47 protein-coding genes are annotated in these 57,351 nt (G+C 68.1%); 27 read left to right on the top strand and 20 right to left on the bottom strand.

What is annotated here, in order from left to right; genetic code table 11:
• Positions 1–45: 45 nt before the first annotated feature.
• Positions 46–471 carry an RDD family protein gene (locus ABVF28_RS03065; protein ID WP_179556644.1) on the top strand — a complete coding sequence of 142 codons (426 nt, stop codon included), beginning with the start codon at positions 46–48 and terminating at the stop codon, positions 469–471.
• Positions 472–507: 36 nt separating this feature from the next.
• On the opposite strand, the gene ABVF28_RS03060 is transcribed toward ABVF28_RS03065, so the two are convergent.
• On the bottom strand, positions 508–1,227 hold the full coding sequence (locus ABVF28_RS03060; protein ID WP_104312033.1) for a DUF4191 domain-containing protein: 720 nt from the start codon (positions 1,225–1,227) through the stop codon (positions 508–510).
• Between the two features lie 116 nt (positions 1,228–1,343).
• Between ABVF28_RS03060 and ABVF28_RS03055 the strand changes: the two genes are divergently transcribed.
• On the top strand, positions 1,344–3,017 hold the full coding sequence (locus ABVF28_RS03055) for a hypothetical protein (protein ID WP_371029444.1): 1,674 nt from the start codon (positions 1,344–1,346) through the stop codon (positions 3,015–3,017).
• 18 nt (positions 3,018–3,035) lie between these two features.
• Here ABVF28_RS03055 and sucB read toward each other — a convergent pair whose 3' ends face one another.
• The 3 genes from sucB to ABVF28_RS03040 all read right to left on the bottom strand — a co-directional run bounded on the left by sucB (position 3,036) and on the right by ABVF28_RS03040 (position 7,511).
• Positions 3,036–4,520, bottom strand: coding sequence for a 2-oxoglutarate dehydrogenase, E2 component, dihydrolipoamide succinyltransferase (sucB, locus tag ABVF28_RS03050; protein WP_371029443.1), 1,485 nt, complete (start codon positions 4,518–4,520; stop codon positions 3,036–3,038).
• Positions 4,521–4,552: 32 nt separating this feature from the next.
• Entirely contained in the window at positions 4,553–5,953 is a 1,401-nt protein-coding gene (gene lpdA, locus ABVF28_RS03045) for a dihydrolipoyl dehydrogenase (RefSeq protein WP_218854935.1), read from the bottom strand.
• 91 nt (positions 5,954–6,044) lie between these two features.
• Complete coding sequence (locus ABVF28_RS03040; RefSeq protein WP_371029442.1) at positions 6,045–7,511, bottom strand: leucyl aminopeptidase; 1,467 nt, start codon at positions 7,509–7,511, stop codon at positions 6,045–6,047.
• Between the two features lie 102 nt (positions 7,512–7,613).
• Between ABVF28_RS03040 and ABVF28_RS03035 the strand changes: the two genes are divergently transcribed.
• From ABVF28_RS03035 to ABVF28_RS03025, 3 genes are all read left to right on the top strand, one after another.
• Positions 7,614–8,528: a proteasome assembly chaperone family protein gene (locus ABVF28_RS03035; RefSeq protein ID WP_104253337.1), complete on the top strand. Its 915-nt coding sequence runs from the start codon at positions 7,614–7,616 to the stop codon at positions 8,526–8,528.
• A gap of 97 nt (positions 8,529–8,625) precedes the next feature.
• Positions 8,626–9,942: a nitrate/nitrite transporter gene (locus ABVF28_RS03030; protein WP_371029441.1), complete on the top strand. Its 1,317-nt coding sequence runs from the start codon at positions 8,626–8,628 to the stop codon at positions 9,940–9,942.
• Positions 9,943–10,073: 131 nt separating this feature from the next.
• The gene (locus ABVF28_RS03025) at positions 10,074–11,483 is read left to right on the top strand and encodes an RNA polymerase sigma factor (RefSeq protein ID WP_104312027.1); all 1,410 of its coding nucleotides are present in this window, start codon (positions 10,074–10,076) and stop codon (positions 11,481–11,483) included.
• A gap of 114 nt (positions 11,484–11,597) precedes the next feature.
• On the opposite strand, the gene ABVF28_RS03020 is transcribed toward ABVF28_RS03025, so the two are convergent.
• Positions 11,598–11,837 (bottom strand): hypothetical protein, encoded by a 240-nt coding sequence (locus tag ABVF28_RS03020; RefSeq protein ID WP_104253334.1) that lies wholly within the window; start codon positions 11,835–11,837, stop codon positions 11,598–11,600.
• Positions 11,838–12,064: 227 nt separating this feature from the next.
• On the opposite strand from ABVF28_RS03020, the gene ABVF28_RS03015 reads away from it, so the two are divergent.
• Positions 12,065–13,348, top strand: coding sequence for a Mur ligase family protein (locus ABVF28_RS03015; protein ID WP_371029440.1), 1,284 nt, complete (start codon positions 12,065–12,067; stop codon positions 13,346–13,348).
• Complete coding sequence (locus ABVF28_RS03010; RefSeq protein WP_371029439.1) at positions 13,345–14,103, top strand: type 1 glutamine amidotransferase; 759 nt, start codon at positions 13,345–13,347, stop codon at positions 14,101–14,103. The genes ABVF28_RS03015 and ABVF28_RS03010 overlap by 4 nt, the downstream gene beginning before the upstream one ends.
• An 87-nt stretch (positions 14,104–14,190) precedes the next feature.
• Here ABVF28_RS03010 and ABVF28_RS03005 read toward each other — a convergent pair whose 3' ends face one another.
• Positions 14,191–15,243, bottom strand: a complete 1,053-nt coding sequence (locus ABVF28_RS03005; RefSeq protein ID WP_371029438.1) for an alanine racemase — start codon at positions 15,241–15,243, stop codon at positions 14,191–14,193.
• Positions 15,240–15,920, bottom strand: a complete 681-nt coding sequence (locus ABVF28_RS03000) for an alanine racemase C-terminal domain-containing protein (protein WP_371029437.1) — start codon at positions 15,918–15,920, stop codon at positions 15,240–15,242. Before ABVF28_RS03000 ends, ABVF28_RS03005 begins: the two co-directional genes overlap by 4 nt.
• Before the next feature lie 220 nt (positions 15,921–16,140).
• On the opposite strand from ABVF28_RS03000, the gene ABVF28_RS02995 reads away from it, so the two are divergent.
• Positions 16,141–18,240: a type IIA DNA topoisomerase subunit B gene (locus ABVF28_RS02995; RefSeq protein ID WP_371029436.1), complete on the top strand. Its 2,100-nt coding sequence runs from the start codon at positions 16,141–16,143 to the stop codon at positions 18,238–18,240.
• A gap of 77 nt (positions 18,241–18,317) precedes the next feature.
• Here the strand turns inward: ABVF28_RS02995 and ABVF28_RS02990 are convergent, their stop codons facing one another.
• A complete protein-coding gene (locus ABVF28_RS02990) occupies positions 18,318–20,864 on the bottom strand; it encodes a DNA topoisomerase (ATP-hydrolyzing) subunit A (protein ID WP_371029435.1) in 2,547 nt (848 codons plus the stop codon).
• 53 nt (positions 20,865–20,917) lie between these two features.
• On the opposite strand from ABVF28_RS02990, the gene ABVF28_RS02985 reads away from it, so the two are divergent.
• On the top strand, positions 20,918–22,066 hold the full coding sequence (locus ABVF28_RS02985; RefSeq protein WP_371029434.1) for an alkaline phosphatase family protein: 1,149 nt from the start codon (positions 20,918–20,920) through the stop codon (positions 22,064–22,066).
• Between the two features lie 27 nt (positions 22,067–22,093).
• On the opposite strand, the gene sepH is transcribed toward ABVF28_RS02985, so the two are convergent.
• Entirely contained in the window at positions 22,094–23,197 is a 1,104-nt protein-coding gene (gene sepH, locus ABVF28_RS02980) for a septation protein SepH (RefSeq protein WP_371029433.1), read from the bottom strand.
• Positions 23,198–23,411: 214 nt separating this feature from the next.
• Between sepH and ABVF28_RS02975 the strand changes: the two genes are divergently transcribed.
• Complete coding sequence (locus ABVF28_RS02975; RefSeq protein WP_104312021.1) at positions 23,412–23,708, top strand: DUF4193 domain-containing protein; 297 nt, start codon at positions 23,412–23,414, stop codon at positions 23,706–23,708.
• Between the two features lie 92 nt (positions 23,709–23,800).
• Here ABVF28_RS02975 and ABVF28_RS02970 read toward each other — a convergent pair whose 3' ends face one another.
• Positions 23,801–24,265: a DUF3093 domain-containing protein gene (locus ABVF28_RS02970; RefSeq protein WP_179556654.1), complete on the bottom strand. Its 465-nt coding sequence runs from the start codon at positions 24,263–24,265 to the stop codon at positions 23,801–23,803.
• A 75-nt stretch (positions 24,266–24,340) separates the two neighbouring features.
• Between ABVF28_RS02970 and dut the strand changes: the two genes are divergently transcribed.
• The 5 genes from dut (at position 24,341) to ABVF28_RS02945 (ending at position 30,538) form a co-directional block, all read left to right on the top strand.
• A complete protein-coding gene (gene dut, locus ABVF28_RS02965) occupies positions 24,341–24,802 on the top strand; it encodes a dUTP diphosphatase (protein ID WP_179556655.1) in 462 nt (153 codons plus the stop codon).
• On the top strand, positions 24,789–25,544 hold the full coding sequence (locus tag ABVF28_RS02960) for a DUF3710 domain-containing protein (protein ID WP_179556656.1): 756 nt from the start codon (positions 24,789–24,791) through the stop codon (positions 25,542–25,544). Before dut ends, ABVF28_RS02960 begins: the two co-directional genes overlap by 14 nt.
• A complete protein-coding gene (locus ABVF28_RS02955) occupies positions 25,541–26,290 on the top strand; it encodes a DUF3159 domain-containing protein (protein ID WP_371029432.1) in 750 nt (249 codons plus the stop codon). The genes ABVF28_RS02960 and ABVF28_RS02955 overlap by 4 nt, the downstream gene beginning before the upstream one ends.
• 119 nt (positions 26,291–26,409) lie before the next feature.
• Positions 26,410–29,226, top strand: a complete 2,817-nt coding sequence (gene acnA / locus ABVF28_RS02950; RefSeq protein WP_371029431.1) for an aconitate hydratase AcnA — start codon at positions 26,410–26,412, stop codon at positions 29,224–29,226.
• A 160-nt stretch (positions 29,227–29,386) separates the two neighbouring features.
• Complete coding sequence (locus ABVF28_RS02945; RefSeq protein ID WP_371029430.1) at positions 29,387–30,538, top strand: glycerol dehydrogenase; 1,152 nt, start codon at positions 29,387–29,389, stop codon at positions 30,536–30,538.
• Between the two features lie 69 nt (positions 30,539–30,607).
• Here ABVF28_RS02945 and ABVF28_RS02940 read toward each other — a convergent pair whose 3' ends face one another.
• The 4 genes from ABVF28_RS02940 to ABVF28_RS02925 all read right to left on the bottom strand — a co-directional run bounded on the left by ABVF28_RS02940 (position 30,608) and on the right by ABVF28_RS02925 (position 35,878).
• A complete protein-coding gene (locus ABVF28_RS02940; RefSeq protein WP_371029429.1) occupies positions 30,608–32,749 on the bottom strand; it encodes a 3-hydroxyacyl-CoA dehydrogenase NAD-binding domain-containing protein in 2,142 nt (713 codons plus the stop codon).
• 5 nt (positions 32,750–32,754) lie between these two features.
• Complete coding sequence (locus ABVF28_RS02935; protein WP_258068137.1) at positions 32,755–33,981, bottom strand: acetyl-CoA C-acyltransferase; 1,227 nt, start codon at positions 33,979–33,981, stop codon at positions 32,755–32,757.
• Positions 33,982–34,056: 75 nt separating this feature from the next.
• Complete coding sequence (locus ABVF28_RS02930; protein WP_371029428.1) at positions 34,057–35,283, bottom strand: ribonuclease D; 1,227 nt, start codon at positions 35,281–35,283, stop codon at positions 34,057–34,059.
• A complete protein-coding gene (locus ABVF28_RS02925; RefSeq protein WP_371029427.1) occupies positions 35,273–35,878 on the bottom strand; it encodes a DUF3000 domain-containing protein in 606 nt (201 codons plus the stop codon). Before ABVF28_RS02925 ends, ABVF28_RS02930 begins: the two co-directional genes overlap by 11 nt.
• Positions 35,879–35,983: 105 nt before the next feature.
• On the opposite strand from ABVF28_RS02925, the gene ABVF28_RS02920 reads away from it, so the two are divergent.
• Positions 35,984–37,165 (top strand): alpha/beta hydrolase, encoded by a 1,182-nt coding sequence (locus tag ABVF28_RS02920; protein WP_371029426.1) that lies wholly within the window; start codon positions 35,984–35,986, stop codon positions 37,163–37,165.
• A 15-nt stretch (positions 37,166–37,180) separates the two neighbouring features.
• On the opposite strand, the gene ABVF28_RS02915 is transcribed toward ABVF28_RS02920, so the two are convergent.
• Positions 37,181–37,624, bottom strand: a complete 444-nt coding sequence (locus ABVF28_RS02915) for a SufE family protein (RefSeq protein ID WP_371029425.1) — start codon at positions 37,622–37,624, stop codon at positions 37,181–37,183.
• Between the two features lie 107 nt (positions 37,625–37,731).
• Here ABVF28_RS02915 and zapE point away from each other — a divergent pair, with 107 nt between their 5' ends.
• From zapE to ABVF28_RS02895, 4 genes are all read left to right on the top strand, one after another.
• Positions 37,732–38,778, top strand: coding sequence for a cell division protein ZapE (gene zapE / locus ABVF28_RS02910; RefSeq protein WP_371029424.1), 1,047 nt, complete (start codon positions 37,732–37,734; stop codon positions 38,776–38,778).
• Positions 38,779–38,969: 191 nt separating this feature from the next.
• Positions 38,970–40,202 (top strand): ammonium transporter, encoded by a 1,233-nt coding sequence (locus tag ABVF28_RS02905; protein WP_179556664.1) that lies wholly within the window; start codon positions 38,970–38,972, stop codon positions 40,200–40,202.
• 111 nt (positions 40,203–40,313) lie between these two features.
• The gene (locus tag ABVF28_RS02900) at positions 40,314–40,814 is read left to right on the top strand and encodes a DUF456 domain-containing protein (RefSeq protein ID WP_211890422.1); all 501 of its coding nucleotides are present in this window, start codon (positions 40,314–40,316) and stop codon (positions 40,812–40,814) included.
• A 112-nt stretch (positions 40,815–40,926) separates the two neighbouring features.
• Positions 40,927–41,805, top strand: coding sequence for a hypothetical protein (locus tag ABVF28_RS02895; protein WP_371029423.1), 879 nt, complete (start codon positions 40,927–40,929; stop codon positions 41,803–41,805).
• A gap of 105 nt (positions 41,806–41,910) precedes the next feature.
• On the opposite strand, the gene ABVF28_RS02890 is transcribed toward ABVF28_RS02895, so the two are convergent.
• Entirely contained in the window at positions 41,911–44,757 is a 2,847-nt protein-coding gene (locus ABVF28_RS02890) for an ExeM/NucH family extracellular endonuclease (RefSeq protein ID WP_371029422.1), read from the bottom strand.
• 108 nt (positions 44,758–44,865) lie between these two features.
• The gene (locus ABVF28_RS02885) at positions 44,866–45,924 is read right to left on the bottom strand and encodes a Ku protein (RefSeq protein WP_179556668.1); all 1,059 of its coding nucleotides are present in this window, start codon (positions 45,922–45,924) and stop codon (positions 44,866–44,868) included.
• Positions 45,925–46,017: 93 nt separating this feature from the next.
• Between ABVF28_RS02885 and ABVF28_RS02880 the strand changes: the two genes are divergently transcribed.
• On the top strand, positions 46,018–48,414 hold the full coding sequence (locus ABVF28_RS02880) for an ATP-dependent DNA ligase (RefSeq protein WP_371029421.1): 2,397 nt from the start codon (positions 46,018–46,020) through the stop codon (positions 48,412–48,414).
• A gap of 81 nt (positions 48,415–48,495) precedes the next feature.
• On the opposite strand, the gene ABVF28_RS02875 is transcribed toward ABVF28_RS02880, so the two are convergent.
• Positions 48,496–48,699, bottom strand: a complete 204-nt coding sequence (locus tag ABVF28_RS02875) for a hypothetical protein (protein ID WP_104312004.1) — start codon at positions 48,697–48,699, stop codon at positions 48,496–48,498.
• A gap of 206 nt (positions 48,700–48,905) precedes the next feature.
• Between ABVF28_RS02875 and ABVF28_RS02870 the strand changes: the two genes are divergently transcribed.
• Entirely contained in the window at positions 48,906–49,400 is a 495-nt protein-coding gene (locus tag ABVF28_RS02870) for a hypothetical protein (RefSeq protein ID WP_371029420.1), read from the top strand.
• Between the two features lie 83 nt (positions 49,401–49,483).
• Positions 49,484–49,723 carry a DUF3263 domain-containing protein gene (locus ABVF28_RS02865; RefSeq protein ID WP_371029419.1) on the top strand — a complete coding sequence of 80 codons (240 nt, stop codon included), beginning with the start codon at positions 49,484–49,486 and terminating at the stop codon, positions 49,721–49,723.
• Here ABVF28_RS02865 and ABVF28_RS02860 read toward each other — a convergent pair.
• Complete coding sequence (locus ABVF28_RS02860) at positions 49,720–50,610, bottom strand: DUF5996 family protein (protein ID WP_371029418.1); 891 nt, start codon at positions 50,608–50,610, stop codon at positions 49,720–49,722. The two genes, ABVF28_RS02865 and ABVF28_RS02860, sit on opposite strands and share 4 nt — an antisense overlap.
• 34 nt (positions 50,611–50,644) lie before the next feature.
• Entirely contained in the window at positions 50,645–51,400 is a 756-nt protein-coding gene (locus tag ABVF28_RS02855; protein ID WP_371029417.1) for an amidohydrolase family protein, read from the bottom strand.
• A 200-nt stretch (positions 51,401–51,600) separates the two neighbouring features.
• Between ABVF28_RS02855 and chrA the strand changes: the two genes are divergently transcribed.
• The 4 genes from chrA to ABVF28_RS02835 all read left to right on the top strand — a co-directional run bounded on the left by chrA (position 51,601) and on the right by ABVF28_RS02835 (position 57,227).
• The gene (chrA, locus tag ABVF28_RS02850; RefSeq protein ID WP_371029416.1) at positions 51,601–52,827 is read left to right on the top strand and encodes a chromate efflux transporter; all 1,227 of its coding nucleotides are present in this window, start codon (positions 51,601–51,603) and stop codon (positions 52,825–52,827) included.
• 85 nt (positions 52,828–52,912) lie between these two features.
• The gene (locus ABVF28_RS02845; RefSeq protein WP_371029415.1) at positions 52,913–54,880 is read left to right on the top strand and encodes a heavy metal translocating P-type ATPase; all 1,968 of its coding nucleotides are present in this window, start codon (positions 52,913–52,915) and stop codon (positions 54,878–54,880) included.
• Positions 54,881–54,904: 24 nt separating this feature from the next.
• Positions 54,905–55,633 (top strand): VIT family protein, encoded by a 729-nt coding sequence (locus ABVF28_RS02840; protein ID WP_188551954.1) that lies wholly within the window; start codon positions 54,905–54,907, stop codon positions 55,631–55,633.
• A gap of 787 nt (positions 55,634–56,420) precedes the next feature.
• Positions 56,421–57,227, top strand: coding sequence for a DNA cytosine methyltransferase (locus ABVF28_RS02835; protein ID WP_371029414.1), 807 nt, complete (start codon positions 56,421–56,423; stop codon positions 57,225–57,227).
• Positions 57,228–57,351: the final 124 nt, after the last annotated feature.

Here is a 57,351-nt window from a genome sequence, read left to right as displayed (position 1 = left end):
GTCAGCGGCCCGCTCTCTGCCTCGCTCCGACGGTAAGCTTTTCGGATGCCCGCACAGTCAAGCAGCCCGGAGTTCGCACGTCCGGAGAACAACCGCTACCCGGGCTACCGCCTCGGGTATCCGGAAGAAGGGCGTGGCAGCATGGCGCCGATGCGCCGCCGCGTGCCAGCGCTCATCATCGACTACGCGGCCGCCGCGGGTCTTGCATTCGTGTTCTTCGAGTACGACTCGATCGCGATCCTGCTGCTCTTCTTCGCGATGACGACCGTCGGCATCATGCTGTTCGGCGGCTCCCTCGGGCACCTGGTGTTCCGGATGCGCGTCACGCGCCTCGACGGCTCAGCGCCCGGCTACCTTCGACCCCTGCTCCGCCAGCTGCTGGTGACGCTCGTGCTCCCCATGCTCGTGTGGGACAGCGACCAGCGCGGCGGCCACGACATTATGACGAGACTCGCCCTGCGGCTCGTGTAGAGCAGCAGGGCGAGTCTGTGGCGGGCATGCTGCAGATCAGCGCATCTGCGAACGCGAGGAGCGCATCCGCATCGGGTCGATGCCCTTGGGGATAGGGAGCGCGTTGCTGCCGAGGGCCTTCAAGCGGCTCGTCACGGCGACGATCTCTGGCTTGGTGAGCTTCTTCGGGAGCTTGTTGAGCGTCTTCCGGATCTTCACGAGCTTCACGTCGTCGGCGCCGGTGCCCACGTGGAAGTGGTGGATCGGCACGTTCGGCAGGATGCGAGCCGTCTTGCGGCGCTCGTCGTCGAGCAGCCGCTTCGTGCCGGCCTTGCTGCCCTCGGTGAGAATCACGACGCCGGGCTTGCCGATGGCGCGGTAGACCGCGTCCTGCGTCTTCGCGTTGAACGCGACGGGCATCTCGCTCGTCTGCCACGTTCCGCGCAGGGCGCTTGTGAGCACCTGGCCGGCGGCACCCGCACGGCCTTCGAGCTGCCCGAACGCAACGCGTTCGGCCCGCCAGTTCAGCGTGAACATGAAGAGGAGCACACCGACCATGAGGCCGAGGATCATCGTGAGGATCCAGATGAGCGCGTTCGACCCGGGGAGGAAGATGCTTACGAGCGCTGCGATGATCAGGGGGACGAGCACGGCAGCGGCCATGATCCAAGGTGCGGTCTTGTCGTACTTGACCGTCATCTTGAGGACTTGCCAGATCTGCTTGAAGCGACCCGGCTCTTTTTCCGCTGCTGCGCTGGCTTGTGGAGAGTTCGCCATAGTGCATCCAGAATACCGGCACTTCACCCCGTATTCACATTCGGACTCGTGACGACTTCTCCACAGACGATGAAGCTCGTCCGCTCCGGTCCCGAACGGGGCGTCAGGATCTTCGTGTGCAAGCCAGAGATCAGCGCAGAACCGACCGCAGCCCGGCTCCCACCTACCTCGATATCGCGGGTTGGCGGGTCGTCGACGTGCTGTCCAGCGACGGCCCCTGGCACCGCTACCTGGCTGTGGCGCGGGAGCGGGCGGCGTTGGAAGAGGACGACTGGCTGGCGAGCGCATCGCGATCGCGCCGGCAAGCGACCGCTCCCGTGCCCACGGAGGCCGTCGAGCTTGTCGTAGAGGCATCAGCCGGCCAGGGACTCACGCTCTCTGAGGTGTGCGTGCTGCTCGAGGAGATCGATGCGCCGAGTGCTCCTGCGCTCCGGGATATCGGTCAGACCGAGCAGCGGCAGGCGGTGGCCGTCCTCGAGGCCACCCCTGGGTCGAGTGTGGAGGAACTGCTCGACCGGCCTCACCCCCTCACGGCCGGCGAGATCGTGACGATCCTCGCTCCCATCGCGGAGACCCTCGTCGAGCTCCACGAGCACGGCGTGGCGATGGGCACGTTCGGGTGCGACGACGTCCGCCTGACCCTGGCCGGGCGACCGGTGCTCAAGAACTGGCAGCTGCTGACTCGTCTCGAGCAGAAGGGCCGTCCGCACGCCGGTGCTCTCCGAGACTGGCGATCCTTCGAGTCTCTCGCGGATCTCGTGCTGGCGCAGCTGCCGACGGAGACGGAGCTGCCCGCCGCGCTGGAGCGGGAATTCGATCGCTGCCTGTCGGGGGAGGTGGATGAGGGGCTCGGTGCGCGACTCCTCGACGCCCTGTTCACGTGGCAGGACGCCACGGACATCCAGGACCCGGCGGCAGGTGAGCCGGGGCCCTGGCGTGCGGTGCTGGCCGAGCAGGCGCCGGGGCCTGCCGCGGGCAGTCCCGTCATGGCCCCGTCCGCGGATGGCACCGTGGGCCGAGTCGCTGGTCCGACGCTTCTCGATGGGGAGGACCCGAGCCAAGCCCGGTCAGCGGATGTCGTTCACCGGGGGGACATCGATGGACTCCGACGTCCGTTCGCCGCCAGGGGGCGCGACGCCCAGTTGTCGCGCGAGGCCGCCAGCAGACATGAACGGCGGTCGCGACGACGTTCCGGCTCGAGGGTGCCACTCCTGTCGGCCATCCGGATGCCCTACCGAGTCGCGGCGGTGGCCGCGCTGGTCATGTGCCTGTGCGCGGTGTTCGTGGGAGTGGTCGGCAGTCGCAGCGGGGGAGCGGACGCTGGGAGCGCGAGCGGTGGCAGCGCCGCTCCGGCTGCGAGCTGGCATACGCAGCAGCCTCACGGAGAAGCCTCCCCCGAAGCGCAGATGGCCGCACCTCCCGAACAGCCGGCACCGACGGAGGAAGTGCCAGACTGGCGAACCGCGGCTGCGAGCGATGATCCTGCCGCGGCTGCTGCGGCGCTCGTGGGACGACGGACCGAATGCCTCGCCACGGCGGCCGCCGGCTGCCTCGAGGAGGTTTATCAGAGCGACGCGCCGGGACTCCCTGCCGACCTCAACCGACCCGCAGGGGCCGAGGACGAGCTTGTTGGCCTCCCAGTGGCGACGCTCCGCGATCGCTTTGGAGATTTCGCGGTCGTGGAACTGTGGCCCCAGAACGCGGTGCAGACGGCGGAAACGCCACCGGCCTCCCTCACGATCGCTCGTGGGGAGGCCGGATGGCGTCTACGCGATGTTCGAGTGGCGTGAGCCCCTCGAGGAGCGCTGCTAGATCCCGAGGTTGCCCTCGAACGCGCCCTCTTCGAGGCGGTTCTTGATCTGCGAGAGGAAACGAGCCGCGTCCGCACCGTCGATGATGCGGTGGTCGTAGCTCAGCGCGAGGAAGACGAGCGAGCGAATCGCGATCGACTCCTGCCCATCGGCCGTCTTGACGACCGCGGGACGCTTCGCGACGATCCCGGTACCGAGGATCGCGCTCTGCGGGAGGAACACGACGGGCGTGTCGAACAGCGCGCCACGCGAGCCCGTGTTCGTGACGGTGAACGTGCCACCGGCAAGCTCATCGGGGAGCAGCTTGTTGTCACGCGTGCGCTCCGCGAGGTCAGCGATCTGACCTGCGAGACCCGCGATGTCGAGCTCCGACGCCTTCTTGATAACCGGCGTGAGCAGTCCGCGCTCCGTGTCGACCGCCATGGCGATGTTCTCGGACTCCGGGTAGACGATGGAGTCACCGTCGACCGTGGAGTTGATGATCGGGAAGCTCTGCAGAGCCTCGGCCGCTGCCAGCGTGAAGAACGGCAGGAACGAGAGCTTGTTGCCCGTCTTCGAGTGGAAGTCGCCCTTGACGCGATCGCGCAGCTGCGCGATGCGAGTCACGTCGACCTCGACGACCGTCGTGAGCTGAGCCGTCGAGTTCATCGATGCGACGGCGCGCTCGGCGACGACCTTGCGGAGACGCGACATCTTCGCGGTCGTGCCACGCAGCTCGGAGACCTCGAACGGAGTCGGCTCGCCCGGCGTGCCAGCCGAAGCTGCCTGCGCGGGGGCTGCGCTCTTGCTCGACTCGGCGAAGGCGACGACGTCTTCCTTGCGGATACGTCCGCCGACGCCCGTGCCCTGGACCTTCGTGAGGTCGACGCCTGCGTCAGCCGCGAGCTTGCGCACGAGCGGCGTCACGTAGCGCGGGTCGGAACTCGAGGCGGCCGATGCCGACTCGCCGCCCTGCTTGGGCTGCGACGGCTGCTTGGGCTGCGCCGGCGGCTTCGGAGCGGATGCCGACTGCTGCGCGGTCTGCGCTGCGGGCGTCGCCGCCTCCTTGGCGGGAGCCTCGGACGTCGTCTCCTTCTCGGGAGCAGGCTCGGCGTAGCCTTCGTCTTCCTTCTCGGCGGGTGCCTCTTCGGTCTCAGGAGCCGCGGCGGGCTGCGAGGTGGCTTCCGCCACCTCCTCAACCTCTGGCTCCGCCGTTGCTGCTTCTTCTTCAGCCGGGGCGCTGTCGTCGGACGAGGCTGCGCCCGAGCCATCACCGAGGCGAGCGAGGACAGCGCCGACCTCGACGGTCTCGTCTTCTCCGACGAGGATCTCCTCGAGGACGCCGGCGATCGGCGACGGGATCTCGGTGTCGACCTTGTCAGTCGAGACCTCGAGCAGCGGCTCGTCGACCTCGACGGTGTCGCCGACGCTCTTCAGCCAACGGGTGACGGTTCCTTCTGTGACACTCTCGCCGAGTGCCGGGAGCGTTACGTCTTCGCTCATGATGTTGGTTCTCCTTGAGTGGTTCTGGCGGGTCAGAGGGCGTGCAGCGGGACACCGGCGAGCAGACGGGCTGCTTCGCCGATCGTCTCACCCTGCGTCGGGTGGGCGTGGATGAGGTGTGCGACGTCCTCTGGGTAGGCCTCCCAGTTGACGATGAGCTGAGCTTCGCTGACGAGCTCGCCGACGCGGCCACCGATCATGTGGACGCCGACGATCGGGCCGTCGTTGACGCGGACGAGCTTGACCGTTCCGCTCGTGCCGAGGATCGAGCTCTTCGCGTTGCCCGCGAGGTTGTACTCGGCGGTGGAGATCGCGTCGTCGCCGAACTTCTCCTTGGCCTTGACCTCGGAGTAGCCGACGGAGGCGATCTCCGGGTCGGAGTACGTGATCTTAGGGATGTTGATGTCCTCGACCTGAACGGGGTTGAGACCCGCGATCTGCTCGGCGACGAAGATGCCGTGCTGGTAGCTGCGGTGCGCGAGCTGGAGGCCGGGAACGATGTCACCGATCGCGTAGACGCCGGGCACGTTGGTCTGGAGCGTCTCATCCACCGGGACGAATCCGCGGTCGGTCGTGACGCCGACCTCCTCAAGGCCGATACCGGCCGTGACGGGGCCGCGGCCGACCGCCACGAGGAGCAGATCTGCGTCGAGCACGTCACCGGACTCGAGCTCGACGTGCACGCCGTAGTCGTCCTGCGTGACGCCCTTGAAGCGGACACCGAGCTTGAAGTCGATGCCGCGCTTCTTGTACGCCCGCTCGAGCTGCTTGGAGACCGATTCCTCCTCGGCGGGCGCGAGGTGCTTGAGGCCCTCGACGATCGTCACCTCGACACCGAAGGAGCGCCAGACGCTGGCGAACTCGAGGCCGATGACGCCGCCACCGAGGATGACGACGCGGTTCGGGAGCCAGTTGAGCTCGAGCGCCTGCTCGCTCGTGATGACGTTGCCCGAGATCTCGAGGCCCGGAAGCGATCGCGAGAAGGAGCCGGTCGCGAGGACGACGTTCTTGCCCGTGAGGGTGTCGTCGCCGACCTGGACGCTCGTGGGCGAGACGAGCTTCCCCTCGCCCTGGAAGACGGTGACGCCCTTGGCCTTCAGGAGGCCCTGCAGGCCCTTGAACTTGCTGGCGACGATGCCCTCGCGGAAGGCGTTGACCTTCTCGATGTCGACGCCCTGGAATTCGGTCAGCACGCCGACGGATGCGGCTTCGTGTGCGTTGTCTGCAAGCTCTGCAGCGTGGAGCATGGCCTTCGTAGGCACGCAGCCACGGTGGAGGCACGTGCCTCCGAGCTTGTCCTTCTCAACGAGAGCGACGGTTGAGCCCAGCTGAACGGCGCGGATAGCTGCGGCGTATCCCGCACTTCCTCCGCCAAGGACGACGAGGTCGAAATTGTGTTCTGACACCCGGAAAACTCCCTCAATGGAATTCATAGAGAAGCGGCGGCCGGTCTGTGGTCGCCACGCGCGGCGAAATTACCCCTCAGGGAAGCCTACACGCGTCGAACTGGCAGGAATAACCAGCTCAGGCCCGTGACTCGAGCAACGCGATGAGCGTGCGGACCATCACCCCGGTTGCGCCCTTGGGCACGTAGCCGTACGCCGCCGACTCGTTGTTGGACGGGCCTGCGATGTCGAGGTGCACCCAGGGGAGGGCCCCGTTTCCGTCAGCCCGGTCGCCGACGAATCGCTCGAGGAACGCCGCGGCCACGAGCATCCCTGCCGAGCGGTTGCCGGAGCGCATGTTCGCGAGATCCGCGACGGGCGACTTCAGGGTGTCGCCGACCTCCTCGGGGATCGGCATCGCCCACGAGGGCTCGCCGACGGAGCGCGACGCGTCGACGACGCTGCGGATCCACGCGTCGTCGTTGCCCATGACCGCGGTGGTGCGGTCGCCGAGTGCGACGACCTGGGCGCCCGTGAGCGTCGCGATGTCGATGATGAGGTCGGGGTGCTCCTCGCTCGCAGCTGCGATGCCATCGGCCATCACGATGCGTCCTTCGGCATCGGTGTTGGTGATCTCGACGGTCTTGCCCCCGTAGATCGTCACGACGTCATCTGGACGTGTGGCCGTGCTCGACGGCATGTTCTCCGCGATGCACAGCCACCCGGTGACGGCGACCTTGATGCCGAGCTCGGCGGCCGCCTGGAGGACTCCGACGATGGTTGCGGCGCCGGCCATGTCGAACTTCATCCCGACCATGGAGGCGGCGGGCTTGAGCGACAGGCCGCCGGTGTCGAAGGTGATTCCCTTGCCCACGAGCGCGATGTGCAGTTCCGCTCCTTCGGGGCGGTAGGCGAGGCGGACGAGGCGGGGGCCGCGCGAAGACCCCTGGCCGACGGCCGTGAGGCCGCCGAACCCACCGTCACGGAGCTGCTGCTCGTCCCAGACACGGGACTCGAGGCCGTTCTCGTCGGCGACTCGGAGCGCGAGGTCGGCCAGCGCGGCGGGCGGGAGGTCGTTCGGCGGCGTGTTGACGGCGTCCTGGACGAGAGCGACGGCGTTCGCGAGCGTGGCGGCACGCGTGTTCTCTGCAGCAGCGCGGTCACGGTCACCCGTGACGACCGTGATCGTCGTGAGCGCGTCGTCGTCGAGCTCCGACTTATAGGCGGTGAAGCGATAGCTCGCGAGCAGCGCTCCGAGCAGGACCGCCTGTCGGATCGCCGGCTCGAGCGCATCCGCGTCGATCGCGATCGCGGATGTCCCCACGGCACGAGCGAGAGCCCCTCCCGCGCGTCGCGCCTGCTCCTCGTCGCTGCCGTCGCCGAGCCCGAGCGCGATGGCGGCACGCACCCCGCCCTCGTGCTGAATCGCGATCTTCTGCGTCTCGCCGCTCTTCCCGCGGAACCCGGTCGCCTCGAGAGACGGCTCCAGGTCCGGGAGCCCGGGGGGAGCCGAGATCGTCAGAGCGTCATCGAGTCGGAGTACGGGAAGCACCAGGAGGTGTGCATCGGGGGCGGATTCGGCGAGTTCCAGGATGGCGTGCGTCATGCACGCAAGCCTATTGCGGGCCCGAGGGGCCAGGCGGGCGGGCTCGTGCGCCAAGCGCGAACGCCCGCGCAGGGGTCAGCGTTCCGACCTAGCATTGTGCCTATGAGCGAGACTGAGCGCATCTTCCGAGTGGCTGCCGCATGGCACGACGTGCCTGCCGGTCTGCCCCTCATCGTGGCGTTGCGTGGCGGCCACGACGCAGGTGCCGTGGCAGCGCAGGTCTCTGACGAGATCGTGGGGCTGGATGAGGACGCGCGGATCGTCGCGGAGTTCGATGTCGACGAGCTGTACGACTACCGGGCGCGTCGTCCGATCGTGTCCGTGTCGAATGGTCGCGTGAAGTCTGTGACGGAGCCGAGGCTCGATCTGCGTCTCGTCACGGACGAGCTCGGTCAGGAGTTCCTGTTCCTCTCCGGCTTCGAACCCGATTACCGCTGGCGGCTCTTCAGCGAGGCGCTCGTGAGCGCAGTCGACGCGCTCGAGGTCTCGTCGACGACGTGGGTCCATGCCGTGCCGATGCCGGTGCCGCATACGCGGCCGATCCGCATCGCGGCGACGGGCAACCGAGAAGAGCTCGTCGATTCGCTGTCCGTCTGGAACCCGACCACGGAGGCCCCGGCGCACGTGATGCAGTACTTCCAGGTTCGCGCGGAGGAGCTGGGGCATCCCGTGCTCAGCCTCGCGATGCTCATCCCGCACTATGTCGCCGACTCGTCGGTACCGGCGGGCGCCGTCGCTGCGCTCTCTGCGCTCGGCAGCGCGACAGGACGGATGATCGCGACCGAGGCCCTGCGTGAGCGCGACCGCACCTTCCGTGCCGGGGTGGATGCAGAGCTCGAGTCGAATCCCGATGGGCAGAAGCTCATCCACGCCCTCGAGACGCAGCACGACGCCTACCTGCAGAATCTCGCCGTCAGCAACGACTTCGAAGATGCGGCGGGGGAGCTGCCCTCCGCTGACCAGCTCGCCGCCGAGATCGAGCGCTACCTGGCGCTGGGTCGGGACGACGACGCCTGAGCTGAACGCCGGGCGTTCGCTGCGTCTGATCGGCTGGGGAACCGGTCGATTCGCTCTGTGTGATCGACCGGTTCGCCGACGCGAGAGAATAGACGAGATGAACCCTCGTCTTGCTCCCGCGATGTTCGCCATCACGGCGACTGCCTACATGGTCGCGGTGACGCAGCGCTCGTCGCTCGGGGTCGCCGGCGTGCTTGCGAGCGAGCGCTTCGATGTCGGAGCGACCGCGCTCTCCACGTTGGCGGTCGCGCAGCTGGCGGTGTACGCGGCACTGCAGATCCCCGTCGGCATGCTGCTCGACAGGTTCGGGCCCTCGCGGTTGATCCTGGTAGGCGCCCTGCTCATGTCGGGTGGTCAACTGATCGTGGCGCTGGCGCCGGAGCTCGGTGTCGCCGTCCTCGGCCGGATGCTCGTCGGCGCGGGGGATGCGACGACCTTCGTCTCCGGGCTCCGCATGATCGCCGCATGGTTCCCGCCCCGCCGGGTGCCGATCTTCGTGCAGTGGTACGGCAACCTGGGTCAGCTCGGGCAGGTGCTCTCCGCGGTGCCGTTCGGGTTCCTGCTGCGCGCCACGTCCTGGACGCCTGCCTTCCTCTCGGTCGCGAGCCTCGCGGTCATCACGGCAGCTGCCGTGGCCATCTTCCTCCGCGACAGCCCGGAACTGCGTCGAGCCGGCGAGGCGATCAGCGTCCGCGGTGTCCTCGGCAAGGTCGGCCAGGCCGCCAAGCGCCCTGGAACGAGGCTCGGGTTCTGGGCGCATTTCACGACCCAGTTCCCCGGCACGGTCTTCGGCCTGCTCTGGGGGTACCCGCTCATGACCCAGGGGCTCGGCCTCGAACCTGCTGTGGCGTCGTCGCTCCTGCCGGTCATCGTGCTCGCCGGCATGGTCCTCGGTCCCTTCCTCGGCGTGCTGACGGGGCGCTACCCGCTGAGACGCTCCAATCTCGTGCTCATCTGCGCGCTCCTCATCCTCGTCGTCTGGGTTGCGATGCTCCTCTGGCCTGGCCTGCCACCGCTCTGGCTCCTGATCGTGCTGCTCGTCGTCATGGGCATCGGCGGCTCCGGATCGGCGATCGGCTTCGACTATGCGCGGACGTTCAACCCAGCGTCGAGCCTCGGCTCTGCCTCCGGCATCGTGAACGTCGGTGGGTTCGTCGCGAGCTTCACGACGATGTTCCTCATCGGCATCTCCCTCGATGCGCTCGGGATCGGTGTCACCGGCGCCGTCGACTGGCAGCAGTACAAGCTCGCGTTCTGGGTGATTCCAGGCATCATGCTCGTCGGCCTCTGCGGCCTTCTGCTCAGTCGACGGCGAACCCGCGGCCGCATGGCGCGCGACGAGGGAATAATCATCGCCCCTATCTGGGTTGCTATAGGCAGGAAATGGTTCGGTTCAGGACGACGGGGATTGTGAATGCACGGCCCCAATCCAGGGTTTCGTCCGAAACCGTGCCATAATCAACGGATGGACCCTGCGGGTCTGCCTTCGAGCAGACTTGACAAGGGCCTTCCTTATGCCCGCACCGTGACGAGAGGGGTCTGAACATGGCGACACGCACGGGAGCTACCACGGCTACTGCAGAAGCAACCGAGGAAGTCAGCAAGAAGGCGCCAGCGCGGAAGCGCGCGACGCCGGTCAAGGAGGCGAGCGCCGACGCAAGCGCCGCAGCCACGACCGAGAGCACCACTGACGACGCCGCGACGGCGAAGAAGCCCGCCGCCAAGCGCGCACCCGCAAAGCGCAAGGCCGCCGCTGCGGCTGATGGCGCGCCCGCGAAGGCGGCGCCTCGCAAGCGCGCGGCTGCCAAGAAGAAGGTCGACGGCGACGAGCCGGAAGACGGCGTCGACGAGGCTGAGATCGAAGAGGCCGATGCGGAGGCGGATGTCGCTGACAGCCCGGAGTCCGACGACGACTCGGTCAAGCCCGCTGACCCGAAGGACGCCAAGGCCGACGCCGAGCAGGCACGCGTCCAGGGCGCGATCGTCCTGACGCCGAGCGACGACGAGGAAGAGACCCCGGTCTACTCCGCGGCCATCACCGGCGCGACCGCCGACCCGGTCAAGGACTACCTCAAGCAGATCGGAAAGGTCGCGCTGCTGAACGCAGCCGAAGAGGTCGACCTCGCCATGCGCATCGAGGCGGGACTGTTCGCTGCCGAGAAGCTCAAGGAGCAGGAGGGCGAGCTCGACAAGCAGCTCGTGCGTGAGCTGAAGTGGGTTGCCCGCGACGGCGACCGCGCGAAAAGCCACCTCCTCGGAGCCAACCTCCGCCTCGTCGTCAGCCTCGCGAAGCGCTACACGGGCCGCGGAATGCAGTTCCTGGATCTCATCCAGGAGGGGAACATGGGCCTCATCCGTGCCGTCGAGAAGTTCGACTACACGAAGGGCTTCAAGTTCTCGACCTACGCCACCTGGTGGATCCGTCAGGCGATCACGCGAGCCATGGCAGACCAGGCGCGCACGATCCGCATCCCGGTGCACATGGTCGAGGTCATCAACAAGCTCGCCCGCGTGCAGCGCCAGATGCTGCAGGACCTGGGCCGCGAGCCCACGCCGGAAGAGCTCGCCAAAGAGCTCGACATGACGCCCGAGAAGGTCGTCGAGGTGCAGAAGTACGGCCGCGAGCCCATCTCGCTGCACACGCCGCTCGGTGAGGACGGCGATAGCGAGTTCGGTGACCTCATCGAGGACACCGAGGCTGTCGTGCCCGCCGACGCGGTGAGCTTCACGATGCTGCAGCGTCAGCTCGAGTCGCTCCTCGACTCTCTCGCTGAGCGTGAGGCCGGCGTCATCCGCATGCGCTTCGGCCTCGGCGACGGCATGCCGAAGACGCTCGACCAGATCGGTGACACGTTCGGCGTGACGCGAGAGCGCATCCGCCAGATCGAGTCGAAGACCATGGCCAAGCTGCGTCATCCATCGCGGTCGCAGTCGCTGCGCGACTATCTCGAGTAGCGAGCACTGCCAGGCTGGCGTCATGCCAGCAACGCAGGAGGCCCGGATGCATCTGCATCCGGGCCTTCTTCGTGTGCGGCGCTGGGCGAGCCAGCGCGTCGTGTGTGTGGGCGACTACTCCGCGGTCTGTCCCGCAGCGGCCTTCTCGCCGTGCAGGCGAGCGGTCTCGTCGTGCCAAGCGACTGCCTGCTGGCGGAGCTTCTCTTCGTGGCGCGTCGCGTGGTGTGCGCAGAAGAGGAGCTCTCCGGCGCTCAGCTGGACTCGGACGTACGCCTGAGCTCCGCACGCGTCGCAACGGTCTGTTGCGGCGATGGGCGCCGAGTCGGTGCGCAGGGCCGTTGTGCTCTCCGTCATGATGCCTCCAAAGCTTCGGTGATCTTGCGATCACGACAATTAGAGCACGCGAGTCGGAGTCCCGCGTGGTTTGAGGGGTCAGGTTCGCCCTGCGCGTAGCCGTCTTCGGCCGGGGTGACGTCGGGCGCCTGGTCGCGGGCCCGTGAGATACTGGCGGCGGTCGGCGAGACGGGGGATTCTCGTCGCTTCGACGACAGCGCAGGCACTGCGCGGAAACGGGAGTGTGCATGGGTGGCAAGCTGCGGCGGATGATCGCCGTCGGTCTCGGACGGAGCGCGCGCGGCGCGATGCGTCTTCGCGGGGGAGGCTCCGCGGTGCCCGGCAGGGTGGCGCTCGCCATCTCCCCGGATTTCCTCGAGACCGCAGTCGCGAAGCTTCCGCTCGGCGTCATCTTCGTCTCCGGGTCGAACGGCAAGTCCACGACGACGCACTTCCTGACCAGGATGCTGCGCCGCCACGGGCTCCGCGTCTTCACGAACTCCTCGGGGGGAAACCTGCCGCAGGGCATCGCGTCGTCGATGCTCCCCGACGTCGACGTCAACGGGAACCTGCGCGCTGACATCGCGGTCCTCGAGGTCGATGAGGCGTACGGGCCGCGGCTGCTCGGTCACCTGCACCCACGTGGCGTCCTGCTGCTCAACGTGCAGGTCGACCAGCTGAACCGCTTCTACGACCCATCGCGGGTGACGGAGTTCCTCCGCACCATCGCCGCGGCGTGCGGTGACTTCAGCGTGCTCAACGCCGATGACGCCTCGCTGCGGAGCCTGCCACCATCGTTGGACGCGCCCGTGACCTGGTTCGGCGTCGCCCCGGAACTGATCGAGCAGTCCCCGAACGGGCTTTCGAACTTCGATGACATCTCCGCAGCGAGCGTCGAGGTCGCCGCCGGCGAGCGCGCTGTGCAGGTCGTCGCGCTCAAGGGACGGGACGCGATGCTTCGCATCGGCGACGACGAACTCGCTATCAAGCTGCCCGCGCGAGGCCTCCACTACGCGCTCGACGCGGCCGGCGCGGCCGCGACCGCTCAGCGCATCCTCGGAGACTCCTTCGTGCCTGCCCTCGTCGCAGAGGCACTCGGCGAATCGCAGACCGTCTACGGGCGCGGTGAGGTCATGAGCGTTCGCGGTGAGGACATCGAGATCATCATGATGAAGAACCCGCCGAGCCTCCAGATGAACCTGGATGCGCTCGAAGAGGCACCTGAGCAGGTCTTCATCTCCGTCGACGAGGGAACGCCAGATCCTTCTTGGATCTTCGGCGCCGACCTGAGCAGGCTCGACAACGTCGACGTGGTCTCGGGCACCAAGGCCTGGCAGATCGCGACGCGCCTCGGCTACGGGGACATCCCTGTGGGACACGTCGAGCCGAACCTGGGTGAAGCCCTCGACAGGTTCCTCGCGCTGCCGAAGCCGAGCAGGGGCATGAAGACGATGATCGTGAACTACGAGCAGATGATGTCGATCCGGCGCCGCCTCGGGCAGTCCGGCATCGAGGGGAAGGTCAACTCATGAAGCTGCGGATCGCGCACCTCTACCCGGTCGAGCTCGGGATCAACGGGGATGTCGGCAACGTGACGGTGCTCGCGAAGCGCGCACGAGCGCGCGGTCTCGAGGTCGAGGTCGTCAACGTCGCTCGTGGCACCGCCTCGCTCCCGGAGCGCATCGACGTCCTCCACGTCGGATCCGGCCCACTCGCCGCAGTGCAGACGGTCCAGGCAGACGCCCTGCGCCACGCGGCCGAGCTGCGCGACCTCGTCGGAGCCGGGCTGTCCCTGCTCGCGGTCGGCGGAGGCTGGGAGCTGCTCGGCACGAGCATCACGCACGATGACGGCGAACTCGAGGGCCTCGGCGTGTTCGCCTCCAGGGCCGTTCGCGAAGCGTCGCAGAGCGTTGCCGAGACGGTGGTGCGGGGCGACGGCGGGCTGCTCGCCGGGTTCGCCAACCACAACGCGATCACGACCCTCGGCGCTGGGGCGGAACCGCTCGGGGAGATCGTGCGGGGCTTCGGCAACGGAGGCTCGGCGGCCGAGAACACCGGCGCAGAGGGCATCCGCCACCTCGCCGCGATGGGAACGCACCTCCACGGACCGGTCCTCGCCCTGAACCCCTCTCTCGCGGACCAGCTGCTCGAGCGGGCCGTTCACCGTCACGATGCCGACCGCAGTCTCGGGGACGGTGGCGAGGAGCTCGCCCGCCTCGACCTCTGGTCGCAGAACGCGCGTCTGGCCCTCATGCGACGGATCGGCGTGGCGGCCCCGGCGTCCTGACCGACGGCCGGGCCGCACCAAGGGCGCGCCCGAACGGCCTGCTCGCGTGGATCCGACAGGCCGCTTGGGCCTGACGATCTGGGCGCGTCAGGAGACCCCGAAGCTCCGGGCCACTCGTCGGGTGAGGCCGGTCACGATCTCATCGCCGACCGTCTCTCCCCAGATCGCCCACTGCTCGGCCGTCGCCTCGCCGTTCGAGCCATCGCCGAAGACGATGCACTCTCCGCCGGCAGCCACGGCTGCGGCACCCTGTGGCAGCGCCACGACCGTCTCGTCGACACCGACCTCCACGACGGGGGCGATGTGCCCGTCGACGATGACGTAGGCGCCGCCCTCCGGGTCGGACTGGATGCCGTCACCGTACCCGACGGCGATGCTCGCCAGACCGTGGCGCGCATCCAGCACCGGGGCGCGCAGCTGCATCGCCGGCCTCAGGCCGAGGTCCGCGGCGCTGCGGTCGCCGAAGGGGGAGATGCCGTACGCGGCGATGCCGACGCGCACGAGATCGAAGTGAGCCTGGGGGAGGTCGATGACGGCGGCGCTTGCCCCGAGGTGCAGCAGCTCGAAGTCGGCGCCGAGCGCGCGGGCCTCCTCGACCGCCGCGATGAACACCTCGGTCGACTCGAGGTCGGCGCTGTGCGAGGTGTCCGAGAGGTGGCTCCAGGCCGCGACGACGTCGAGCTTCCCGAGCGCCTGCAGGCGCAGCGCCTCGGTCACGAACTCGGCCCAGCGCGGCCGGTCCGCGCCACCACGGTGCAGGCCCGTGTCGATCTTCAGGTGCACGCGAGGTCGGACGCGCGCATCGCTGGCGGCGATCGCCTCGAGCTGCCAGAACGTCTGCACGCCCAGGTCGACCCTGGCTTCCGCCGCCGCCGCGAAGTCGGTGCCCTGGCCGTGCATCCAGGCGAAGAGCGGGACCTCGACCCCGGATTCGCGCAGCTCGATGCCGGCGTTGGCCTCCAGCACGCCGAACGAGTCGACGCCGGAGTCCAGTCCAGTGCGGACCACCTCGTGGAGTCCGTGCCCGTAGGCGTTCGACTTCACCGCGAGCATGAACTTGGACTGCGGCGCAAGGGCGGCGAGCGCACGGATGTTGCTGCCGATCGCCTCGAGGTCGACGTGCGCGACTGCAGCGCTCATGTGTAGCTCCGTTCGAATCGCGGGCTCATCCTGCTTGCGATCGCGGCGGCCCGGATTCCCGTGGCGTGCTGCCAGTCGAGGATGCTGGGCTCGCCGGCCGCGGGGTCGCCGAAGAGGATCGTCAGGTCGCCTGGCTGGGCTGGAGCGCCGAGCAGATCGACGGAGAACTGGTCCATGGAGATGGCGCCGACGATGGTCCGGGTCGCCTCTCCGATGAGCACGGGTGCCGTGTTGGATGCGCGCCGGACGACGCCGTGCGCGTAGCCGATGCCCACCAGCGCAAGTTGTGTTCGCTGCGGGGTCACGTAGCTGTAGCCGTAGGAGACGCCCTCGCCGGCTTCGACATCCTTGACCGCCAGGATCTCAGCGCTGACGCGCATGGCTGGGCGGTAGGCGCGGTCCGTGAGGCCGAACAGCGAGCCGCCGGTGATCCTGTCCGAGTTCACGGCATTGGCGTGCAGGAGGGGCGTGCTGAGGTGCAGGAGGGACGCGCGATCCATCTCGGGGGAGACGATGAAGCCCTCGTACCCCTCGGCGTCGAGCGCTTCGGCGACGCGGACCGCGCCGTGTCCATACGCGTCCGCGCGGAGGTCTGCATAGCTGGCGGTCTCCGACCCGAGGAGGCGGGTCGAGTTCTCGCGGATCGCGCGAAGGTCGATGTGGATGCGTCTGCGCACCGGCTCGGGAGTCTGCACGTTGTGCCCTCTCTGGTCGTCGCTGGGCGTGGTCAGGCTAGCACCGGCCGTTCTGGCCTCCGCTGAGGCGCGCGTGGGCCGCGCTGGTGTGGGAGGCGCGCGAAATCCCGCATCCGGTCTACGCTCGAAGGTGGCCCGCCGCTGCCCTGCGGCCGGGTCGAGATCGAACGCACGACGACGCAGAAGAAGGACGTGGACCTCGGTGGCGAATTCCGGAGACGCATACTCAGCCAGACACCTCTCGGTGCTCGATGGGCTCGATGCGGTTCGGAAGAGGCCGGGCATGTACATCGGGTCGACCGACTCCCGGGGACTCATGCACTGCCTGTGGGAGATCATCGACAACTCGGTCGACGAGGCCCTGGCGGGTCACGGCTCCCGCATCCGCGTCCAGCTGCACAGCGACGGGTCCGTCAGCGTCGACGACGACGGACGTGGGGTGCCCGTCGACATCGAGCCGAAGACCGGTCTCAGCGGTGTCGAGGTGGTGTTCACGAAGCTGCACGCCGGTGGCAAGTTCGGCGCGAGCAACTACGGTTCCGCGGGTGGCCTCCACGGCGTGGGCGCATCCGTCGTGAACGCGCTCTCCGCTCGCCTCGACGTCGAGGTGGACCGTGGCGGCAAGACCTACGCCATGAGCTTCCGCCGCGGCGAGCCCGGAATCTTCGAGGACGGCGCTGACGGGCCGAGCCCGACCTCGAACTTCGTCCCGTTCACCAGCACCAGCGAGCTGCGGGTCGTCGGGCAGGCCAAGCGCGGGGTCACGGGAACGCGGGTGCGGTACTGGGCGGACCCGCAGGTCTTCATCCGCGAGGCGAGCTTCCAGACGAACGACCTCGCCGAGCGCGCGAGGCAGACGGCGTTCCTGGTGCCCGGCCTCGAGATGGTGATCGAGGACGCGCGCGACGAGTCGACAGCTCCGACGACGCAGCAGTTCCGGTTCGACGGCGGCATCACCGAGTTCGCCGACTTCCTCGCTCCGGACGCCCCCACGACCGACACGTGGCGCATCGAAGGCAGCGGAGAGTTCACCGAGACCATCCCAGTGCTCGACGACGAGGGCCTCCAGCTCGTGACGAAAGAGGTGGCGAGGACCATGCACGTCGACCTCGCTCTGCGCTGGGGAACCGGGTACGAGACGAACGTGAAGAGCTTCGTCAACATCATCTCGACCCCGAAGGGCGGATCTCACCTCGCGGGCTTCGAGCAGGGCATGCTCCGCTTCTTCCGCGCAGAGGTCGAGAAGAACGCCAGGCGTCTGAAAGTCGGCAACGACAAGCTCGACAAGGACGACGTCCTCGCCGGGCTCACTGCCGTCGTGACGGTCCGCATTCCCGAGCCGCAGTTCGAGGGGCAGACCAAGGAGGTGCTCGGCACGCCGGCGGCGCGCGCCATCGTGCAGAAGGCCGTGACGGCCGGTCTGACCGAGAAGTTTGCCTCCACGAAGCGCCAGGACAAGGCCGAGACGAACCTCCTGCTCGACAAGGTCGTGCAGGAGATGAAGTCGCGCCTCTCCGCGCGCGCCCACAAGGAGACACAGCGTCGCAAGAACGCGCTCGAGAGCTCCTCGCTGCCGACGAAGCTCGTCGACTGCCGGTCGAACGACGTCGCGCAGAGCGAGCTGTTCATCGTCGAGGGAGACTCCGCGCTAGGGACGGCGAAGCCGGCGCGCAACTCGGAGTTCCAGGCCCTGCTGCCGATTCGCGGCAAGATCCTGAACGTGCAGAAGGCCTCGATCTCGGACATGCTCTCGAACTCCGAGTGCGCGTCGATCATCCAGGTCGTCGGCGCGGGTTCCGGTCGGAGCTTCGACATCGGCCAGGCGCGGTACGGCAAGGTGATCCTGATGAGCGACGCCGACGTCGATGGCGCGCACATCCGCACCCTGCTCCTCACGCTGTTCTTCCGCTACATGCGCCCCATGCTCAACGAAGGGCGGGTCTTCGCTGCCGTGCCGCCGCTTCACCGGGTCGTGATCATGCATGCCGGACGCAAGCCGAACGAGACGGTCTACACGTACTCCGAGAAGGAGCTGCACACGCTCCTCTCCAAGCTGGAGAAGCAGGGGAAGCGCTACCAGGACCCCATCCAGCGCTACAAGGGTCTCGGGGAGATGGACGAGGACCAGCTCTGGAACACGACGATGGACCCGAGCGCGCGGCTCCTGAGACGAGTCACGAACGCTGACGCCCACAATGCGGAGCGAGTCTTCGACCTGCTCATGGGCAGCGATGTGGCGCCCCGCAAGGAGTTCATCATCGAGGGATCCGAGCAGGTCGCGCGGGCGGACATCGACGTCTAGCTGCCCCGACTCGCCGCGTAGAGGAAGGCAGGCTCCTCCGGGAGCCTGCCTTCTCGCTGTCTTGCGGAGCCGACGGGTCAGTCGGCGACGGAAGCACCGGCCCCGGCGTCTGAGTGCGCCGTTCCCTCTTCATCGTCGGCGCTCGGGACCGGCGTCGGATCGCCGATGCCGCGGCCGATGAGGTCCACGACCTGCTCGAGTGGGGTTCCGGACGCGTCGCGCTTCGCGCCACCCGCCGGCAGCGCGCGCACGGCGCCGTCCCGCGCGTTTCCGAAGGGGGCGCCTGGCCCGACCCAGGCCGCGCTGAGGCGGCGCTCGCCGCGGAGAAGGCGCTGGGCTCTGACCCCACCCGTCGCGCGGCCCTTCGCCGGGAACTCGCTCAGGCTCGAGACCTTCGCGGTTCCCGAGTCCGTGCCTTCCAGCGCGTCCTCGTTGCGTGCGACGCTCGCGACCTCGGCGATGTCGATGTTGGCCGCCGCGACGACGGCGAACGAGAGCACGGCTGCCCCGTCCGACAGCTTCATGCCGGCCATTCCCGCCGCCGAGCGGCCCTGTGGACGCACGAGCTTGCCGGAGAATCGCAGCAGCTGCGCGTCGTCGGAGACGAACACGAGCTCGTCGTCGTCGGCGGCGAGCGCTGCACCGACGACTTCGTCGCCCGCCTTGAGCGTCATGATCTCGAGTTCGCGGTTCTTCCCGAAGTCGATGCCCGTGACCCGCTTGACGACGCCGAGCTTCGTCCCGAGGGCGATGGGCGTCTCCTGGTCAATCGGCACCAGGGCGACGATCTGCTCCTTCGGGCTCGTCAGGCCCACGAAGTCGTGTGCCTTCACCCCAGCCGAGAGCAGCACTGACCCCTGCGGGCTCGACGGGAGCGCCACCACTGGGACACGCAGGAGCCGTCCGAGGTTGGTGACAGCGCCGAGCTCGCCCTGCACGGTCGTGGTCACGTGCGAGCGGACGGCGTCGTGCTTGCTCCGCCTCGGCGGCTGCTGCAGGCGTGCATCCGCCTCGGTCGTGTCGATGCGGAGCAGGCGGCCCGTCGTGGAGAGCAGCACCTGCGTCGGCGAGTCGGCGAGCTGCAGCTGCGTCGTCTCGATGGCCTTCCCGCGCTTCGGGGGAGTACCGACTCCCTCGGTGAGCAGCGTTCGGCGAGGCGTCGCGAATCTGTCGCTGGTCTCGCGGAGCTCCGCGCCGACACGTGCGCGGAGCAGGATCTCGTCGCCGAGGAGCCGCTCGAGCTCGGCGATCTCCTGCCGCAGCTGGTCGCGCTCAGCCTCGAGCTCGATGCGCGAGAACTTCGTGAGGCGTCGGAGTCGGAGCTCGAGGATGTACTCCGACTGGAGCTCCGAGAGGTCGAAGACGATCCGCAGGCGCTCGCCGGCGGCCGAGGCGTCGTCGCTCGAGCGAATGATCTGGATGACCTCGTCGATGTCGAGGATCGCGATGAGCAGGCCCTCGACGAGATGGAGGCGTTCGAGCTTGCGCGCGAGCCGGAAGGCGCTCCGCCTGCGTACCACCTGGATGCGGTGGTCGAGGTAGACGCGAAGCAGCTCGATGAGGCCGAGCGTCTGAGGCCCGCCGTTGACGAGCGCCACGTTGTTGATGTGGAACATGTCCTCGAGCGGCGTGTGCCGGTACAGCTGCTCGAGCACGGCCTCGGGGTCGAAGCCGGTCTTGATCTCGATGACGAGCCGCAGTCCGTGCTTGCGGTCCGTGAGGTCGGCGACGTCGCTGATGCCGGCCAGCTTCTTGGCCTGCACCCCGTCCTTGATCTTCTCGATGACCTTCTCGGGACCGACCATGTAGGGGAGCTCGGTGACGACGATGCCGGACTTGCGCGCCGTGACGCGCTCGACGCTCGCCGTCGCGCGCGTCCGGAACGAGCCCCTGCCGCTCGCGTACGCGTCCCGGATGCCGTCGAGGCCCGTGATGCGAGCCCCAGAGGGCAGGTCGGGCCCGGGGATGAACTGCATCATCTCCTCGAGCGTCGCTCCCGGGTTCTCGAGCAGGTGCAGCGCTCCCGCGATCACCTCGCCGAGGTTGTGCGGCGCCATGTTCGTCGCCATGCCGACGGCGATGCCGCTCGCGCCGTTCACGAGCAGGTGCGGCCATGCGGCAGGAAGCACCTCTGGCTGCGTCGTCGAGTTGTCGTAGTTGGGAACGAAGTCGACGACGTCCTCGTCGAGCTCAGCCGTGAGCGCCAGGGCGGCGGCGTCGAGTCTCGCCTCCGTGTAGCGGGGAGCCGCGGGGCCGTCGTCGAGCGACCCGAAGTTGCCATGGCCGTCGATCGTGGGCACGCGCTGCACGAACCCCTGAGCCATGCGGACGAGCGCGTCGTAGATGGCGGTGTCACCGTGAGGGTGCAGACGCCCCATCACCTCACCGACGACACGCGCCGACTTCACGTGCCCACGATCCGGCCGGAGCCCCATCTCCGCCATCTGGTAGAGGATGCGACGCTGCACGGGCTTGAGCCCATCCCGCGCGTCGGGAAGCGCCCTGGCGTAGATGACCGAGTAGGCGTACTCGAGGAAGGAGGACTGCATCTCGGTCGAGACGTCGATGTCCTCGATGCGCTGCTCGCTCATTGCCGAGGAGTCGTTGTTGCGTGTTGTGCTCATGTCACCTGTCGGAAGGGAGGTTGCCGCGGTGCCCCTGTGGGAGACTGGGACGGATGTCGTCCATGCTATTCAGCGCGGCGAGCGGTCGCCCGACGCTCTCCGACGTGTTGCCGAATTCGCTTGCCTCGCTGCGAGGTGAACGCGGGCCGCTGGGTCTCCCAGCGGCTCGGTCTGCGGTCGTCATGCTCGTCGACGGGCTCGGTGCTGCGATGCTCCGTTCCCGAGCCGGGCACGCGCGGCGGCTGAGCGCCGGCTGGCGCAAGAAGGACACCGCCTTCTCGTTCCCCTCGACGACCGTCGCGGGGATCACCTCCCTCACGACGGCCACCCGCGCAGGCGAGCATGGGCTGCTCGGATACTCGCTCTACGACCGAGACGCCGGAGTCATCCGCAACCAGCTGTCCGGCTGGGGTGATGGCATGGACCCAGCCACCTGGCAGCTGCAGCGGACGGTCTTCGAGCAGCTGCGCGACGCGTCATCCGGAGTGCAGAGCATCGTGGTCGGCATGCCCCAGTACCGGGACTCCGGGCTGACGCACGCTTCGCTCCGGGGCGCCATGTACCTCGAGGGCGAGTCGATGCAGGAGCGGGTCGAGGTGACCCTCGCCGCCCTCGACGCGCACCCACGCGCGCTCATCTACCTCTACAACGCCGAGCTCGATCAGGCTGGCCATGCGCACGGATGGGAATCCGACGCCTGGCTGGCGCGGCTCGAGGAACTCGATGCGGCCTTCGACTCACTGACTCGCGGGGTGGATGCGGGAATCGGCATCCTCGTGACGGCAGACCACGGCATGATCGACATCCCGCGACATCGGCAGATCGACATCGACGATGACGACCCGCTCTTCGATGGGGTCATCGCGATGGCGGGTGAGCCCAGGCTCCGTCACCTGTACCTGGCGCCGGACGCGCATGCTTCGGCGACGGACGAGCTTCGCAGGCGGTGGCACGAATCGCAGAGCTCTCGCGCCACTGTCCTCACGCGTGCAGCGGCGATCTCCGAGGGCTGGTACGGGCCCGTCGTCGCCCCGGAGGCGGCAGCACGCATCGGGGATGTCATCGTCGCGGCCACCAAGGGTGTGACCTACTACCCCTCGTCCGTGCAGTCAGGGGCGAGACTCGTCGTCGGACAGCACGGATCGATCACGCCGGAGGAGACCATCGTCCCCCTCATCCGGGCCGGCGCCTACGCGCACTGACCCGCAGGGCAGGTCGATGGTCGGCGACTACTCGTCGCTGCGGGTGCCGAAGACGATCTCGTCCCAGCTCGGCATCGCCGCACGCCCTGAGCGCTTCGGCGAGTGCTTCGAGTGCGTCGGCTCGTCAGGCTCACGCGCAGGCTCGTCGAGCCCGTCGAGCGGCACATCGACGGCGCGCACGCCGCCAGCGCCGAGGTCGCTCGGCTCGATGGTCTCCGTCTCGAAACGATCCTCGTCGCGGGCGCGAGGAGCGAAGAGCTTCACGGGACTGCGCTCGGGAGAGGGCGATCCGCTCTCGTCGAGGGCGCCCTCGGGGCTCGACTCGTCCTCATCCGTGCCATCTTCGTCGTCGAACGACTGCGGGACTCGCTCACCCCGGCGTCGACGGAGTGCCTCCAGCAGATCGGCCGTCTCGTGGTGCTGCTGCTCAGTCGCACGCTCGAGTCGGGATGCCGCCGCGCCGATCCACGAGACCGGCTCCTTCGCGGAGGGCTCAGCGCTGGCGGCCGGTGCCGCCTCGCGCTGGGGAGCTTCGACGACGGCCCGCAACCGGGGGCTGCCGAGCGCAGGCGCCTCTCCTTGCTGCGAGAGCATCGTCGCCGTGGGGTTGAGCGGGGTCAGGGCCTGCGTCTTCGGCTCGAAGCCCCACAGGGCCTCTCGCGAGATCTCGTCGACAGCGAATGAGAGGCCGACGCGCCAGCCTTCCTCGTCGTCCTTCCAGGCATCCCAGACGACGGCGGTGGCGCTCGACGCCTCGAGGCGGTCGTCGATGACCTCGCCGAAGCTCGTCCCGTCTTGTCCGAGCGGGTCTGCATCGGTCTTCAGGCGCACCGTCACGGCCCGGGCCTGCCGAACCAGATAGTCGCGCTCTGCGCGCACGGGACCCTCGAAGCGCACCACGTCCTCGCGAGCGGCCCCGGTGAGGTCGATCACCTCGTCGATCGTCTTCCCTGCGCGGATGAGCTGCTGGATCGCCCGCGGGGGCACCTTGGGCGCATCGACGCGCGTCGAGATGCGCGGCCGCAGGGCATCGCGGAGCGCTTCGTCGATCACGACTCGGAAGCGCTGGCCGTCATCTCCGGACACGACGAGGGCACCTTCATCCAGGTCGATGAATCTGAGCTCTTGCATGCTCGTACTCCTTGGCGTTGCCGATTCCTGGGGCACAGCATCACACGTTGGGACGGTGCAAGCGGGGAGCCCTGGGGCGCGCCGCCCAAGTCGGAAGGACATTTGATCTCGCTCCGCGCGAACACCGCTCGTCTGGGTTTGAGTTTCACCCCTGAGTCGTGCACAATTGCCGCGCCTGGGGGAGTTCCCCTCGTTTGAAGAGATTTGGATAGGTATGGCGACCGACTACGACGCACCTCGCAAGACCGACGATGACGCAGAGTCCATCGAGGCGCTGAAGGAGCGAGTGCCGGATCGTCTCTCCGGCAGCGTTGACGCCGAGGACGCGGACAACCCCGGCAGCTTCGACCTCTCGGCTGCAGACCTCGCAGACGTCGAGCTCGAGACCGTGGTGATCCCGCCGCAGGCCGACGAGTTCACCTGCGTCGAGTGCTTCCTCGTCAAGCACCGCTCTCAGCTCGAGAAGAGCTCGGCACTCGGACCCGTGTGCCACGACTGCGCGACCGCCTGACGGACTGATCGCCAGCACGACCCACGAACGAAGCCGCATCCGACCGGATGCGGCTTCGTTCTTTTGTCTGCCCCAAGCAGGCGGCGGGTTGTTCAGCCGGCCTGTCGTCGCGCGCCCGCCCGGGCTTCGGTGATCGCGGAGGCGAGCTCCGAGGGCCTGCGCGTCGACACCAGCCAGTACGGAACCGGATCTGCCTCATCCGTGATCTCGATCGTGAGCGAGGTCGGAATCCATCCTCTGATGCACAGCCACGCGCGGAGGTCGAGCTCAGGACCGGCCGCCAGGCGGGCCTTCTCCCTGGTCGTATGGGGGATGCACTGGCCTGTGAAGCTCAGTGGGACGTGCGCCCCGGCGACGCGGACCTGGGTCGCCGTGACCTCGATGATGGGGGAGTACGCCAGGATCAGCGTCAAGAACGCCGCGTAGAGGGTGACCGCGATCGCGGCGCCGATCCAGACGTTGATGGGCGTGAAGACGAGGATGACGGCAGGCACCATGAGGAAGCCGACGGCGTAGACCCAGGCGGCGGGCCACAGGCGCTCGTGGAAAACTGGCATGGCGATATTGGATCACGCTTTGCCGGGCATCGCTGTCAGATCACGATCCGGTCACGCCTCAGCTAGGCTCGTACGGTGAGCTTTGTCATAGATGTGCCCGTCTCGGGCGTCCTCCCTGCGTTCGCCCAGCCAGGCGACGCCGGTGCCGACCTGACCGCCACGGAGGCGGTCACCCTGGCCCCTGGCCAGCGAGCTGTGGTCGGCACAGGCGTTCGACTCGCACTCCCAGAGGGGACCGTCGGCTTCGTGATGCCCCGGTCGGGCCTCGCGGCCAAGCACGGCATCACGCTCGTGAACGCCCCCGGCACCATCGACTCCGGGTATCGCGGTGAGATCAAGGTCATCCTGCTCAACACCGACGCGGCAGAGACATACGCCATCGCTGCGGGTGACCGCATCGCCCAGCTCGTCGTGATGCAGCTCGCGCCGGTGAACTTCATCCAGACCGAGCAGCTCTCCGCGTCACAGCGCGGCGAGGGCGGTTTCGGCTCCACCGGCTACGCATCTGACCAGGAGGCTCACCATGGGACTGTTTGATTTCCTCAAGAAGGAAGAAGAGAAGCCTGAGAAGGCCGACAAGCTCACCGTCGACGACGAGCTGCTCGACGACGACGAGCTCGAGGTCGAGCTCGACGACGACGACGAGCACGACGAGGAGGCGAAGTCCGCCCCCATCGATCGGGAGACTCGGGGTCCGTTCGACATCAGCGAGGCCAGCCCGGCGAAGCGATACGTGGACCTCGGCGCACTGCGGATCCCCGCCCGCGAGGGGCTCGGTCTTCGTCTCGAGGTCGAGGAGAAGACCAAGCGACTCGTCGCGGTCGCCCTCGACTACAAGGAATCGACGATGCAGATCCAGGCGTTCGCCGCCCCGCGGTCGACGGGCCTGTGGCATTCGATCATGGCTCAGCTCGCCGAGCAGGTGCGAAAGCAGGGTGGCACTGCAGAAGAGGTCGAGGGCATCCTCGGGCCGGTGCTGGACACCAAGATCCCAGTCGTCGTCAAGGGAGCCGCGTCCTCCCAGACGCGCTCGGCGCGCTTCTTCGGGGTCGATGGACCTCGCTGGTTCCTCCGCGGCGTGCTCACGGGGAAGGCGCTCCGCGATGAGGCGACGCGAGTCGAGCTGGTCGAGCTCTTCCGGAGCGTCGTCGTGGTGCGTGGAGACGCTCCGCTGCCGCCGCGCGAGCTCCTGACGCTCGTCGTGCCGAAGGCCATGGCCGACCCCACGTCGAAGACCGCCACGGAGGACGCCGCATCGGGGGCGGCAGACAAGGCATGACCATCCCCGACGGTGAGAGTCAGGACGCTCCACAGCCGGCATCTGACGCGCCGAACATGCGCAAGCTCGAGGAGGTCGCGAAGTCATCCTCCCTCGGGCGGCTCACCGAAGGTGGAATCAGCGGCGCGTCGCTGCTCGCGGCCATGGGCGGAATCCGGGGACTCATCGAGACCCTGCTGCCCGGCATCGTGTTCCTGGTCCTCTTCACGCTCGGAACCGAGCTCTGGGTCGCCGTCATCGCGCCCGCGGCTCTCGGCCTGCTGTTCATCCTCATCCGTGCGCTGCAGAAGGAGCCGGTAGTGCCGGCGATCTCGGGCCTCGTGGCATTGCTGATCTCCGGTGTCCTCGCCATGACCACCGGCCGGGGGGAGAACTTCTACCTCGTCGGGTTCTACACCAACGCCGCGTACGGAGCAGCGCTGCTCGTCTCGGTTCTCGTCCGCTGGCCCGTCATCGGGCTCGTCACGGGGCTCATCACCGGTCAGGGCTCCAGCTGGCGTCAGGACCGCTCGATGCTGCGGTGGATGTCCATCATCACGCTCGTCTGGGTCGGGTTCTTCGCGCTGCGCCTCGCCGTGCAGCTGCCGCTGTACTTCGCTGGCAACGTCGAGGCGCTCGGGTTGGCGAGGCTGCTCATGGGAACACCCATGTACGCGGTGGTCCTCGTCGTCACCGTGCTCTTCGTGCGCGCGCTGCTGAGCGCGTCACGGTCCCGAGCGCAGAGTGAAGCAGGTAAAGTATCTTGATGTCAAGATAAAAGCGTCTCGATCAACTCAGGATCACCTTCGAGGCAAGCCACGGCGAGACGCGAGATGATTGCTGGGCGCGGGCCGCGCACCCAGAGTTGCAAAGAAGGAGCCGAGACGTGACCGCAGTCAACAGCTTCGGGGCCAAGGACACGCTCAGTGTCGACGGCACCGAGTACGAGATCTTCCGCATCGACAAGGTTGAGGGCTTTGAGAAGCTCCCCTTCAGTCTCAAGGTTCTCCTCGAGAACCTCCTCCGCACCGAAGACGGTGCCAACGTGACCGCAGAGCAGATCCAGAAGCTCGGTTCGTGGGTGCCTTCGGCAGACCCCGACACCGAGATCCAGTTCTCGCCCGCCCGAGTCGTCCTCCAGGACTTCACCGGCGTTCCCTGCATCGTCGACCTCGCCACCATGCGCGAGGCCGTCACCCAGCTCGGCGGCGACCCCGAGAAGGTCAACCCGCTCGCTCCAGCCGAGCTCGTCATCGACCACTCGGTCATCGCCGACCTCTTCGGTCAGGCCGACGCGCTCGAGCGCAACGTCGAGATCGAGTACCAGCGCAACGGCGAGCGCTACCAGTTCCTCCGCTGGGGTCAGACGGCCTTCGAGGACTTCAAGGTCGTCCCCCCAGGAACCGGCATCGTCCACCAGGTCAACATCGAGTACCTGGCGCGCGTGACCTTCGTCCGCGAGGTCGGCGGCGTCCTGCAGGCCTACCCGGACACGCTGGTCGGCACCGACTCGCACACGACGATGGTCAACGGCCTCGGCGTGCTCGGCTGGGGCGTCGGCGGCATCGAGGCAGAGGCGGCCATGCTCGGCCAGCCCGTGTCGATGCTCATCCCCAAGGTCGTCGGCTTCAAGCTCAAGGGCCAGATCCCCATGGGCGTCACGGCGACCGACGTCGTCCTCACGATCACCGACCTGCTGCGCAAGCACGGCGTCGTCGGAAAGTTCGTCGAGTTCTACGGCGAGGGCGTCGGGGCGGTTCCGCTCGCCAACCGCGCCACCATCGGCAACATGAGCCCCGAGTTCGGCTCGACGGCCGCGATGTTCCCGATCGACGACGAGACCCTCAACTACCTGCGCCTCACGGGCCGCAGCGAGGAGCAGGTCAAGCTCGTCGAGGCGTACGCGAAGGAACAGCACCTCTGGCACGACCCGAGCAAGGAGCTGTCGTACTCCGAGTACCTCGAGCTCGACCTCTCGACGGTCGTACCATCGATCGCCGGACCGCGCCGCCCGCAGGACCGCATCGAGCTCTCGAAGGCCAAGGGCCAGTTCGGCGCCGACCTGACCGACTACACCGCCGAGGACTTCGGTCTCGTCGATGTCGCCGGTGAGGACAGCTTCCCGGCGTCCGACCCCGCGAAGCTCACGCCGTCCTCGCAGGACTCGGATGTCCGCGAGCGTCAGACGCCCCCCACGTTCTCGCACGAGCGCAAGCCCGTGCAGGTACAGGGCTCAGACGGCCAGAGCTACACGATCGACCACGGCTCCGTGGCCATCGCCGCCATCACGAGCTGCACGAACACCTCGAACCCCTCGGTCATGCTCGCAGCCGGTCTCCTCGCGAAGAAGGCGAGCGAGCGCGGACTCAAGGCGAAGCCGTGGGTCAAGACCACGCTCGCGCCCGGCTCCAAGGTCGTGACGAACTACTACGAGAAGGCCGGTCTGACCGACTCGCTCGAGGCGCTCGGCTTCTACACCGTCGGCTACGGCTGCACGACCTGCATCGGCAACTCGGGACCGCTGAACGAGGAGATCTCCGAAGCGATCAACGACAACGATCTCGCCGTCACCGCGGTCCTCTCCGGAAACCGCAACTTCGAGGGGCGCATCAACCCCGACGTGAAGATGAACTACCTGGCCTCCCCGCCGCTCGTCATCGCGTACGCGCTCGCAGGCACCATGGACTTCGACTTCGAGACCCAGCCGCTCGGTACGGACTCGGACGGCAAGGACGTCTTCCTGAGCGAGATCTGGCCATCCGCTGACGAGGTGCAGTCGACGATCGACACGTCGATCGACACCGACATGTTCACGCGCGAGTACGGTGCCGTGTTCGACGGCGACGAGCGCTGGCGCTCGCTGCCGACGCCGACTGGCGCCACGTTCGAGTGGGACGACCAGTCGACGTACGTGCGCAAGCCCCCGTACTTCGACGGCATGGTCATGGAGCTCACGCCGGTCACCGACATCAAGGGCGCCCGCGTCCTCGCGAAGCTGGGCGACTCGGTCACGACCGACCACATCAGCCCCGCTGGCTCGATCAAGGCCGACAGCCCGGCTGGCCGCTACCTGTCCGAGCACGGCGTCGACCGCAAGGACTTCAACTCCTACGGCTCTCGTCGCGGCAACCACGAGATCATGATCCGCGGCACCTTCGCGAACATCCGCCTCAAGAACCAGCTCCTCGACGGCGTCGAGGGCGGATACACCCGCGACTTCACCCAGGCAGACGGACCGCAGGCGTTCATCTATGACGCAGCACAGAACTACGCGGAGGCCGGCACACCCCTGGTCGTCCTCGGCGGCAAGGAGTACGGCTCCGGCTCGTCACGTGACTGGGCCGCCAAGGGCACGAGCCTCCTCGGCGTCCGCGCCGTGATCGTGGAGAGCTTCGAGCGCATCCACCGCTCGAACCTCATCGGCATGGGCGTCGTCCCGCTGCAGTTCCCCGCCGGTGAGACCTGGGCAACGCTCGGTCTCGACGGCACGGAGTCGATCTCCATCCAGGGCATCGAGCAGCTCAACGAGGGCTTCACGCCTAAGACGGTGCACGTGATCGCCGAGCCCACGTCCGACTCGCCAGAGGGCAAGCAGACGATTGAGTTCGACGCTGTCGTCCGCATCGACACCCCCGGTGAGGCCGACTACTACCGCAACGGCGGAATCCTGCAGTACGTGCTCCGCCAGCTCGCCGCGGCGTAGCCAGCAGCAGCACGGGAGGACCGAAGGGCGGAGCCGAGAGGCTCCGCCCTTCGGCGTTCTCCTACACGCTCTCCGTTCTCTGTCTCTGAGAACAACCGTGGTCCGCGCCCATCTGCGCTCGTTAGCGTTGGGGCGATTTCCGATTACGAAGGAGTTCCCCATGACGAATGAGACCCCCATCCGCACAGTCCTCAGCCCCGGCCGATACGTGCAGGGCAAGGGCGCGCTGGCGCGCCTCGGCGAGTTCGTCGCGCAGATCGGCCAGTCGCCCCTGCTCCTCACCGACGACTTCGTCTGGGACCTGCTCGGCGAGCGCCTCACGACCTCCTTCACCGGTGGGGACGCCGAGGTGCCGCGCGAGCGGTTCAACGGTGTCGCCTCGTCCGGTGAGATCGACCGCATCGTCGAGGTGATCACGCAGAGCGGCAGCGACGTCATCGTCGCCGTTGGCGGTGGCAGCACGATCGACGCCGCGAAGGCAGCCGGCTTCCTGGCGGGAATCCGCTGGGTGAGCGTGCCGACCGTCGCCTCCACCGACGCGCCGACCTCCGCGCTCGCCGTTGTCTACACCGAGTCGGGCGAGTTCGAGGAGTACCGCTTCTTCCCTCGCAACCCCGACCTCGTGCTCATCGACTCGCAGCTCGTCGCGGACGCTCCCGCTCGATTCCTCGTCGCGGGCTTCGGCGACGCCCTCGCCACCTGGCTCGAGGCGCGTGCCACCAGCCGCTCGAACTCGAAGACGATGGCAGGCGGACTCCCGACGCAGACCGGCACGGCGCTGGCGAAGCTCAGCTGGGACGTGCTCTGGGAGAACGCTCCGACCGCGCTCGACGCGGTGGAGGACGGCGTCGTGACGCCGGCACTCGACCGTGCCATCGAAGCGAACACCCTGCTCTCGGGACTCGGCTTCGAGTCGGGCGGCCTCGCCGCCGCGCACGCGATCCACAACGGCCTGACGGCAGCCCCGCAGACGCACGGCCTCCAGCACGGCGAGAAGGTCAACATCGGCTCCATCGCACAGCTCATCCTCGAGGGCGCACCCGAGGAGGAGATCCGCGACTTCATCGTCTTCACCACGAAGCTCGGGCTGCCGACGACTCTCACGGAGATCGGGCTCTCGACGGACGACAAGCACGAGCTCCGGCTCATCGCCGAGGCCGCGACGGTGCCGGGGGAGACCATCCACAACATGCCGTTCGCCGTGACCGCCGACGACGTGATCGCGGCCCTGACCTCGCTCGAGCGGTTCTCGCGGCGCATCCGTGCCGCGGCTGGCCTGCCGGAACCGGTCAAGTACCACGCCGCGCACTAGCCTCGATCGACGAAGGCGCCTCCCCACCCGAGACGGGCAGGGAGGCGCCTTCGATGTTGGCGGCCCGGGTCAGCGGGTGGCAGCCCCGCGGATGGGCGGCGTGTGGAAGGTGCCGCCGAACGCCCTCTCAGAGGCGCCGATCCGGTCGAGGTAAGGCGTGATGCCGCCAGCCTGGAAGGGGTACCCTGCGCCCAGGATGAGGCACAGATCGATGTCCTCAGGAGCGGCGACCACCTGCTCGTCGAGCATGCGCTTGATCTCGTCGGCGAGGCCGACCTCGACCCGCTCCGCGAACGACTCCGCGGTCATCGGGGTCTTGCCGCCCGCGACGATCTGCACGGCCTTCTTGTCGAAGCCCTTCTTCTTGCCCTTCCCGTCGCGGTCGTACAGCTTGCCGTAGTCGGCGAGCCTGTGCAGGTTCTCCGATTCGAAGAAGCGGTCAGGGAACGCGGCGTGGTGGGTGTCGAGGACGTGTGCTCCCACCTTCAGGCCAACGAGCTCGAGAAGCTCGAAGGGTGTCATGGGCAAGCCGATGCGGTCGAGCGCATGGTCGACCGTCTCGAAGGACGTCCCGGTGTCGACAGCGTTCATCGCCTCGCCGAGTACCTTCGCGAGGACTCGGTTCACGACGAAGCCTGGGGCGTCCCTCGTGATGACGGCGGTCTTCTTGAGGTTCTTGGCTGTTGCCATCGCCGTCGCGAGTGTCGCGTCGTCGGTGCTCTGCGTCTTCACCACCTCGATGAGGGGCATCTGTGCAACAGGGTTGAAGAAGTGGAAGCCGACCAGGCGCTCCGGGTGCTCGAGCTGCGCGCCGATCTGCGCGACCGACAGCGACGAGGTGTTCGTGGCGAGGACGGCCTCAGGTCCCACGATCTTCTCGAAGTCGGCGAAGACCTGCTGTTTCACGCCGAGTTCCTCGAAGACAGCCTCGATGACCCAGTCGCAGTCGGCGAACTCGCTCCTGTTCGTGGTTCCGTGCACGAGCCCGGTCAGGCGCCCGTATTCGTCTCCGTCGATCCGACCCTTCTCGTGCAGCTTCTCGAGTTCGCGACGCACCGCGGCGACGCCCGAGTCGACCCGTGCCTGGTCGAGGTCGGTTATGACGACGGGGACTTTGAGGCGGCGCACGAACAGCGTCGCGAACTGCGTCGCCATGAGCCCGGCGCCGATGACGCCGACCTTGTTGACCGGGCGCGCCAGTGCCTTGTCCGGCGCCCCCGCTGGACGCTTGGCGCGCTTCTGCACGAGGTTGAACGCGTAGATGGATGCCACGAACTGGTCGCCGGAGATGAGATCGGCGAGCGCTTCGTCCTCGGCCGCGAACCCCTTCTCCCGGTCGTCGCCCTTGGCGAGCTTGAGGAGGTCGAGAGCCCGGTACGGGGCAAGCGCGACCGTGCCGAGCTTCTCCTCCAGCGTCCGCCGCGCGACCCCGAGTGCGAGGTCCCACTTCGCGAGTCGCTCGAGACGTCCCGGCGCGTGGGGGCGCTTGACCTCGATATCCCCGGTGATGACCTTGTCGGCCCACGCGAGCGAGTCCTCGAGGAAGTTGAGGCTCGGGAAGATCGCGTCCGCGATGCCGAGCTCGGCGACCTGGGGCCCCTTGAGCATCCGGTTCTGCTTCAGCGGATTCTCGATGATGACCTTGAGCGCGTTCTCGATGCCGATGAGGTTCGGCAGGATGCTGGCGCCTCCCCAGCCCGGCACCAGGCCGAGGAAGGTCTCGGGGAGCGCGAAGGCCGGAACCGTGGCGTCGACCGTGCGGTAGTCGGAGTTCAGGCCGATCTCGACCCCGCCGCCGAGCGCGAGTCCGTTGTAGAACGTGAAGCTGGGCACGCCGAGCCTGCCGAGTGAGCCGAGCACCTCGTGGCCGAGTTGCGCGAGCTGCAGGGCAACCTCACGGCTGGGGATCGAGCCGACGTTGGAGAGGTCGGCACCCGCGGCGAAGTTGAAGCGCTTGCCGGTGATGGCGACCGCGTCGATGTCGTGCGACGATGCTCGCGCCCGGAGACGCGAGAGCACCTCCCCGAGCTCGGCGAGCGTCTCGGGCCCGAGCGTGTTCGGCCGCGTGTAGTCGTGGCCGTTGTCGAGCGTGATGAGCGCCAGCGTTCGGCCGCTCGGCAGGGTGACGTCGCGGACAAGCGAGTGCGTCACGACCTCGTCGGTGCTCATGGCGAGCAGGGGAGCGTAGCGTGCTCGGAGATCAGTTGCCATGGTGATCAGCGTCCCTTCTTGCCGAAGCCTCGGCGTGCGTGCGACTTGCCGTTCCAGTTGGGGTTCTCCCAGATGACGGTGCCGCCCTGTCCGAGGCCGACGCACATGGCGGTCAGGCCGAAGCGGACCTCTGGATGCTCTTCGAACTGCTTCGCGAGCTGGGTCATCAGGCGGACGCCGGATGAGGCGAGCGGGTGGCCGATCGCGATGGCGCCGCCGTACGGGTTCACCGATGGGTCGTCGTCATCGATGCCGTAGTGGTCGAGGAAGGACAGCACCTGCACGGCGAATGCCTCGTTCAACTCGAAGAGACCGATGTCGTCGATGGTCATGCCGGCCCGGGCGAGGGCCTTCTCCGTCGAGGGCACGGGTCCGAGGCCCATGACCTCGGGCTGGACGCCGGCGAACGCGAACGTGACCATGCGCATCTTGGGCTTGAGAGAGAACTCCTTGGCGGCGGCGCTCGATGCGATGATCGCGGCGGTCGCGCCGTCGTTCAGGCCGCTGGCGTTCCCAGCGGTCACTCGACCGTGCGGGCGGAAGGGCGTCTTCAGAGTGGAGAGCGTCTCCATGTTCGTCTCGGGCCGCAGCGTCTCGTCTCGAGTCGCGAGTCCCCAGCCAGCCTCGGACTCGATCGCCACGGGGATGAGGTCGGGCTGCAGCTGGCCGTTGTCGTACGCGGCGGCGGCCTTCTGCTGGCTGCGCATGGCGTAGCGGTCGCTGCGCTCGCGCGTGAGCTGCGGGAAGCGGTCGTGCAGGCGCTCTGCGGTCTTGCCCATGTTGAGGGCGTCACCGCTCACGAGCTGCTCGGCGACGAACCTCGGGTTCGGGTCGGCCCCGATGCCGAGCGGGTGCCGGCCCATGTGCTCGACGCCGCCGGCGATCGTGACGTCGTAGGCGCCGAAGCCGACGCCGGAGCCCATGGTCGTGACCGCCGTCATGGCGCCGGCGCACATCCGGTCGATGGCGAGACCCGGAACCGTGTTCGGGAGACCGGCGAGGATGGCGGTCGAGCGACCGAGGGTCAGGCCCTGGTCACCCTGCTGCGTGGTCGCCGCGATGGCGACGTCGTCGTAGCGGTCGTGTGGGATCTGCGGGTTCCGGTCGAGGAGCCCCTTGATCGCCTTGACGGCGAGGTCATCCGCACGGGTCTTCCAGTACATGCCCTTCTCGCCAGCACGTCCGAAGGGGGTCCGAACGCCGTCGATGAACAACACTTCTCGATTGGCCACACTGCCTCCAAGCATCTATTGACTCGGTCATCCTATGGATGCCCGCCTGATGGGAGGCCAATGCCTCGTGCGAAGCTACGAAGCCTCTCCGTCCGGAGCGGAAGTCAATTGGTCAGCTCCTACAAAAGCGGCGGCGATTCCCTGTGCGACCTCGCTGGTCTGCCACGGTCGAGCGCCCAGCTCGCGCAGGTGCTCGGCAACCGCGTCTGCCGAGATCGGCTGGCGCGGGTTCCAGGCCGCGCGCCTGAGCAGCTCGGGTGTCAGCAGGTTCTCGACCGGCATGTGGAGCTGCTCGGCGTGGGCCACGAGGAACTCACGAGCGAGCTTGAGGCGGCGGTCTGCCTCAGGGGCCCGCTGCTCCCACTGGCGGTGGTGCGGCATGCGGTCCGGGTCGCGCGGCGCCTGCGGTGGCAGCTCGTCCGTCGTGAGTCCGCGCTCGACGGCGCCCCACCAGCGATCGAGTTGCGTTCGGGATGCCCGCCCCGTGAACTCCTTCAGTCGCGCCAGCTCGCCACGCGTCCGGGGCATCGCCGTCGCAACGGCGGCAAGTGCGCGATCCGGGAAGAGGCGCCCAGGCGCGGTGTCGGAGCTTCTCGCCATCTCATCGCGCGAGAGCCAGAGCTCCCTCGCCACTGCAAGAGCCCGTGGACTGCGGAGCCGGCTGATGCCGCCGATCCGACGCCAGGCGTCTGGCTTCTTCACTCCCAGCTCACGCTGCAGGATATCGGCGAACTCTTCGCGAGCCGCTTCCAGCTTCCCGGCATCCACGAGCTCCTGCTGCAGCTGGTCACGGACGTCGATCAGCAGTTCCACGTCGAGCGCCGCGTAGGCGAGCCAGGTCTCGGGAAGCGGCCTCGTCGACCAGTCTGCCGCGGAGTGCGCCTTCTCGAGTGAGATGCCGAGGAGGCGCTCGATGACGGCGCCGAGCCCGACTCGCTCGTAGCCGAGCAGTCGCGCCGCGAGCTCCGTGTCGAAGATGAGCGTCGGGTCCAGCTCGAGTTCGCGCAGGCAGGGCAGGTCCTGGGTAGCCGCGTGGAAGATCCACTCCTCCTCGCCGATGATCTCCTGCAGGCGAGCAAGCGACCCCGTCGCGATCGGGTCGATCAGCAGCGTGCCGCTTCCGCGACGGAACAGCTGAACGAGGTAGGCACGCTCTGAGTACCGATACCCGGACGCGCGCTCGGCGTCCAGGGCGACCGGTCCTGTTCCAGCGACGAGCCTGTCGAGTCCCGCCCGCAGCTGGTCCTCTGTCTCGATCACGTCGAGTCCGCCTGCCTTCAGGCGGTCCGCGTCAAGCCCCATCTTTGGCCTTTCGAAGGTGCCGCAGGACCTGGACGCCGTCGTCTGCCTCGGCTTCGGGCGGCATGCCGGCGAGCAGGCACAGCAGCTCGCCCCACGCTTCGGCGTGAGCCGCGAGGTCGGTCTCGCGGGGTGTCCAGGATGCGCGCAGCTCGATCTGAGCGCCCTCTCCCTGGTCTTCGAGCTCACCGAAACCGCGACCGTTGATCGTCGTCGCCGTTCCGGAGGGATGCTCGAAGGCGGCGCCCCTGGATTCGAGGGCATCCATGAGCCAGGACCACGCGACAGGCGCGAGGAAGGGGTCGACGCCGATCTCGGGCTCCAGCGGCGCCTGTGCGAAGCAGACGACGCGGAACGCTCCGCGCCAGGCTTCCGGCTCGCTCTCGTCGTGGAGCAGGATGAACCTGCCGGTGCCGAGCTCTGAATGGCTGGCGTGGGCAGTTGGTCGCACGTCTCCGGAGAGAGCGAGCGATTCGGGGGCCAGGTTCGCTGGGGGACGGATCTCGCTCACCGTGAGGGCAGAGCGGAACTCGGCCGCACGGACCGCCTCTACGGCGGCCTCGAACTCCGGGGCAGATCGATGCAACGGGACAACCACGCGACGAGACTAGGCCTGGCCTCCAGCAACGCAGATCAGGCGCGCCGTAAGCGGCGCGCCAGCCGTTCGGCGTGTTCACGGGCGGTGTGCGCCATCATCGTCATGATGTGTGCCGCAAAACGTGCCTCGGCTGAGTCGACCGCGACTGCTGCGAAGTTCGCGGCGGCGACGCTCGGCGCAGTCGTCGTCGGCCTCGCCGCCATCGCCGGCACCGCGGCCACCATGGTTGCGCGCGCCGTCGTCACGCCACCCCGGCGCCGCCGGGACCCGGTGCGCCTGCTCCGCGTGGACAAGCAGGCGGGCACGGTCAGCCTCGCTCGCACCCCCGAGACGGCGGCACCCGGCCACTACAGTCTCGTCTTCGCTGCGGAGACGGGCCGGGCCAACGTCGGGGCCGTCGTCGACGAGTCGGAGCGCACGGTGACCAGGCGCTTCTGGGGCGAGCAGGGCGCGCAGCTCGAGCGCGTCCGGTCCGTTCGTCTCGCGTCGGCTCCGCAGCTCTGGGTGCGGGACCTCGATCTGCCGTGGCGCTGGGTCGACGTGCAGACCCCGCTCGGTGCGATGCCCGCCTGGCTGATCCCCGCGGCGCAGGCCAGCGATTCGTGGGCGATCCACGTGCACGGTCGGGGCGCCGTCATGACGGAGCCCCTGCGGGCTGTCCCGCTGTTTCGCGGTCGAGGCTGGAACTCGCTGGTGGTGAGCTACCGGAACGACGCGCTCGCGCCGCCATCGCCAGACGGGAAGTTCGGTCTCGGCGCGACGGAGTGGCGCGACGTCGAGTCCGCGATGGATTGGGCCGCCGAGCGCGGCGCGAAGCGGATCATCCTCGTCGGGTGGTCCATGGGTGGTGGAACCGTCGTGCAGGCGTCGCTCAATGCCCGCCACCGCGAGCTCGTCGCCGGCATCTTCCTGGAGTCGCCTGCGTTGAGCTGGCGCTCGATCCTCCGATACCAGGGTCGGGCCATGCGGCTTCCTCGGGCGGTGACGGCTCTCGGGGTCTGGCTCATCGGGAGTCCCTTCGCGCGCCCTCTGCTCGGCCTCGATGCGCCGATCCCGCTTGCCGAGCTCGAGATCCCGAGCCGGCTCGGGGAGCTACGCGTGCCCATCCTCTTGTTCCACTCCAGCGCTGACACCGTCGTGCCGGTCGAAGCGAGTCGAGAGGTGGCACGTCGCCGCCCCGACCTCGTCACCTACCGGGAATTCGAGCGTGCCTTGCACACGCGCCTCTGGAATGTCGACAGTGGTCGCTGGGAGCAGTCGCTCGACGAGTGGCTCGCGACGTTCTAGGACGCGAATCGGTCCCTAGGAGCGCTCCTCGACGGCGAAGCGCTCGAGCAGCTGCCTCTTCGCGCGCGCCTGCAGCGCGACCATTCCGCTGCGGCGGAGCGGGGAGACGAGGTCGGCCAGGCCGAGGACACTCGGGAGGTCCTCAGGGAGTCCGAGGAGCGCGGCTGGCTCTTGACCGTCGACGCCCTGCACGAGAGCCGCCGCGAAGCCGCGCGTCATCGGCGCGCCAGGCGGGACAGAGATACGCAGCCGGATGCGTGCGTCCCCGCTCAGCGAGACGTCGAGGTACACCGGCGACTGGCATTCGATGACGCGCTCGAACGCCTCGACCTCGGAGGCGTCGACAGGTGGGAGCTCGGCACCGATCTCGGCGAGGAGCTCGAGGCGATCGCGGGGGGAGACCTCGAGGAGCTCCTCACGGAGCAGCTCGAGCGGTTCAGGCAGCGTGACGTCGTGCATGTGACCACGGTACCGGCCCTCGATACGGGACGAACGGCGGGAGCGGCGGACGGTAAGATCGGTTGTGCCCGCACCGGGCATCTGTCACTGGAAAGTACGAGGACTCCGTGGGCGAAGGCCGCTTGCTGCACCTGACCGAACTCTCGCCGACCGTCACAGCGGCTGAGATGGTGAAGGACCTCGTGCCTCCCCGGCAGTTCGACGGTGCTCAGTTCTCGACGTATCGACCGGATCCCGAGTACCCCTCGCAGGCTGCCGCCGTCGAGGCGGGCGAGCGGTTCGCCGGGGTCAAGGCGGCCGCGGACTCCGGAGGCAAGGGGCTCTTCGGGTTCCTCAAGAAGGCACCACCGGTCAAGCCGGGCATCTACCTCGACGGCGGGTTCGGTGTCGGCAAGACGCACCTCCTCGCGTCCATCTGGCACGCGCACCCCGGGCGCAAGTACTTCGGCACGTTCATCGAGTACACGGCGCTGGTCGGAGCCCTCGGCTACGCAGAAGCCGTTCGCTCGCTCAAGGGCACGAGCCTCATCGCCATCGACGAGTTCGAGCTCGACGACCCGGGCGACACGATGGTCATGTCCCGGCTCCTCGGGGAGCTCGTGGACTCCGGCACGAGCGTCGCCGCGACGAGCAACACCCCGCCGAATGCGCTGGGCGAGGGACGCTTCGCCGCGTCCGACTTCCTCCGCGAGATCACGAAGCTCGCCGGCGTCTTCGACACGCTGCGCATCGACGGCACCGACTACCGACGGCGCGACATGTCCGGCCACGCGGCCGTCACCCCGGCCGAACGACTGGACGTGCTCGTCGATGAAGCGGTCGCCGACGGCAGGAGCGTCGCCTACGACAGCTTCGATGACCTCGTCCAGCACCTTGCGACCGTCCACCCCTCGAAGTACGTGCGCCTCGTCGAGAAGGTCGACCTCCTTGCACTCCGTGACGTGCATGAGCTCACCGATCAGGCCGAGGCGCTGCGGTTCGTCGCCTTCATCGACCGCGTCTACGACGCACAGATCCCCATCGCCGCCTCCGGTCTCGCTCTCGACCAGATCTTCGGGGGCGGAATGCTCGACGGCGGCTACCGGAAGAAGTACCTGCGCTGCGTGTCGCGCCTCATCGCCTCGACTGCCCAGGAGCAGACCGCCTCCGTCTGAGATCCCGCCGAACCGACCCGGCTCCGTTCCCGACACAGACTCGTAACACGCCGGGCCGCTCCGAAACATGATCGAAACGGCACCGCCCCACCAGCGACACGAGCCCCCAGCAGACTCGTTGCATCTCCCCACACCGTGTCACGACGACGCGTCCTCCAGGCCGCGGCACGGGTGGCGAAAGCGAGGATGCAATGGATACCGGTGGAACCGCGTGGCTGATGATCAGCGCAGCGCTTGTGCTCTTCATGACACCAGGACTCGCCCTCTTCTACGGCGGCATGGTCAAGGAGAAGAGCGTCGTGAGCATGATGATGCTCTCGTTCGGGGCGCTCGGCCTCGTCGCCGTGCTGTGGATTCTGTACGGCTACAACATGTCGTCCGTGTCGGGCGACTCCTTCTTCCAGTTCGCTGGGGATCCGCTCTCTGACTTCGCACTGACCAATCTCATCCAGGACAGCAACGCGACGGCCGGTGCGGCCTACGGCGGCACGTTCGCCATCATCACGACCGCCCTGATCTCCGGGGCCATCGCGGACCGCGCCAAGTTCGGTTCCTGGATGCTCTTCGCCGGCATCTTCGCCACGTTCGTCTACTTCCCCGTCGCAGCGTGGGTCTGGGGCGGCGGCTGGATCATGCAGCTCGGCGCTCAGCTCGGCTTCGAGGGCATCGAGGTCATTGACTACGCAGGTGGAACCGCCGTGCACATCAACGCAGGAGCGGCAGCACTCGCACTCGCACTGGTCCTCGGCAAGCGCGTCGGCTTCGCGAAGGGCATCACGCAGCCCCACAACGTGCCACTCGTGCTCCTGGGCACGGCGATCCTGTGGTTCGGGTGGTTCGGCTTCAACGTCGGCGCCGCATGGGGCGACCTCGGCGGCTCGGAATTCCCCGGCCCCGGACTGCTCTTCATCAACACGATCGCCGCTCCCGCCGCGGGCATCCTCGGCTGGATCATGGTCGAGAAGCTGCGCAACGGCAAGGCGACGTCCATCGGCGCCGCATCCGGTGCCATCGCGGGCCTCGTCGCCATCACGCCGGCGTGCGCCGTGCTGACGCCGGGCTGGGCGCTCCTCCTCGGCCTCGTCTCCGGCGGCCTCTGCGCGTTCGCCATTGAGCTGAAGTTCAAGCTCGGTTTCGATGACTCGCTCGACGTCGTCGGTCTGCACCTCGTCGGCGGTCTCGTCGGATCCATCTGGCCTGGTCTCTTCGCCTTCGACACCGGCCTCTTCACCGGCGGCGGAGTCGAGCAGCTCATCGTCCAGCTCATCGCATCGCTCGGTGTCCTCCTCTACTCCTTCGGTGTGAGCTTCCTCGTGGCCTGGGCCATCCAGAAGACCATCGGCTTCCGGGTGCGCCACGAGGATGAAGTGGCCGGCGTCGACGTGGTCGTGCACGGCGAGACCGGTTACGCGCTGTCCCGCTGATCACGCGGACGGCCTTCGGGGGCCGTGCATCCACTCTCCTGTGGATGCACGGCCCCCGTTCTCATGCGCCGCCACCCAGGAGGGGCGTTCGGGAACCGATACGGTTGACCCATGAGTGCCCCCGTGATCGCTGCAATCGTCGCCGTGGTCCTCGCGATCATCGGCATCATCGGCATCATCGTGCCGGTGCTGCCCGGCAGCATCACCATCGTCATCGGCTTCCTCGTGTGGGCGATCTTCGCTGGCACCTGGCCCGTCTGGGTTGCCTTCGGGGTCGGGGCGGCGCTGCTCATCACCGGCATGATCATCGGCTGGGTGCTCACGGGGCGCGGGCTCAAGAAGAAACAGGTCCCGAACCGCTCGGTGCTCATCGGCCTCGCAGCCGGCATCGTCGGCCTGTTCGTGCTCCCGGCGTTCGGCCTTCCGATCGGCTTCGCGGTCGGCCTCGTGGCCTCTGAGTATGCACGGGTACGCGAGTTCCACGAGGCCCTGGACTCGAGCTGGACCGCGGTCAAGGCGCTTGGGCTCGGCATGGTCATCGAGCTCATGTGCGCGCTGGTCGCCACGACCATCCTCGCGCTGTCGATCTTCATCCAGTTCGTCTGGCTCTGAGTTTCCTGAGCGACCCGGGCAGTTCTGACTTCGACTTTCGGCGGGATCGTCTTACTCTTAGGGAAGCTGTGCGCGGAATGCGCGCCACAGCAGAACGTCGTAGAGGAGCCGTATGTCGAACGGGGAGACCTCGAACGCCATACTGGCGTTCGTCAAGAAGCGCCCGGGTGAGCTCGCCGCCGCGACGATGAGCGTCATTGCCGTGGGGGCGGTCGTTGCTGCCCTGACGGTCACGAACGGCCAGGGGGGCGACGTCGCGGCGCCCGTCGAGACCGTGGCCGTCCCTGCGACGACGAGCGCTACCGTGGCGAGTGCCAGCTCCAGTGACGTCGTCAACCTGCACATGCTGGCCCAGCCGCTCGCGAGCCTTCCGTCTGAGCGGGTCGGAACGGCCGAGAAGGCTGCGTTGGAAGATGCCCTCGGCCAGGTCAAGGATGCGCTGAGTTCGACGTCGTCAGCGTCGAACGCGCTGCAGACCTCCTACACCGCCCTGCAGAACGCCGTGGGCGGCATGGCGACGAGCACGCTCGCCCTCGGCCAAGAGCACCGCCTTCAAGTCACGCTGGCTTCGGCAGACATCCTGACCGCGTACGACGCCGCACTCATCGAGCTGGCGGATGCGGCCGATGATCGCGCGCGCACGACGGGGATCTCGTCGGTCGTTCGCCAGGCGACTGCAGCGCAGAGCTCGCACAGCGCGGCGGTCGACACGCAACAGGGTGAGGACACGAGCGTTCCCGAGCAGCCCGTCGACGACTCGGGTGTCGACGGCCCCACGCAGGCACCCGCGCCCGCAGACCCGACCACGCCGACTCTGACCTCGCAGCCGGTTCCGGACGGGGCCGGAGGCAGCACGACGCCACCCGCGCCTGTGGAGACGCCAGAGCCCACTCAGCCGCCAGTCCCAGATCCCACCGACGAGCCCGTCGAGCCGCAGCCGACGAGTGAGCCCACTCCGTCCGAGCAGTCCGGGAGCGACTCCGGACCGTGATCGCGGGCTGCGGTCCTGACGTCTGATGACCGGCCGTGAAGCAATTGCGCTTCACGGCCGGTCATCTCAGTTGAGGCGATTCTGCGCGCGCCCCTGATGATCAGGTCAGGCGCGGTCGATGCGGAGCCTCAGCAGGAATGCAAGCGCACCCGCAAGGAGCGCGGCACCGGCCGTGATGGGCAGGAGGGCGCTGAGTTCGACGCCGGTGGTGGCCAGCTGCTGTCCGTCGGCGTCCGGGGCCCCGGGACTGGTCGGCTGGCTGGTCGTCGGGCCGCCCGCGGCCGGTGGGTTCGCGCTCGCCGAGGGCGACGTTCCTGGCACGGTCCCGTCGGTCTGCGTGGGTTCGGGAGTCATTGTCGCCGTCGGCGTCGGCGCCACGGAGAAGTCGAGGCCGATCAGGAAGGGATTGTGGTCGGACGACCGGTAGACGTCATCCGTGTAGAGCTGGGTGACGTTGGAGTTGAAGCGGCTGTACTCGGTGCCGACCTGCTCATACGCGTTGATCGTCCACACGTCGGCGCCCGTCACTGCTTCGGCCGCTGCGCCGCTCGCGAGGATGTGATCGAGTGAGCCGACGGTGCCGCCGAAGCTGTACGAGTACTCGGTGCCTGTAGAGCCGGGCTCGCCAGCCGTCCGGTTGCGCGAGTCCCCGAGGTTCTCGTAGCCGGCGTCCTCGAGCACCCGCATGGGCTCCTCCTGCGAGTAGCTGTTGAAGTCGCCGGTGAGGAACAGCAGGTCCGTGCCGTGCTCGGCGCGTTGCGCTTCCGTGAAGTCGGCGAGCGCCTGAGCCTGCCGTGTCCGGTCGCCGTTCCACCCGCCGACGGCCCCAGCGGGCCCGGCGATATCGTCCTCGTTCGCGTTGTCGCCCTCGCCGGAGCCGCCCTTCGACTTGAAGTGGTTGGCGACCACGATGAAGTCGGTGTCCGTCGCGGGATCCGAGAACGTCTGCGCGAGCGGAGCGCGTCCGTTGATGAACGCGGGGTCGTCGAGGATGCTCGAGGACCCGCTCAGCCCGACCGTCGCGGGCTGGTAGATGAAGGCGGTGCGGATGACGTCGTCACCCGTAGCCGGGATGTCCGCGGGCGAGGGGACGTGCGCCCACCGGTCCGCGCCGGCCGCGGCGTTGAGCGCGTCCACGAGATCCACGAGCGCCGCATCGCGATCCTTGCCGAAGTCCGAGGAGTCCTCGATCTCCTCGAGCGCGACGATGTCGGCGTCGAGCTGGTTGATCGCGGCGACGATCTTCGACTCCTGCCGCCCCAGGTTCTCGGCGTCCCAGGCACCGCGCGGAAGGCATCCGTTCGCGCTGATGGGGTTGCCCTCACGGTCGGTGTAGCTCTGGCTTGCGTCGCAGGAGTCGACGCCGAGGCTCGTGAAGTAGTTGAGCACGTTGAACGTGCCGATCTGCAGGCTGCCACCGACGGAGTCCGGGCCGGCCTCTCGCACGTCGGAGAAGGTGACGGGTGCATCTTCCGTGCCCGTGAGGGTCGTCGTCGGCTGGAAGCGGTAGCTGTCGAAGGAGTAGTGAACGACGACGGGTTCGCTGAAGGTCGCCGTCGCGCCGACGGTGACGGGGGTCTCGATACTCAGGTAGGGAAGCGGGATGTTCGCGTTGACCATGCTGCCGCCTTCGCGTCGCAGGAAGTCCGTCGAAGCGCCGTCGTCGAGGATGACGCTGTGAGCGGCGTTGTACTCGGCCTGCGCGACCACCTCGGGACTGCCCGGGGCTCCGACCTCGGTCGGCGTCACGAGCAGTCGCTCTCCGACGGAGAGCCCCACCTCGCCGTACTGGTTGAGCGCGTAGTTCTCCGAGACACGGTAGGTGCCGGTCGGCGCGAGCAGCATCCCCTCGTAGCGTTCCCGCTCCTCCTCGGTCTCCGGCCATTCGATCGCGACGGGCTCGACGACGTGCTCCGGTCGGACTTCGAGCTGCTCGACTCCGCTCGCGCTGATCTGGGTGGACTCGAAGCGCTCGCCGACTCGCCCGGTGACCGCGACTCGGTCGCCGATGCTGACCGTGGCGGCAGCGGCAGGGCCGTAGACGAAGACCCCGGTCGAGGCGCTGTGGGTCGTCGGGTCTGTGACCCCTGACGTCTGGATGTTGAAGCCACCGAGCCCGCCTTCGGCGTAGACCGCCGTCACGACGCCCTCGGTGGTGACCGTCTGGTCGACGAGCGGTGTTTCGGCCCCCGTGCCCTGGATCTCCGCGATCGACACGAGCGCCGCCTCCGGCGGGACGGTCGGAACCGCGGTCGTCGTCGGCGCTGGGGTCGTCGTCGGCGCTGGGGTCGTCGTCGGCGCTGGGGTCGCGGTCGAGCCACCTGCGGAGTTATCCGGCGTCGGCGCCGCCGCGACGAAGTCGGCCGCGTTCTCGTCGGTGTCGACTCCCGCAGCGGCGCGCTGGGCGCTGAGCGCATTGCCGAGCTCCGGCGCGGGGGCGGCACCCTCGAAGGCGCTCGCGCTCCCGTAGCCGAGGAGGTCGACGACGCCGACCGCATCCACGGCCGCGCCCGCGGGGAGCGTGACCGCTTCGGCCGTGTCGGCGAGGGCGACGATGCCTCCGCGCGCGCCCATCGCGATCTCCCCGCTCGCATCCGGCACCGGGAGCTCACCGGTCAGCGAGTTGCCGGCCGAGAGGGCGACCAGGTAGTGCGAGGACGGTGCGACGGTGCCCGAGAGCTCTGCCACGCCGCCGAGATTGCCGCCCGCGGAGAAGTACTGAACTGACCAGCCATCGACGCTGATCGCAGCCGGGCCCGGGTTGTAGAGCTCCACGAAGTCGTTCGAGTACAGCGAGCCGGAGTTGCCCCCGCCCCCGTATGCCTCGTTGATCACGAGCTCGGTTCCGCTGGGAGCAGCGTCGGTCGGGGGAGCGGCTGCGACGAGCAGGCCGCCTCCGGTGAGCGTCGTCGCGGCTCCCACCGCGAGGAGCTTCTGCCAAGGTCGTGTCACGTGCGTCCTCCTGGGGCGTGCGTCTCTGACGGGATCGCCGTCACCGTACCCGCACCGTCTCGCGGGGGGACTTCCCGCACGTAAACACCCGGTGAACTGGAGGACGTCTCAGGCGCTCTTCCGCTCTTTCGCTGGCGCTGCCTTCTTCGTCGCCGTCTTCGTGTCAGCGGCCTTCTTCGTGGCCGACTTCGTCTCGCTCTTCGCGGTCTTCCTGGGAGCGCTCTTCGTCGCCCCGGTCTTCTTTGGCGAAGGCTTCTTCGACGTCGAGTTCTTCGACGTGCGCTTCTTCGCCGCCGTCTTCCCCGAGGAGGTCTTGCTCGCGCCCGCCTTGTCGTCCTTGGTGTCGCCCTGCTTCCCTGCGGCCTGACCCGACGGCGTCCTCCGCCCCTTGTCGATGCTCCGGCGGAGTGCGTCCATGAGGTCGATGACCTCGCCGCCCGCTTCGTCGTCGTCCTCGGGCTCGCCGAACGTCGCGGCGGTGTCGAGTGCGTCGCCCTCCGCGAGCTTCGCGTCGATGAGCTGCTGCAGCTGCTCCTGGTAGTCGTCGGTGAAACGGTCGGGCGCGAAGTCTGCCGCGAACGAGTCGACGAGCGATGCAGACATCTTCAGCTCCTTCGCCGAGATCCTCACCCGTTCATCGAGGGATGCGAAGTTCGCCTCCCTGACCTCGTCGTCCCAGAGGAGCGACTGGAGCATGAGCACGTCACCGCGTGTCCGCAGCGCTCCGAGCCGAGACTTCTGCCGGAGCGAGAAGTGCACGATCGCGGTTCGGTCCGTCTTCTCGAGGGTCTTCCGAAGCAGCACGTAGGCCTTCGGCGATTTCGAGTCTGGCTCGAGGAAATAGCTGCGATCGAACATGATCGGGTCGAGCTGGTCGCTCGGCACGAACTCGACGACGTCGATCTCACGGCTTCGCTCTTCCGGCAGCGAGCTGAGGTCGTCCTCGGTGAGCACCACCGTCCGGTCCTCGTCGGCGTAGGCCTTGTCGATGTGCTCGTAGTCGACCACCTTCCCGCAGATCTCGCAGCGTCGCTGATAGCGGATGCGCCCGCCGTCCTTGTCGTGCACCTGGTGCAGGCGCACGTCGTGGTCCTCCGTCGCGCTGTACAGCTTCACTGGGACATTGACGAGGCCGAATGCGATGGAGCCCTTCCAGATGGATCTCATGCTGCAAGTACATCGGACGCGGGAGTTCGGGAGCCGAGTCGACGCTGAGTGTTCACCGGTGATCGCCTCAGGCTCGGGGTGCATCCTGGGCGGATGGTGACCCCGAAGCAGACGGTGACGGTTGATGGCCACCGTGTGACGCTCACGAATCTCGACAAGGTGCTCTACCCGGAGACCGGCACCACGAAGGCCGAGGTGCTCGCGTACTACGCGGAGATCGCTCCGTTCCTGCTGCCGCACGTGCGGGAGCGTCCCGTGACCCGCAAACGCTGGGTCGACGGTGTCGGGACCGCCGAGCACCCCGGCAAGGTCTTCTTCCAGAAGAACCTCGAGGCCAGCGCGCCGGCCTGGGTGCCGCGGGAGGGGATGGAGCACCGGGAGCACCGCAACGAGTACCCCATCGTGCGGGATATCGCGACGCTCACCTGGCTCGCGCAGGTCGCCGCCCTCGAGCTGCATGTCCCTCAGTGGCGTTTCGGTCCGGGCGGAACGCCGATGAACCCCGACCGCCTGGTCCTGGACCTCGACCCGGGCGAGGGCGCCGGCCTCGTCGAATGCGCCGAGGTGGCGCGACTCGCTCGTCGGATCCTGCAGGGCATGGACCTCGACCCCGTCCCGGTGACGAGCGGCAGCAAGGGCATCCACCTGTACGCAGCCCTCGACGGAGCGCACACCTCTGATGAGGTGTCGCAGGTTGCGCACGAGCTCGCGAGGTCGCTGGAGGCCGACTACCCGGACCTCATCGTGAGCGACATGAAGAAGACTCTGCGGGCGGGCAAGGTGCTCGTCGACTGGAGCCAAAACAACGCGTCGAAGACGACCATCGCTCCGTACTCCCTCCGCGGACGCGCGCGGCCGACCGTGGCCGTCCCACGTACCTGGCGCGAGCTCGCGTCACCGCAGCTGCGCCACCTCGAGTACGACGAGGTGCTGACACGGATGCGCACCCGGCTGGACCCGCTCGCTCCCGTCGCCGAGGCCGCCAGGGAGGACCGGCTGAAGCGCTACCGGTCCATGCGCGATGCGTCCAAGACCAACGAGCCGGTGCCGGCGGCTGCCCCGCCTTCCTCATCCGGCCGTACCTTCGTCATCCAGGAGCACCACGCGAGACGGCTCCACTACGACTTCCGGCTCGAGCACGATGGCGTGCTGGTCTCCTGGGCTGTGCCCAAGGGCATTCCAGCGGATACGAAGAAGAACCACCTGGCGGTGCAGACCGAGGACCACCCCCTGGAGTACGGCACCTTCGAGGGCACGATCCCGAAGGGCGAGTACGGGGCCGGTGAGGTGTACATCTGGGACGCGGGGACCTACGAGCTCGAGAAATGGCGCGAGGGCGAGGAGGTGATCGTCACCTTGCACGGCCAGGCCGCCGGAGGCTTCGGGGAGCCGACGCGGGTTGCGCTCATCCACACGCGGGGGAGCGGTGATGACAAGAGCAACTGGCTGCTGCACCGGATGTCAGCCGAGAAGTCGCCGAGGACGGGTGCGACAGCGTCACACCGCACCACGAGGCGGACCGGGCGCTCCAAGCCCTCGATCCCACCCATGCTCGCGACCTCGCGTAACACGAGCGTCTTCGACGACGAGGGTGACTGGGCGTTCGAGATGAAATGGGACGGCATCCGCATCGTGGCATCCGTCGAGCCCGCCGGGCCACGGCTGCTGACGAGGAACGGCAATGACGTGACGGCTGCGTACCCGGAGGTCGCCGATGCACTGCGCGCGAGCCTGAGCGGGCGGGTGGCGGTTCTGGACGGCGAGGTCGTGGCGTTGGACCGCCGGGGACGCCCTGACTTCGGCCGGCTCCAGTCGAGGATGGGCTTGCGCGCACCGCGCGACGTCGAGCGGGCGGCCGCGGAGGTGCCCGTGCACTACTTCGTCTTCGACCTGCTCGAAGCTGACGGCGAGAGCCTGATCGATCGACCGTACGAGGAGCGGCGCGACCTGCTAGTCGGGTACGTGCGCGAGCATCGCGGGCTGCGTGTTCCTCCGGTCGTCGAAGGCGACGCGAAGCTGGCGCTGACGAGCAGCGCTGAGCTCGGGCTGGAGGGCATCGTGGCGAAGCGGCGAGACAGCGTCTACCGTCCGGGCCGCCGTTCCGAGAGCTGGGTCAAGGTCAAGCACCACAGGTCCCAGGAAGTTGTCGTCGGGGGATGGCGTCCCGGACGGGGACGACGTGCCGACAGCATCGGCTCGTTGCTGCTCGGCGTCCCAGGCCCGGACGGACTCCGCTACGTGGGCCGTGTCGGCACAGGATTCACCGACCGACAGCTCGAACGGACCGCCCAGGAGCTGGCGTCCCGCGAGCGTGACACGCCGCCGTTCACCGACATCCCTGCGGCGGATGCGCGGGGTGCGGTCTGGGTGGAACCGGAGCTGGTCGGGGAGGTCGAGTTCGCAGAATGGACCGCCGGTGGCCGCCTCAGGCAGCCGAGCTGGCGCGGATGGCGCCCCGACAAGTCACCGGCGGAGGTCAGCCTCGAGTGAGCCCGAGGGGCTTGCGTCCCAAGCGCGCCGCGCGCGCTGGAGGCCGGGGCACCAGCGCGACCCGGCCTCCGATACTGCGGTTCAGCCGTTGACACCTGCGGGCGGGACGGTGTCGTCACGGTGCTGCGCCGCGTCATCGCGGACCTGCGTGGGCGGCTGGTCCGGGCGTTCCCGGTTGGGCTCACCCGTGCCGAGGCCCTGGATCGATTCTGCTTCGAGCCGCTCGTTGGTCTCGTCGAGGGTGGCGTCTTCGTCGTGGTCGGGGGTTGCATGCTGTTCTGTCATGCTCCGACCGTACGCACGCCAGCCGAGACGAAGGTGAGTGCCCGGCGCTGCCTCGCTCGAACGCGCGCATCCGTTCACACGCAGCGCCTAAGGTGCTGTTGCAGAATCTGACGCGTCTGACCACGAGGAGACCTCTGCCTATGACGAGCATCCGGCCCGCGCCGCCAGCCCACGCCCGATCCGCGTCTCCACGCCGACGGCGGTCGATGGGAAACGCGGTCCTCGGGGTGCTCGGCACGACACTCGTCCTCGCCGGGGCTGTCATCCTGACGATGTCTCTCTTGACGCCGACGACCGTGGAACGCGGGTACGGGCAGGTGAAAGCCGCAGTGAACGACGTCGCCGCGGAGGTGCAGCTCCCCGCGGTCCGGCTCGGGGTCGAAGGCGGCCAGGAGGAACTCGACGTGTGCGACGGATCATTCATCGAGATGACCAGCTACCGCAACACCGTCGAAGTTCCGGCCGTGTACGCGGCGCACAACAACTGCGGGGGAGACATCGTCCTGAACTGGGCGGTCGGGACGCAGTTCGAGGTCGAGGGGCAGCCGGGCACGTTCGAGGTCGTCGACGTGCGGCACACGGCGAAGCACTGGGAGACGACGGAATCACTGATCGGACTGCAGGGGGACTTCGCACTGCAGTCGTGCTTCTACGGCGAGGATCGCATGCAGTTCGTCGGCATCAGACCGGTGGCCGGTTGACGTCACCCGCCTGGGCCCTACAGAGGTGACGACTGAAAAGCAAGAGCGGGTCATCTCGTTATGTCCTGACCTACTCTTCAGGCATGATCACCGCACGAGCAAGGGCGCTCCTGGAGTTCGAGGCAGCTCACCCTGGCCGCGACCGTCCGAAGCTCGACAGGATCCGGCAGCTCGGCCTCACTCCGGAGGGGTATGAGGCCAGGCTCGAGGTGCTCGTCGCCGACGTCGACGTCATGGCCGAATACCCCGAGCTCGTCTATCGCTACTGGAACCAGCGCCGCGATCGCGCGCCCGGCCCTGAAGTCAGGTCCCGTATGCGCTAGGCGCTTGTGGTGACGCTCGCCCAGTCGGCGAGGTCGGCCTCCGCTCGGTAGGTCGCCGTCAGGAAGTCCTGGACCAGCGCATCGGGGTCGGCCGCCTCGCGAACGACTTCGTACGGCAGGAGGTACTCGCCGAGGGCCTCGTCCCAGTAGGCCCCCTCCGGCACTCGCGTGTCCGCGAACCCGACGGGAGCGGGGTAGGCATACGAGTAGTAGGCGCCCTCGCGCCCGCCACCTGGCCAGAACCCGGCGCTCGAGATCTCGTGCGAGTACCCCTCGATCATGACCTCGTTGGGGCAGTTCGGGGCGCCGCCCGGGTGCCGCGGCGCTTCGCGGCCGGAGAAGCGCGTCACGGCGAGATCCATGGCTCCCCAGAAGAAGTGCACGGGGCTCACCTTCCCGGTGAATGCTGCGCGGAACCGCGAGAGCGCCCGGTCCGCGTCGACGAGCTGTCGCCAGAACGCGTGGGCCGCGTCGCGGTCGTAGCTGGCGTGCCGTGTGTCCTCGGCGAAGGGGATCGCGACCTCCACCTCATTCGGAGCGCCGTGGATGCGCGGGTGGAGGTTGAGCTCTCCCAGCAAGGCTAACAGGCGGGACGAGAAGTCGGCGACGGACATCGGCTCGAGGTGCAGCACTCGCTCCCCGCCGTCGCTGTGCCGGCTGACGACACGGTGCTCCACGAAGTCGAACTCGATGTCGAAGATCGCGTCGCCGTGCGATTGCGTGCCCGTCCCGAGCCCGCGAGGAGTGACGTGCAGGGTCACGTTCCACCAGTGGTTGACGTGCGGCGTGCTGACCATGCGGATCTTCCCCACGATCTGCAGCCAGCGGTGCAGGGTGTCGCGGGTGTCGGTCCAGCTGTCCACGGCGAGGATCGGTCGAGTCGTCACATGCTGACGATAGCGGAATGGGCCTCGAGCTGGGTCACTCCCAGGGAACCTCGCGCATTGACTCCAGGTCGACGAGTCGCCCGCCGGCGATCACCGCAGACCGGTCCACGCGGCGCACGAGCGCATCCATCGCATTCTCCGCGTCGAGCAGCACGATGTCTGCCCGGTCGCCGACCCGGAGGTCGTGTGACTCGTCGGTCGCGCACCAGGCGCCGTCGCTCGAGGCGAGCTGGACGATCCGGGTGAGGTCCTCGTCCCTGACGAGCCCAGATGAGCGGCCGTACTGCCAGGCGATGCCGAGGATATCGCCGTCGCCGTACGGGCTCCACAGGTCCCGGATGCCGTCGGTACCGAACCCGAACCGGACTCCAGCCGCATCCAGCTCGTGCAGGGGCAGCTGGCGCATCCGCACGGGAGCGACCGTCGTCATGCTGACGCCCAGCTCGCCCATGCGCTGGAGGAGGTCGCGCCGCCGCTCGGCGTCGACGTCGACGAGCGCGAATCCGTGGGCGATGTTCACGAGGCCGGCCGGCAACCCGTCGCGCTCGACCCGGTCGAGGATGAGGTCGAACTCGAACGCGCCGAGGTCTCCCGGCTCGTGCAGGTGGATGTCGAGTCCGCAGCCGTGGCGCGATGCGATGTCGAAGAGACCGTCCAGCTGTCCGACCGGGTCCCGGTCGATGAGCGCTGGGTCGAGGCCCCCGATGTGCTCGGCCCCGTCCGCGGCGGCTCTCTCGAGCAGCTCGAGGACGCCGAGTCTGCGCAGCACGCCGTCCTGCGGGAACGCCACGATCGAGAGTTCGATGGCGCCGTCCAGGCGTTGAGCTCCAGACGGCTTCCATCTTGTTGCCGAGAGCACTGGAGGGGAACGGGGTAGATCCGGGAGCAAGGAGGCAAATGCGTTTCGGAGTCATGCGAACCAATATGAACGTTAGGTGTCAGCTGGCGAGTTGCTTTCCAGAGCGCGGGCTCAACGGCAGACTTGGTGGGATGGGACTCCCTGATTCAGTTGCGTCTCGCCCATTCCCGGGTTCATCGGGACGGGTCTTCCTCGTGTTCCTGCGGCTCGGGTTGACGTCGTTTGGCGGGCCGGTCGCTCACCTCGGCTATTTCCGCACCGAGTTCGTCGAGCGGCGAGGATGGCTCAGTGACCGCGCCTACGCGGATCTCGTCGCCCTGTGCCAGTTCCTGCCCGGGCCGGCGTCGAGTCAGGTCGGCATGGCGATCGGCCTGCAGCGCGCCGGTATCCTCGGCATGCTCGCCGCCTGGGCCGGCTTCACGCTCCCCTCAGCCATGCTGCTTTTCGCTTTCGCGCTCGGTATCGGCGCGAGCGGGGATCTCTCGCAGGCGGGCTGGGTACTCGGTTTGAAGGCGGCTGCGGTCGCGGTAGTCGCCCACGCTGTGCTCGCCATGGCAAGATCGCTCACCCCCGATGCTCGTCGCGCGACGATCGCGGTCGCGGTCATGGTGCTCGTGCTGCTCGTGCCGGGCCCGCTCGCGATGCTTGGTGCCATGATCGCCGCGGGCATCGCCGGGTTGCTGTTCCTTGCGCGCACCGCGCACACCGGGGCACCCGCCAGGACTGAGGATCGATTTCCGGTGCGCCTGCACCGGGGCGTCTCGATCGGCTGCCTGATCGCGTTCGCCCTGCTGCTGGTGACCCTCCCGATCCTCGCAACAGCGACAGGAGATGCGGCACTCAGTCTGTTCGACCTCTTCTACCGTGCGGGCTCGTTCGTGTTCGGGGGCGGCCATGTCGTGCTGCCGCTCCTGCAGGCGGAGACGGTGCAGACAGGGCTCGCAGAGCCCGGCGCGTTCCTGGCCGGGTACGGAGCCGCGCAGGCGGTGCCTGGTCCGTTGTTCACGTTCTCCGCTTTCCTTGGCGCGGTCACGACGAGCGGCCCCTCGGGGGCGCTCGGAGCATCGATCGCCCTCGTCGCGATCTTCCTCCCCTCGGCCCTCCTCATCATCGGCGTACTGCCGCTCTGGAATCGGCTGCGCCGAGCCCCGAGGGTGCAGCGAGCGCTGAAGGGCGTGAATGCGGGAGTCGTCGGCCTGCTCGCGGCGGCCCTGTACGATCCGGTGTTCACCGAGGGCGTCACCGGACCGCTCTCTCTCGTAATCGTCGCAGTGGCATTCGTCGCACTGACCGCGTGGAAGGCTCCCGCCTGGGCGGTGGTGCTGGGAGCTGCTGGGCTGGGGGCGCTGCTGCTCTGAACCACGCCCTCGGCCGAGACCGAAGCATGCTGAGGCAAGGCCCGCCTGCGATGCGCCGACGCCCGCGATCTGGGAAGCTTGCAGCGTGAGACGAGTTTCTGCCGCAGCCAGGGCGTATCCGCTGGTGTTCGCGACCCTGCTGATCGCGATGGTCGGCCTGATCCTGCTCACCACCCCTGCCCGAGAAACCGCCCCGTGGATCGTCGGCGCGTATGCGCTGGCGATCGCAGCGTGGGAGGCGGTCGGCATGATCCGCCAGCTCCTCAAAGGCCACGCCGGGCTCGACATCCTCGCGGTCACCGCGATCACTGCGGCTGTGCTCGTCGGTGAGCCGTGGGCCGCGCTCGTGGTCGTGCTCATGCTCACCGGCGGCGCGGCCCTCGAAGACTACGCTGAGAACCGCTCCAAGCGCGAGCTCACCGCGCTGCTGCGCAAAGCCCCGCAGCAGGCCACCAGGCTGCTGCGCGACGAGGCCGCCCCGGCGGGCCGCTCAACCCTCGAGGCGGTCGCCGAGGACGTGCCGGTCGAAGCCGTCGAGGTCGGCGATCTGCTGCTTGTACGGCCCGGCGCGCTCGTACCGGTCGACGCGGTGCTCGTGTCAGAGCATGCTGTGCTCGATGAATCCTCGCTCACGGGTGAGAGCCTGCCGGTCGAGCGCGTGGCGGGCGAGCGCGTCTCCAGCGGAGTGGTGAACGGTGCGAGTGCGGTCACGATGCGGGCTGTCGCGCTCGCCTCAGACAGCGAGTACCAGCAGATCGTGCGTCTGGTCGAGCAGGCCGCGGGCAGCAAGGCGAAAGTGGTGCGGCTCGCCGATCGCTATGCGGTGCCGTTCACGGTACTCTCGCTCGTCATCGCGGGCGTTGCATGGGTGGCCAGCGGGGAGGCGGTCAGATTCGCCGAGGTGCTGGTGGTCGCAACGCCGTGCCCCCTGCTGATCGCCGCACCGGTCGCGTTCCTCGGCGGCATGAGCCGGGCTGCGCGCTTCGGGCTTATCGTGAAGGGCGGCGGCACTCTCGAACAGCTCTCGCGGGTACGCTCCGCGGCGTTCGACAAGACCGGCACCATCACGACCGGGCGGCCCGTGCTCGAACGCATCCTTGCTGAGCCCGGCTTCGACGAGATGAGCGTGCTCCGGTTCGCCGCATCGGCCGAGGTGTACTCGTCCCACGTGCTCGCAGAATCGGTCGTCGCGGCGGCCAAGCAGCACGGATATCCGCTGCTGGAAGTGCTCGGAGCCGAGGAGATCGCCACCAACGGCGTGGCCGCGCAGTTCGCGTCCGACAGCACAAACGGTGCGGTGGCGACGGTACGGGTAGGCAAGCCCTCCTGGCTCCGCGAGTTCGCCCCGACCCTCGCGCTCGCCCCGCTGGAGCCCGGGGAGCTCGCGATCTACGTCGCCGTCGACGACCGCTTCGCGGGCGCGATCGTGATGCGCGACCAGACGCGGGACGAGGCTGCGCAGGCGCTCCACGAGCTGCACGGGCTCGGGATCGAACGCACGCTCATGGTCACCGGCGACGTGGCGACCACTGCCGAGCCGATCGCCGCGAGCCTCGGCATCGACGAGGTGCACGCCGAGTGCCGGCCCTCCGACAAAGTACGCATCGTGAGCACGGTGCAGCCCAGGCCGCTCATCATGGTCGGCGACGGCCTCAACGACGCCCCGGTGCTCGCCGCTGCCGATATCGGTTTCGCGATGGGGGCTCGGGGCGCGACCGCCGCGAGCGAGTCCGCCGACATTGTGAACCGGTACGACACCCTCGCTTCCCTCCCCCTGGCGGTACGCGTGGGAAAGGACACGGTGCGGATCGCTCTCCAGAGCATCTGGCTCGGCATCATCATCAGCGTGGGTCTCATGCTCGTCGCAGCGTTCGGGTTCCTTCCCGCGTTGATCGGGGCCTGGCTCCAAGAAGTCGTCGACCTCGTCGCGATCCTGGGCGCGCTGCGCGCCGTCGGCCCGCGCGCCGAGCGCAAACTCAAGGCGTCGCGAGCCAACGCAGACGGCGCACAGCGCACACCGCTGACAGGCCGAGCGAGCCAGCGAACCCACTGAGAATCACTATGGAGGCACCGAGCCATGGCTAGAAAAACAGCACCCCAAGCCCATCCCGGCGAACCTCACGACCGGGGCACCGGCCAGCGACTCAACTGGCTGCGCGCCGGGGTACTGGGAGCGAACGACGGCATCGTCTCGACCGCTGGCGTCGTGATCGGTGTCGCAGCGGCGACCCCGAACAACGTTCTCGCGATCGCCACGGCAGGAATCGCCGCAGTGGTCGCTGGCGCATTCTCGATGGCCGGAGGCGAGTACGTTTCGGTGAGCACCCAGCGCGATACCGAGAAGGCGCTGATCGCCAAGGAGAAATGGGAACTCGAGACCATACCTCAGGAAGAACTCGAAGAACTCGCCGGCTTCTACCGTCAGCGTGGGCTCTCGGACGACCTCGCGCATCAGGTCGCGGTCGAGCTCACCGCGAAGGACGCCCTCGCAGCCCATGCAGAGGTTGAACTTGGAATCGACCCCGAAGAGTTCACCAGCCCCTGGGCGGCGGCTGTCTCGTCATTCGTCTCGTTCGCGCTGGGAGCGCTCATCCCGCTCGTAATGATCCTTTTGCCATTCGGCGAGAATCGCGTCTGGATCGCCGCGGTTGCAGTGGTGATCGGCTTGTTCCTCACCGGCTGGATCAGCGCCGCCCTCGGCGGGGCCCCGCGCGGCCGGGCCATCCTCCGGAACGTGGTGATGGGCTCAGCGACGATGATTGCGACTTACCTCATCGGCCTGCTCTTCGGCGTCGCTGTTGGCTGAGCGGAGACGACCGCTGAACCCAGCTGACCGTGAAGGTGGCGTTCACCGGCCGTTCGGTTTTCCACGCCCGCGATGAGCGGCCTCGATCAAGTTGGGTGGGGCCGGAGCCGAGTCAAGAGGACGGAAAGGGCCGGCTTCGGCAAAATAGCGGGGCGGCGGCGCCGAAAAGCTCCGGTCAGCATCATCACGCCCACGGGGTGCAGTAGATTCCTGTAGCCGTCGTCGGCGCTCGTCACGCGCGTCGAGACCGCCTCCTCTCGCGTTGCAACCAGGGGTTGCATCGGGGTTGCGGTGCGAAACCTCGCGCAACCCGCTATCTGGTCAGAGGAGCGTTCCAGATTCCCGGCACCACCTCGTTGACGCGGCGGCCACATCGCGGTCGCCATCGCAGGTCACGACCGAGTTGAACAGATAGCGGTACCCATCACCAGTGGTCATCACCATGATCGACACCGTCATATGGGAAGGTGCGTCGGTATCTCACCCATTCCAGTCGCATTCGGGAAGCAGGCTCGCACCGTCATATCTAGGTCGACCGACCTGAGACTTCGGCGGATTGACGCGGGCGTGACTCCTGACGTGAACAAGGCTTGCGAAACCGCATCTGCAAGACGCGTGTGGGCTCAGAAGGAGGTCGGAGAAGGGGCCCAGGGAAGAGGCTTCCGCGACGGTGCCGACGGGTGCTTGGCGGGGTGTCTCCGGTCGGCGTGGGCGGTCATCGAATGCGTGTCGGAGTCGTGCACCTGACAGGTGACCAGCTCGGCATCGGTTCTCGACGAGGCACCGGATGTCGGGGACGACCGTCACCGGAGCGCGATTCATGCACGAACCCAAAGCCAGCAGCGATTCACGACTCAGGATCGGGTCGCTGTTCAGTGGCTACGGCGGCCTTGACCTCGCCGTCGAGCACGTCTTCAACGCCAAGACTGTGTGGTTCTCCGAACTCAACGAGCCCGTCGCCCGCGTCTTCGCCCGGCACTGGCCTGACGCCCCGAACCTGGGCGACATCACCGCTATTGACTGGAGCCAGGTCGAGCCCGTGGACATCCTCATCGGCGGCTTCCCCTGCCAGGACGTGTCCACCGTCGGCAAGCGCGCCGGCATCGCGCCAGGCACCCGCTCGGGACTGTGGGCACACATGGCCGCAGCGATCGACGCGCTCCAGCCTGAATGGGTCGTCATCGAGAATGTCCGCGGCCTGCTGTCCTCACCCGCCACGCGGCCCGCCGCAGTAGGAGACGACCATGAACAACGCAACCCCCGACGGCGCAACCCTTCGCGACATGGAACCCGACCCGTGGCATCTGGGAGACGACGCAGCTCGACCTCTACGGGCTCTCGGCGCCGTTCTCGGCGATCTGGCCGACCTGCGGCTGGATGCACGATGGATCGGCCTACCGGCTTCCCTTGTCGGCGCTCCTCACCACCGGCTCCGCATCTTCATCCTCGCCCGGCGCACGCTTCCGCACCCCACTGGCAACCGACTCTTCGCGCGGCGGGGAGACTCTCGATCAGGTGCGAGCCCGGCGAGGGACGATCGCGCTCTCGCACCAGATCATCGACTTCGCACTCCACGGGCCACCTGGCTCACTGACGGCGCTCACTGAAATTCCTCGGTTCTGCTCATCGAAATTCCCCACTCTGGGTCGCTCCGCCGCATGAGGCGGGCCTTCCTCGATGCTGGTGGTCTCTGACCACACACCAGCCCGAGGAAGGCC

The organism is Pseudoclavibacter sp. JSM 162008 (genome assembly GCF_041366455.1).
Classification (GTDB): Bacteria; Actinomycetota; Actinomycetes; order Actinomycetales; family Microbacteriaceae; genus Pseudoclavibacter.
The sequence above is the reverse complement of the archived record's forward strand: the minus strand, read 5'-3'. Positions and strand labels throughout refer to the sequence as shown.

Bases quoted from the DNA above. Each gene is read 5' to 3' on its own strand.
- ABVF28_RS02945 (WP_371029430.1), top strand. From the start codon at position 29,387: ATGACGAATGAGACCCCCATCCGCACAGTCCTCAGCCCCGGCCGATAC.
- ABVF28_RS02865 (WP_371029419.1), top strand. From the start codon at position 49,484: ATGATCACCGCACGAGCAAGGGCGCTCCTGGAGTTCGAGGCAGCTCAC.
- sucB (WP_371029443.1), bottom strand. From the start codon at position 4,520: ATGAGCGAAGACGTAACGCTCCCGGCACTCGGCGAGAGTGTCACAGAA.
- ABVF28_RS02920 (WP_371029426.1), top strand. From the start codon at position 35,984: ATGTGTGCCGCAAAACGTGCCTCGGCTGAGTCGACCGCGACTGCTGCG.
- ABVF28_RS02840 (WP_188551954.1), top strand. From the start codon at position 54,905: ATGGCTAGAAAAACAGCACCCCAAGCCCATCCCGGCGAACCTCACGAC.
- ABVF28_RS03065 (WP_179556644.1), top strand. From the start codon at position 46: ATGCCCGCACAGTCAAGCAGCCCGGAGTTCGCACGTCCGGAGAACAAC.
- ABVF28_RS02970 (WP_179556654.1), bottom strand. From the start codon at position 24,265: ATGCCAGTTTTCCACGAGCGCCTGTGGCCCGCCGCCTGGGTCTACGCC.
- ABVF28_RS02835 (WP_371029414.1), top strand. From the start codon at position 56,421: ATGTCGGGGACGACCGTCACCGGAGCGCGATTCATGCACGAACCCAAA.
- chrA (WP_371029416.1), top strand. From the start codon at position 51,601: ATGGGACTCCCTGATTCAGTTGCGTCTCGCCCATTCCCGGGTTCATCG.
- ABVF28_RS03015 (WP_371029440.1), top strand. From the start codon at position 12,065: ATGGGTGGCAAGCTGCGGCGGATGATCGCCGTCGGTCTCGGACGGAGC.
- ABVF28_RS02955 (WP_371029432.1), top strand. From the start codon at position 25,541: ATGACCATCCCCGACGGTGAGAGTCAGGACGCTCCACAGCCGGCATCT.
- ABVF28_RS02885 (WP_179556668.1), bottom strand. From the start codon at position 45,924: ATGAGATCCATCTGGAAGGGCTCCATCGCATTCGGCCTCGTCAATGTC.
- ABVF28_RS03020 (WP_104253334.1), bottom strand. From the start codon at position 11,837: ATGACGGAGAGCACAACGGCCCTGCGCACCGACTCGGCGCCCATCGCC.
- ABVF28_RS03010 (WP_371029439.1), top strand. From the start codon at position 13,345: ATGAAGCTGCGGATCGCGCACCTCTACCCGGTCGAGCTCGGGATCAAC.
- ABVF28_RS02960 (WP_179556656.1), top strand. From the start codon at position 24,789: ATGGGACTGTTTGATTTCCTCAAGAAGGAAGAAGAGAAGCCTGAGAAG.
- ABVF28_RS03030 (WP_371029441.1), top strand. From the start codon at position 8,626: ATGAACCCTCGTCTTGCTCCCGCGATGTTCGCCATCACGGCGACTGCC.
- ABVF28_RS02880 (WP_371029421.1), top strand. From the start codon at position 46,018: ATGGTGACCCCGAAGCAGACGGTGACGGTTGATGGCCACCGTGTGACG.
- ABVF28_RS02900 (WP_211890422.1), top strand. From the start codon at position 40,314: ATGAGTGCCCCCGTGATCGCTGCAATCGTCGCCGTGGTCCTCGCGATC.
- ABVF28_RS02940 (WP_371029429.1), bottom strand. From the start codon at position 32,749: ATGGCAACTGATCTCCGAGCACGCTACGCTCCCCTGCTCGCCATGAGC.
- ABVF28_RS03040 (WP_371029442.1), bottom strand. From the start codon at position 7,511: ATGACGCACGCCATCCTGGAACTCGCCGAATCCGCCCCCGATGCACAC.
- ABVF28_RS02990 (WP_371029435.1), bottom strand. From the start codon at position 20,864: ATGAGCACAACACGCAACAACGACTCCTCGGCAATGAGCGAGCAGCGC.
- ABVF28_RS02930 (WP_371029428.1), bottom strand. From the start codon at position 35,283: ATGGGGCTTGACGCGGACCGCCTGAAGGCAGGCGGACTCGACGTGATC.
- lpdA (WP_218854935.1), bottom strand. From the start codon at position 5,953: ATGAATTCCATTGAGGGAGTTTTCCGGGTGTCAGAACACAATTTCGAC.
- ABVF28_RS02875 (WP_104312004.1), bottom strand. From the start codon at position 48,699: ATGACAGAACAGCATGCAACCCCCGACCACGACGAAGACGCCACCCTC.
- ABVF28_RS03035 (WP_104253337.1), top strand. From the start codon at position 7,614: ATGAGCGAGACTGAGCGCATCTTCCGAGTGGCTGCCGCATGGCACGAC.
- ABVF28_RS02870 (WP_371029420.1), top strand. From the start codon at position 48,906: ATGGGAAACGCGGTCCTCGGGGTGCTCGGCACGACACTCGTCCTCGCC.
- ABVF28_RS03025 (WP_104312027.1), top strand. From the start codon at position 10,074: ATGGCGACACGCACGGGAGCTACCACGGCTACTGCAGAAGCAACCGAG.
- ABVF28_RS02905 (WP_179556664.1), top strand. From the start codon at position 38,970: ATGGATACCGGTGGAACCGCGTGGCTGATGATCAGCGCAGCGCTTGTG.
- ABVF28_RS02895 (WP_371029423.1), top strand. From the start codon at position 40,927: ATGTCGAACGGGGAGACCTCGAACGCCATACTGGCGTTCGTCAAGAAG.
- ABVF28_RS02975 (WP_104312021.1), top strand. From the start codon at position 23,412: ATGGCGACCGACTACGACGCACCTCGCAAGACCGACGATGACGCAGAG.
- ABVF28_RS02985 (WP_371029434.1), top strand. From the start codon at position 20,918: ATGTCGTCCATGCTATTCAGCGCGGCGAGCGGTCGCCCGACGCTCTCC.
- ABVF28_RS02915 (WP_371029425.1), bottom strand. From the start codon at position 37,624: ATGCACGACGTCACGCTGCCTGAACCGCTCGAGCTGCTCCGTGAGGAG.
- ABVF28_RS03005 (WP_371029438.1), bottom strand. From the start codon at position 15,243: ATGAGCGCTGCAGTCGCGCACGTCGACCTCGAGGCGATCGGCAGCAAC.
- sepH (WP_371029433.1), bottom strand. From the start codon at position 23,197: ATGCAAGAGCTCAGATTCATCGACCTGGATGAAGGTGCCCTCGTCGTG.
- ABVF28_RS03060 (WP_104312033.1), bottom strand. From the start codon at position 1,227: ATGGCGAACTCTCCACAAGCCAGCGCAGCAGCGGAAAAAGAGCCGGGT.